Origin of the sequence: Streptomyces avidinii, assembly GCF_014650695.1 — a bacterium.
Taxonomy (GTDB): Bacteria; Actinomycetota; Actinomycetes; order Streptomycetales; family Streptomycetaceae; genus Streptomyces; species Streptomyces avidinii.
In genome coordinates, this window is the sequence record NZ_BMVL01000001.1 from 196320 (window position 1) to 252448 (window position 56129).

Here is a 56129-nt window from a genome sequence, read left to right on the forward strand (position 1 = left end):
CGCCGAGGAGCCATCAGCCGTGTCGGACACTTCCCGCCCCCGTGCCTCCCTCCGCACCGCCGTGGTGTGGGAGGTCCTCAAGGAGGCCCTCGACCGCCGGGTGAAGGCGACCGGGCGGGACGTGCTCGACGTGCTCGACACTGGTGGCGGCACCGGTAAGTTCGCCGTTCCGGTGGCCCGTCTGGGCCACCGGGTCACCGTGGTCGACCCCAGCCCGAACGCGCTGTTCGGGCTGGAGCGCCGGGTGGCCGAGGCCGGTGTCGCCGATCTGGTGCGCGGGGTCCAGGGCGACGCCCAGGGCCTGCTGGACGTCGTCGAGCGGGACGCGTACGACGTGGTGCTCTGCCACGGCGTGCTGGAGTACGTCGACGAACCGGCCGAGGGCGTGGCCAACGCGGTGGCCGCGCTGCGCGCCGGCGGCACGCTCAGCCTGCTGGCCGCCGGGCTCGGCGGGGCGGTGCTCGCCCGCGCACTGGCCGGGCACTTCACGGAGGCCCGTACCGCCCTCACCGACCCGGCCGGCCGCTGGGGCTCCGGCGACCCCGTACCGCGCCGGTTCACCGCCGAGCAGCTCTCCGCGCTGGTCGGCGACGCCGGCCTCGCGGTCGGCGCGGTGCACGGCGTGCGGATCTTCGCCGACCTCGTGCCCGGGGTCCTGGTGGACACCGAGCCCGGCGCGGTGGAGGCACTGCTGCGCCTGGAGGAGGCCGCGGCCGAGCTGCCCGCCTTCCACGCGGTCGCCACCCAGCTGCACGTCCTGGGCGAGAAGCAGGCCTGAACTGCGATCTTCCGCGGGCGGAGTCGGCCGCACACCCGCCGTTCCGCCGGCCGGCCCCGTATGATCAGGTGCAGTGACCGGCATGGCGGACGGACCATTGGGGAATAACGGCCTCAGTGACCGCCCCCACGGCGGTACGGTTTTCACGCAGCGCTTTCACCGGCTGCATCATTTCTGGGCCGTGGCTTTTTGTAACGTGGCGTAGAGGGCGGGTGTCACGGGGGCGATTCCCCGCCTATCCTGAAGGGGACCCCTGGTCGCCACCCCCGCGACCGACGGATGAGGAGGACTCCCGTGCCGCTCTCGGAGCACGAGCAGCGAATGCTCGAGCAGATGGAGCGAGCGCTGTACGCCGAAGATCCCAAGTTCGCGACAGCGCTTGAGGGAAGCGGACTGCGTACGTACACCCGGCGACGGGTCTACCAGGCAGTCGCAGGCATTGTGGTGGGTATCGCGCTCCTCATGACCGGTGTGATCATTCCGAACGTGCTCTGGATCAGCGTGGTGGGGTTCCTCGTCATGCTGGGCTGTACGGTCCTGGTGGTCACCGGTTGGCGCAAGGCACCCAAGCCTGGCGAGCAGCCCGTCTCCGGTAGTACCGGCGGTTCGGCCCATGGCCGCAGCCGGCAGCGTCGGTCGATGATGACCCGCATCGAGGAACGGTGGCAGCGCCGCCGTGACGAGCAGGGGCACTAGCCCCGGACAACGTGGGTGAGGGGATGGCCGCCGCGCGGCCATCCCCTCACTTTTCCGCGTTCCCGTACGGCATGATGATCCGATGAGTGTGCTCCCCCTGGTCTTCACCAGCGGCTGGGCCAGTGGGATCAACGCTTACGCCGTGGTCCTCCTGCTCGGCATCTTCGGCCGCACCGGCCTGACCGACGATGTCCCCGCGTCGCTGCAGCGCACGGACGTGCTGGCCGTCGCCGCCGTGCTGTTCCTGTGCGAGGCGATCGCCGACAAAGTCCCGTACATGGACTCGATATGGGACACCGTCCACACGGTGATCCGCCCGGTGGCCGGCGCTGTGATCGGCGCGCTGCTGGCCGGCCAGACCGGTTCGCTGTCCGACATCACCGCCGCCGCGGTCGGCGGCTCCACGGCTCTGGCCAGCCATTTCGTCAAGGCCGGCACCCGGATGGCGATCAATACGTCACCCGAGCCGTTCACCAACGTGGGGATGAGCATCGCCGAGGACCTCGGCGTGGCGGGCCTGGTCACCTTCGCGATGTTCAATCCCGAGGCCGCCGCGATCATCGCGGCCGTCCTGCTGGCCGCCGGACTGGCCATACTGATCTTCTTGTGGAGCCGGATCCGCCGCTTCCTGCGCCGCCGTGCCCAGCGTCGTGAGGAGAAGCGCCTGGCCGCCGAGGTCCGCGAGACCACCGGGGCCCCACCCCGCTGACCACAGGGCCGCCACCCGGGTCGATAGGCTCGGCCGCATGGCACGAATTGCGGTGATCGGCGCCGGCATGGGCGCGATGGCGACGGCGGCCCGGCTGGCCGTGGCGGGGCACCTGGTGACGGTGTACGAACGCGGGACGACCTACGGCGGAGCCGTGGGCCGCTACGAGCGCGAGGGCTTCGCCTTCGACACCGGACCCGGGCTGCTGCACCTGCCCGCCGTCTACCGCGACCTCTTCGTGAAGACCGGCAAGCGGTCGCTGGAGACGTGCGTCGACATGGTCCAGGTCGACCCGGCCGTCCGGCACGTCCTGCCCCACCACGGCATCGACGCCTCCCTGCCCGGCGCCTCCCACGGCGGTGTCGCCGCCGCCCTGGACTCCGCCTTCGGCGCGGGCGCGGGCGAGCGCTGGAACGCCGTCCTGGGCCGCGCCCGCGACGCCTGGGACGCCACCCGGCGCCCGCTGCTGGAGGAGCCGCTGCGGCCCGGCGCCCGGCAGAGCCTGGGCGGCGACCCGTACCCGGCCCTGCGCAGGAGCGGGCTGCTGCGCCGCCGCCCTCCGACGCTGGCCGAAATGGCCGACCGGGAGCTGGGCGGCGCCCTCGCGGAAGTGCTGACCGGCCTGGTGCGCGGGTACGGGCTCGACCCCGCCACCGCGCCCGCCTCGGCGGCCGTGCTCCCGTACATGGAGCAGACCTTCGGCAGCTGGTACGTGCGCGGCGGGATGCGGGCCCTGGCCACCGCCGTGTACGAGCGCTGCCTGGAGCGCAAGGTCGCCTTCGTCTTCGGGGCGGAGGTCCGGGAGGTCCTGGTCCGGGACGGCCGGGCGGCCGGACTGCTGCTGGCCGACGGCAGCGAGGCCGCCGCCGACACCGTCGTGTGCGCGATCGACCCCCGGCAGCTGCCGGCCGGTTCGCTGCCGTGGCCGCCCGAGGCGGTCCCGGCCCGCGGGGACGGCGTACCCGGGCGGCTCACGCTGCTGCTCGCGCTGCGCGGCGCCCGCCCCGCCGCGACCGTGCACCGGACGGTCGTCCACACCCCCGGGGCCCGGGTGACGGTGATGCGCCCGGACGATCCCGCCACCCGGCCCGACGCGGAGCACGAGGCGGTCACCGTGAGCGCCGTGCACGGGCCCGGGACCTCGGAGCCCGCGGAGCTGCTGAAACTCGCGGAGAAGGCCGTACAGGGGCTGCGGGAGCGGCTGTTGTGGCACGAGGTGCGGACCCCGGCCGACATCGAGGCGGCGACGGGTGCGCTGGGCGGCGCGGTGCCCCCGCCCGCCCTCGCGGGGGCCGGGGGCCGGCTGCTCCAGCCGGCCAACACCACGGCCGTGCCCGGGCTCTACCTGGCGGGCGGCTGGGCCCACCCCGGCGGCGGGCTGCCGCACGCCGGGATGACCGGGGCCCTGGTGGCCGGACTGATCGTGGAGGGCGCGGAGTTCCGCGGCTCCCGGTGACCGTGACCGGTGGCGGTGCTCAGTAGCGGTACTGCTCGTACTCGCCCTGCTGGGGGTACGGGTACTGCTGCGGCGGCCCGCCCTGCTCGTCCATCGGGTAGGGCTGGCCGGCCCCGTCGGTCGACCGCTGCTGCGGGACCCAGACCCCGCCGGGCGGGGTGTCCGTGGAGTACTGCTGCTGCCCGTAGTCGGCGTACGGGGTGTAGTCGTACGGCTGGGGCGGGGCGACGCCGCCGCCGGTGCCGATGTACGGGTCGGAGTAGGCGGCGTAGACCTGCTGCTGGTCACCCGTCGGATAGCCGCCCGAGTAGTCGTAGCCGCCCTGGTTCTGCTGGTCGTAGTACGCCGCGTACTGGTGGGCGTCCTGCTCGGCCGTGGTGAACGGCGAGGCGAAGGCCGCCGTCCGGTCGACCTCGGGGGCCGGGGCGAAACTCTGTATCCCGTACGACCCGGTGTCCTCGGGGACCGGCTCCGGGCTGTAGACCGCTTCGGGCGCGTCCCGGAGCGGCCGCTCCGCCGCAGCCCCGTTGGCGTCCTCGTACTCCAGCGCGGTCACCCGGAGCGCGGGCTCCTGCTTGGTGCCCGCGGACCGGCGGCGGCGCGTCTGCTGCCGTACGGGCTCGCCGCCGCGCCGCAGCGCCCAACCGGCCACGAAACCCTTGCGGAAGGACAGGGTCACCAGGGTCTGGCCCACGGCGAACGCCGCCGCACCGGCCCCGATGACCAGCACCGACGGCAGGATCACGCCGGCGACCACGCCGAGGAAGCCGGCGAAGGCGAGCAGGCGCCAGCGGAGCCGGGCCTTGTACTGCATCAGGACCTCGGCAAGCAGCCACAGCGCGACGAAACCGAACGCGATGTAGAGGACCGTCATTCCCATGCATGGCCCCTCTCGGTACGGCCGCCGGCGCGGGAACGGGGACGGCCGATCAGGCCCGCTGGTGCAGGCCCAGGTTCTCGTAGATCTCGAGAGTCGCCGTGGAATTGTTGAGCGTGATGAAGTGCAGGCCCGGGACACCCTCGGACAGCAGTCGCGCGCAGAACTCCGTGGCGAACTCGATGCCAATGGAGCGTACAGCGGCCGGGTCGTCCTTGACGGCGAGCATGCGCTCTTTCACGTCCGCGGGGAAGACCGCGTTGCTGAGTTGGGGCAGCCGGTCGAGCTGCTTGATACCCACAACAGGCATGACCTCGGGGATGATCGGGGTCTCGCAGCCCGCCTTCTCGACGCCGTCGCGCAGCCGCAGATAATTCTCCGGATCGAAGAACATCTGGGTGATCGCGTAGTCCGCCCCCGCGTGACACTTGTCCACGAAGTGCCGGATGTCCGTGTCCCAGTCCGTAGAACGCGGGTGCATCTCGGGGAAGGCCGCGACGCCGACGCAGAAGTCGCCGGACTCCTTGACCAGCCGGACCAGGTCGGCGGCGTAGTGCACGCCCTCGGGGTGCGCCACCCACTCGCCCATCGGGTCGCCCGGCGGGTCACCGCGCACGACGAGCATGTTCCGGATCCCGGCGTCCGCGAACTGCCCGATGACGTTGCGCAGCTCGGCGACCGAGTGGTCCACCGCGGTGAGGTGCGCGACGGGCGTCAGGGTGGTGTCCGCGGCGATCTCCTGGGTGGCCTTGACCGTTCCGCCGCGGGTGGAGCCGCCGGCCCCGTAGGTGACGGAGACGAAGCTGGGGGATACCGCCTCGACCCGGCGCAGGGCGTTCCAGAGGTTGCGTTCACCCTTCTCCGTCTTCGGGGCCCAGAACTCGAAGGAGTACGAGCGCCCGGACGCGAGGAGGTCGCGGACCGTGTGCGCACGGTCCGACCAGGTGGAAGCGGTACCAGAGGCCATGTGGGCAGGTTAGACGCGGCCCGGCGGACACCGAAGCCTTGTCCACGTTTTGGACACGTTTTTGGACACCTGAAGGCCCCCTCCGGCCGAAAGTCGCTGCCGCTGGTACGGGGGCGATGGCGGGGGCCGTGCGCTGTCCGGGCGGACAGGACTCAGGCGAGGCGGGCCCGTACCCGCTTGGCGAGCTCGGCGGCGGCCGCACCGGGGTCGGTGGCCTCGGTGAGCGCGCGGACGACCACGATGCGGGTGGCGCCGGCGTCCAGCACCTCGTCCAGGTTCGAGCCGTCGATGCCGCCGATGGCGAACCAGGGCCGGTCCTGTTCCAGCGAGGCCGCGTACCGGACCAGATCGAGGCCGGGCGCGTGGCGGCCGGGCTTGGTGGGGGTGGGCCAGCAGGGTCCGGTGCAGAAGTAGTCCACGCCGGCCTCGGCGGCGGCCGCGTCGACCTCGGCCTCGGCGTGGCAGGACCGGCCGATCAGCACCTGCTCGCCGAGGACGGCGCGGGCCGCGGGGACGGGGATGTCGCCCTGGCCGAGGTGCAGGACGTCGGAGCCGATGGCGTGGGCGACGTCGGCCCGGTCGTTCACGGCGAGGAGCTTGCCGTGGCGGCGGGCGGCCTCGGCGAACACCTGGAGGTGTTCGAGTTCCTCCCCCGCCTCCATGCCCTTGTCCCGGAGCTGGACGATGTCCACGCCGGAGGAGAGCACGGCGTCGAGGAACTCGGGGAGGTCACCCTGGCGCTTGCGGGCGTCCGTGCAGAGGTAGAGCCGGGCGTCGGACAGCTGCATGGGTGTACCCCCCGTGGTGGATGCGGTGTACGGGCCGGACCGCGGCCCGGCCCGTACACCGCTGTGGAGCGAAGGCGATCAGGTCAGAGGGCGAGCGCCTGAGCGCGGCGCTTCACCTCCGTGCCGCGATTCTCGCTCAGCGCCTGCACGGGGGTGCCGGGCAGGGTCGGATCCTCGGTGAAGAGCCATTCCAGGATCTCCTCCTCGGTGAAACGGTCGTCGCGCAGCACGGTCAGCAGACCGACGAGGCCCTTGACGACCTTGTCGCCGTCGATGAAGGGGGCCGGAACCTGCAGGGAGCGGTTCTCGCCCCGGCGGACGGCGATGAGCTGCCCTTCCTTGACCATCTGGCGGACCCGGGTCACCTCGATGTTCAGCATCTCCGCGATGTCGGGGAGGTACAGCCACGAGGGGACAAGGGCATCGATCTTTGCGTCAATCTCGGTCACAGGGACAAGCCTGCCATCTCGGCCACGCCGCCGGTACCTGAGCAGCCCCGTCCGGGTCGCGGCCGTGCCGCGGCTCCGCCCCGGACCCTGCCCCTCGAACGCCGGCGAGGCTGCGTTTCAGCCCGTCCAGGGGGCACCTCCCAGCGGTGGCCGGGGGAGTTCGAGGACCGGGTCCGGGCCCTCGGGTCGTCAGGCCGTGGCGGATTTCAGCGGGGTGCCGGGGTCGGAGACCTTGGCGGGATCCAAGGGAACCCCCGCCTCGATGAGCTTGCGGCCCTGCGCCAGGTCGCGGGGCCGGCCCACGGCCAGGACGGCGACGAGCGCGCCGCCCTTCAACCAGCACACCGACCAGGAGGGGCCGGCCGGGTCCCCGCGCAGGAGCAGGGTGTCGGCTCCGCCGTGGTGTCCGGCGTACTGCACGAACCGCCCGAACTGCTCCGACCAGAAGTACGGCACCGGGTCGTAGACCCGGTCCGGCTGCCCGGCCAGGATGTTCGCCGCGACCGTCCGCGGCCCCTGGAGCGCATTGTCCCAGTGGTGCACGAGCAGCCGCGTCCCGTACCGCCCGGACGGGAAGGAGGCGCAGTCGCCGACCGCGTACACATCGGGCAGCGAGGTCCGCAGGTACGCGTCCGCGGTGACCGAGCCGTCGGGGCCGCGCTCCACGCCGGTCCCCGCCAGCCATCCGGTCGCGGGGCGGGCGCCGATGCCCACCACCACCGCGCCGGCGGGCAGGACGCGCCCGTCGGCCAGCAGGACCCGCCCCTCCTCGATCCCGGCGACCTTCGCCCCGGTGATCAGCCCGGCGCCGGCCTCCTCGTACCAGCGCGCCATCGGCTCGGTGGCCTCGGCGGGCAGCGCCCCCGCCAGCACCCGGTCCGCCGCCTCGACCACGGTGACCTCGCAGCCCGCCTCCCGGGCGGCGGTGGCGAACTCGGCACCGATCCAGCCCGCTCCGACGACAACGGTCCGGGGCGACGCGGCCAGCACCGGGCGCAGCCGGGCCGCGTCGTCCAGGGTGCGCAGCAGGTGGACGCCGGGGACGCCCTCGGTCCCGGGCAGGGTCAGCGGCTGTGCGCCGGTGGCCAGGACGAGGATCTCGTACGGGACGGGTCCCGCCTCGGTGTCCAGCTCGTGGTCGGCGGCGCGCAGTCCGGTGACCTCGGTGCCGAGCCGGAGTCGGATGTCGAGCCCTTCGAAGTCCACGTCGAAGGCGGAGTCCTCGGCCTTGCCGAGGAGGACCGCCTTCGACAGCGGGGGCCGGTCGTAGGGCTGGTGGGGTTCGGCTCCCAGCAGGGTCACGGGGCCGGTGAAGCCCTGTTCGCGCAGGGCGACCGCAGTCTGCACCCCGGCCATTCCGGCGCCGACGATCACGACGCCGCGCTGATTCTGTTCCGTCTGCTCGCTCACGCGACCAGCCTAATCACCTGACGCTCCGTCAGGAATAGGTGCCGCCTTACCGGCCGTCCACCGCCGGGTTAGTCTGGCCACCGTACCTATCGCGGGAGTCCGGCGCACCGGGCTGAGAGGGAGGCTGGCCGGCCTCCGACCGTACGAACCTGATCCGGGTCATGCCGGCGAAGGGAGGGGCTGGACGCCCATGCACTCATCCCGAACATCCCGCAAGGGATCCGACGTCCTCGTCATCGGGGGCGGAATCATCGGCCTGGTCACCGCCTGGCGGGCCGCCGCGCGCGGACTGCGCACCGTACTCGCCGACCCCGCACCCGGCGGCGGCGCCGCCCAGGTCGCGGCCGGCATGCTCGCGCCCGTCACCGAACTGCACTACGGCGAGGAAGCCCTGCTCGGCCTCGGCCTCACCTCCGCCGCACGCTATCCGCAGTTCGCCGCCGAGCTCGCCGAGGCCAGCGGCGGCCTGGACATCGGCTACCGCGCCTGCGGCACCCTCGCCGTCGCCCTCGACGCCGACGACCGCCTCCACCTGCGCGAACTGCACGCCCTGCAGCGCCGCTGCGGCCTGGAGTCCGAGTGGCTCACCGGGCGCGAGTGCCGCCGCCTGGAGCCCATGCTGGCCCCGGGCGTACGCGGCGGCCTGCGCGTCGACGGCGACCACCAGGTCGACCCCCGCCGGCTCGCGGCGGCCCTGCTGGCCGCCTGCGAACGGGCCGGCGTGAGCATCCACCGGTCGGGCGCGGAGCGGCTGCTCACCACCACCGACCGGGCGACGGGCGCCCTGCTCGCCGACGGTACGGAACTGCTCGCCGACCAGGTCGTCCTCGCCGCGGGTTCCCTCACCGGCCGGCTGGCGGGCGTACCGCCGGAGGTCGTGGCCCCCGTACGCCCCGTCAAGGGTCAGGTCCTGCGGCTCACGGTGCCGGCCGCGTACGCGCCGTTCCTGTCGCGGACCGTACGGGCCGTCGTGCGCGGCAGCCACGTCTACCTCGTGCCGCGCGAGAACGGCGAGCTCGTCGTCGGCGCCACCAGCGAGGAACTGGGCTGGGACACCACCGTCACCGCGGGCGGGGTCTACGAACTCCTGCGCGACGCCCACGAACTGGTCCCCGGCATCACCGAACTTCCCCTCACCGAGACCCGGGCGGGCCTGCGCCCCGGCTCCCCCGACAACGCCCCGCTGCTCGGCCCGACCGACCTGCCGGGCCTGCACCTGGCCACCGGGCACTACCGCAACGGAGTGCTGCTGACCCCGCTCACCGGCGAGGTCCTCGCCGAACTGCTGGCCACCGGCGAACTACCGGAGATCGCGCGCCCCTTCACCCCCCGCCGGTTCTCCGCCGCACGTCAGGAGTCGTACGCATGACCATCTCCGTCAACGGCGAACCGCGCGAGGTCGCGGCCGGCGCCACCCTCGACACGGTGGTCGCCACCCTGACCACGGCCCCCTCCGGGGTCGCCGCCGCGCTCAACGAAACCGTGGTGCCCCGCGGGCAGTGGCCGGCCACGGTCGTGGGCGACGGCGACCGGGTGGAAATCCTGACCGCGGTCCAGGGGGGCTGAGCGGCGTGGCGGACGACCTCTTCACCCTCGGCGGCCGGACCTTCTCCTCCCGTCTGATCATGGGGACGGGCGGCGCCCCGAGCCTGGACGTCCTGGAGCGCGCCCTCGTCGCGTCCGGCACCGAACTGACCACGGTCGCGATGCGACGGCTGGACCCCACGGTCCACGGCTCCGTCCTGTCCGTACTGACGAAGCTCGGCATCTCGGTCCTCCCCAACACGGCGGGCTGCTTCACGGCGGGCGAGGCCGTGCTCACGGCCCGGCTGGCCCGGGAGGCGCTGGGCACGGACTGGATCAAGCTGGAGGTGGTCGCGGACGAACGGACCCTCCTGCCGGACGGCGTCGAACTGCTCGACGCCGCCGAGACCCTGGTGGACGAGGGCTTCACGGTGCTGCCGTACACCAACGACGATCCGGTGCTCGCGCGGAAGCTGGAGGACGTGGGCTGCGCTGCGATCATGCCGCTCGGCTCCCCCATCGGGTCCGGCATGGGCATCCGCAACCCGCACAACTTCGAGCTGATCACGGAGCGGGCGTCGGTCCCGGTCATCCTCGATGCCGGCGCGGGCACGGCTTCCGACGCGGCCCTGGCGATGGAGCTGGGCTGCGCGGCGGTGATGCTGGCCTCGGCGGTGACCCGCGCACAGGAGCCGGTCCTGATGGCGTCGGCCATGCGGGACGCCGTCTCGGCGGGCCGTCTCGCCTTCCGCGCGGGCCGCATCCCCCAACGCCGCTTCGCGGAGGCGTCCTCTCCTGCGGAGGGCCGCGCCGCCCTGGACCCGGAACGCCCGGCGTTCTGACCGGCCGGGGGTCGCCGGGCCCTCGGCGCGCGGCGTCGGGATACGGGCGCGGCGGCTTCGGGGGGAGGCGGCGCGGCTTCGGGGGGAGCCGGCGCGGCTTCGGGGGGAGCCGCGGGGGCGGGGTGGGGGCGCCGGTTGCGAAGTCCCCACCCCCTTCCTGCCCGCCCCCACGTCACAGCTGCGCTGCAAGCCGACCCGGCCGGGGTGGAGCCTTCGGGGCGGCTCGTAGAATCGCCGGGTGGATACGACCCTGGATGACCCCCTCGTCGGGCGCGTGCTCGACGGCCGCTACCGCATCGACGCCCGCATCGCGGCCGGCGGCATGGCCACGGTCTACCGGGCCGTCGACACGCGCCTCGACCGGGTGCTCGCGCTGAAGGTGATGCACCCGGCGCTCGCCGCCGATGCCGCCTTCGTCGACCGGTTCATCCGCGAGGCGAAGTCCGTCGCCCGGCTCGCGCACCCCAACGTGGTCGCCGTCTTCGACCAGGGCACGGACGGTCCGTACGTCTACCTCGCCATGGAGTACGTCTCCGGCTGCACCCTGCGCGACGTGCTCCGCGAGCGCGGCGCGCTGCAGCCCCGGGCCGCCCTCGACATCCTCGAACCGGTCCTCGCCGCCCTCGGCGCCGCCCACCGGGCCGGCTTCGTCCACCGCGACATGAAGCCCGAGAACGTCCTGATCGGGGACGACGGCCGGGTGAAGGTCGCGGACTTCGGGCTGGTCCGGTCGGTCGACTCGGTCACCAACACCACCGGCTCCGTCCTCGGGACGGTCTCCTACCTGGCCCCCGAGCAGATCGAGAACGGCGTCGCAGACACCCGCGTGGACGTCTACGCCTGCGGTGTCGTCCTCTACGAGATGCTCACCGGCTCCAAGCCGCACCTCGGCGGCACCCCCGCGCAGGTCCTCTACCAGCACCTGCACGAGGACGTCCCGCCGCCGTCCGCCGCGGTCCCCGGGCTGCCCGCCGGGCTCGACGAGCTCGTCGCACACGCCACCGCCCGCAACCCCGAGCTGCGCCCCTACGACGCGGCCTCGCTGTTCGGCCTCGCCCGCGAGGCCCGCGCGCTGCTCAGCGATGCCGAGCTGGACGCCGTACCGCCACTGGCGCGCGCCGAGGAGCGCTCGTCGGCCGAGGACCGTACGGGAGTCATCCCGCGTCCGGTGGCCGTGCAGCAGCCGGTGCAGCACACCTCCCGCCTGGAAATGCCCCCGGCCCCGCCCGCTCCGCCCGCGCACCGGCCGGCCGGCGCCGCGCGGCGGCCCAGCCGCGGGGTGCTGCTCCTCGTCGCCGGTGTGCTGCTGGCGCTCGGGCTCGGTGTCGGCGTCTGGTACATCAACTCCGGGCAGTTCACCAAGGTCCCCAACCTGCTCGGCAAGACCGAGGCGCAGGCCCGCTCCCAGCTGTCCGCGGCCGGGCTCGGGGTGAAGGGCGTGGACCGGAAGTTCAGCGACGCCTTCGACCGCGGGACGGTGATGAACACCGACCCGCCGGGCGGCCGGCGTATCCGCGGCAACGGCGCGGTGACGATCACCATCTCCCGCGGTCCCGAGGTCGTGGCCGTGCCCAACCTGAAGGGCCGGCCGCTGGAGGAGGCCAAGGCGGAACTGACCCGGTCCGGGCTGGCTCCCGGCATCGTCACGCAGGCCTTCAGCCAGGACGTCGCCCAGGGCTCGGTGATCAGCACCAATCCGCCGGGCGGCGAGAAGCGCGCGCCGGACACGGCCGTCGCGCTGGTCGTCAGCAAGGGCCGCCCGGTGCCGGTCCCGAGCGTGACGGGGATCCCGGTCGACCAGGCGAAGGCGTCTCTGGAGGCGCTGGGCCTCAAGGTCGCGACCGCCCCCGAGGAGGTCAACGCTCCGTCCGCGGCCGGTACGGTCGCCAATCAGTCGATCGGGGCGGGCACCCAGGCAGCTGCCGGGGACACGGTCACGCTGACGGTGTCGAAGGGCCCGCGGCAGTTGCCGGTCCCGGGCGTGACCGGCCAGGAGGTGGACGCGGCCCGCAAGGCGCTGGAGGCCGCCGGCTTCAAGGTGAAGGTGGACCGGCCGCTGATCTCCTTCAGCAACACGGTGGACACCCAGTCGGTGCCGGCCGGCCAGAGCGCCCCCGAGGGCACCACCATCACCATCAGGACCAAGGGGCTGTAAGCCGTAGTGAAGCGCAATCCAGTGGGCGGGCACGTCCCCGTAGCCGGCGGGCTCGCCTCCGTGGGCCTGACCTACGCCCGGGAGATGGCCGCGGAGGCCGTCCAGGTCTTCGTCGCCAATCCGCGCGGCTGGGCCACCCCCGTCGGCAGTCCGGCGCAGGACGAGCGGTTCCGGGCGGAGTGCGCGGCCGGGGCGATCCCGGCGTACGTGCACGCCCCGTACCTGATCAACTTCGGCTCGCACACCGAGGCGACGGTGGAGAAGTCGGTGGAGTCCCTGCGCCACTCGCTGCGCCGCGGCCGGGAGATCGGTGCGCTCGGCGTGGTCGTGCACACCGGGTCGGCGACCGGGGGCCGCCCGCGGGAGGTGGCGTACGCGCAGATCAGGGAGCGCATGCTGCCGCTGCTGGACGAGCTGACGCACGACGACGACCCGTTCCTGCTGCTGGAGTCGACGGCCGGGCAGGGCTCCTCGCTGTGCTCGCTCGCCGAGGACTTCGGCCCGTACTTCGACGCGCTGGACCACCACCCGAAGCTCGGCATCTGCCTGGACACCTGCCACATCTTCGCGGCCGGTCACGACCTGGCGGAGCCGGGCGGGACGAAGCTGATGCTGGACCTGCTGGTGGACACGGTCGGCGAGGGGCGGCTGAAGCTGGTCCACGCGAACGACTCCAAGGAGGGCGTCGGAGCGCACAAGGACCGGCACGCGAACATCGGCCAGGGGCACATCGGCCGGGACGCCTTCGCGGAGCTGATCACGCACCCCGCGATGGACGGCGTACCGCTGATCATCGAGACGCCCGGGGGCAAGGAAGGGCATGCGGCGGATGTGGCGCTGCTGAAGGAGCTGCGCGGCGCGCAGTGATCCCACTGATTCCTTGAGGAATACCCCAGGGGGGTATACGGTTCGGTCATATCGACGGACCGCTACCCGGCGTTCCCACGAGGGGGTTGTCATGGAGCAGCACCACGAGCACGAGCACCACGAGCAGGGACACCAGCAGGAACACCAGCACCACGGGCACGCACACGCCGCCGCCGGTGGCCCGGTCAGCTGGGGCACGGCCGCCCGGGCCACCCTGCACTGCCTCACCGGATGCGCCATCGGCGAGGTACTCGGCATGATCATCGGTACCGCGCTGGGCTGGGGAAACGTCCAGACGATGATCCTGGCGATCATCCTGGCGTTCTTCTTCGGCTACGCGCTCACCCTGCGCGGAGTCCTCGCCGCAGGCGTCGACCTGCGGACGGCCGTCCGGGTGGCGCTGGCCGCGGACACCCTTTCGATCGCCGTCATGGAGCTGATCGACAACGGGGTGATCGCCCTGTGGCCCGGCGCCATGGACGCGCACCTGTCGGATCCACTGTTCTGGATCGTCCTGGCGATCGCGCTGGCCGCCGCCTTCGTGATCACCACCCCGGTCAACAAGTGGATGATCGGCCGCGGCAAGGGTCACGCGGTCGTGCACCAGTACCACCACTGACCACGGGGCCGAGGGGTCGAGAGGCTGGGGGGCCGAGGGTCGCCCCTTACAGTTCGGGGCCCTCCCCGGGCTCCTCCTGGTACGAGTAGCGCTGCTCGCGCCACGGGTCGCCGATGTTGTGGTAGCCGCGCTCCTCCCAGAAGCCGCGACGGTCGGCGGTCATGTACTCGATGCCGCGGACCCACTTGGGGCCCTTCCAGGCGTACAGGTGCGGAACCACCAGCCGAACCGGGAAACCGTGCTCGGCGGTGAGCAGTTCACCGCCCTCGTGGGTGGCGAAGACGGTCCGGTCGGAAGCGAAGTCGGCCAGCCGCAGGTTGGAGCTGAAGCCGTACTCGGCCCACACCATCACGTGCGTGACCTGCGGCGCGGGCGGCGCCAGCGCGAGCACCTCGCGGGCGAGCACACCACCCCATTCGGCGCCCTGCATGCTGAACTTCGTGACGCAGTGCAGATCGGCCACGACCGAGTCGAACGGCAGGGCCGTGAACTCCTCGTGATTCCAGCAGCGCTTGTCCCCGTCGGCCGTCGCACCGAAGACGCGGAACTCCCAGCGGTCCGGCTTGAACTTGGGTACGGGCCCGTAATGGGTGACCGGCCAGCCCCGCTGCAACCGCTGCCCCGGTGGAAGCTCCAGCTGCTCTGCTCCCGGAGATTCCCGGCTTTCCGGCTGACGCATGACTCCATGGTGACAGACTGCGCAGGGTGGTCATGACCAGGTCTGGGCCGATTCGGGCAAGTCACTGCAACTCCCACTAAGGAGGCACTTACTGGACGGCCCCCAGCGGCGGTGCAAGGATGCGCGCAACTGCCCCGTCACATAGCTGACATTGCCTGGAAGGAGCCTCTGCGATGCAGGGCGACCCCGAGGTCCTTGAGTTTCTGAACGAGCAGCTGACCGGCGAGCTGACGGCCATCAACCAGTACTGGCTGCACTACCGCATCCAGGACAACAAGGGCTGGACCAAGCTCGCCAAGTACACGCGTGAAGAGTCCATCGACGAGATGAAGCACGCGGACAAGATCACCGAGCGCATCCTGATGCTCGATGGCCTGCCGAACTACCAGCGCCTCTTCCACGTGCGCGTCGGGCAGACGCTCACGGAGATGTTCCAGGCGGACCGCCAGGTCGAGGTCGAGGCCATCGACCGCCTCAAGCGGGGCATCGAGGTCATGCGCGGCAAGGGTGACATCACCTCGGCACGGCTCTTCGAGGAGATCCTGGAGGACGAGGAGCACCACATCGACTACCTCGACACCCAGCTGGAGCTCATCGAGTCCCTCGGCGAGCCGCTGTACATCGCCCAGCTGATCGAGCAGCCGAGCTAACCGGCTCTAGGCCGCTTCCGCCAGCTCCGCCGACCGGACCGAACCCGGCTCCGCGGCGAGCACGGCCGCCGCCTCGCCCTTCTCCAGCAGCTCCCTGCGCGGGCACGCCCCGCGACCGAGGATGCCCTGGATGGTGCGCACGCAGGAACCGCAGTCGGTGCCGGCCTTGGTGGCCGAGGCGATCTGGCGCGGGGTGCAGGCCCCGGCAGCCGCGTGCTCCTTGACCTGCTTGTCGGTGATCCCGAAGCAAGAGCAGACGTACACGCGGTTCACCTCCCAGGGCGGAATGGTCCAGCGGTTCAGCGGTTCGGCGAGCCATCCCCGATTCGGTGAGGCTTACCTAACCGTACCCAAAGTTAGGGTGGCCTAAAAGCCCCCCGTACGACAGTGGGGCACGGATCACATCGATCCGTGCCCCACTGTCGTACGAAGGTACTGACTGATCCCTACTGGTCCCGGTACATCTCGGCGACCAGGAACGCCAGGTCCAGGGACTGGCTGCGGTTGAGCCGCGGGTCGCACGCCGTCTCGTAGCGCTGGTGCAGGTCGTCGACGAAGATCTCGTCACCGCCGCCCACGCACTCGGTGACGTCGTCACCGGTGAGCTCGACGTGGATGCCGCCCGGGTGGGTGCCGAGGGCCTTGTGGACCTCGAAGAAGCCCTTGACCTCGTCGAGCACGTCGTCGAAACGGCGCGTCTTGTGGCCCGAGGCCGCCTCGAAGGTGTTGCCGTGCATCGGGTCGGTGACCCAGCCCACGGTCGCACCGGAGGCGGTGACCTTCTCGACCAGCTCGGGAAGCTTGTCGCGGACCTTGTCGGCACCCATGCGGACGACGAAGGTCAGCCGGCCCGGCTCGCGCTCGGGGTCCAGCCGGTCGATGTACGTCAGCGCCTCGTCCACCGTGGTGGTGGGGCCGAGCTTGATGCCGATCGGGTTGGCGATCTGCGAGCAGAACTCGATGTGCGCGTGGTCCAGCTGGCGGGTGCGCTCACCGATCCAGACCATGTGGCCGGAGGTGTCGTACAGCTTGCCGGTACGCGAGTCGGTGCGGGTCAGCGCACCCTCGTAGTCGAGCAGCAGCGCCTCGTGGGAGGCGTAGAACTCGACGGCCTTGAACTCGGCCGGGTCGGTGCCGCACGCCTTCATGAAGTTCAGCGCGTTGTCGATCTCGCGCGCCAGCTGCTCGTACCGCTGACCGGACGGGCTGGACTTCACGAAGTCCTGGTTCCAGGCGTGCACCTGGCGCAGGTCGGCGTAGCCACCGGTGGTGAAGGCGCGCACCAGGTTGAGCGTCGAGGCGGACGCGTTGTACATGCGCTTCAGCCGCTCGGGGTCCGGGATCCGGGCCTCTTCGGTGAAGGCGAAGCCGTTGACGGAGTCGCCGCGGTACGTCGGCAGGGTGACGCCGTCGCGGGTCTCGGTGTCCTTGGAGCGCGGCTTGGAGTACTGGCCCGCGATGCGGCCGACCTTGACGACCGGCACGGAGGCGGCGTAGGTCAGGACGGCGCTCATCTGGAGCAGCGTCTTCAGCTTGGCTCGGATGTGGTCGGCGGAGACACCGTCGAAGGCCTCGGCACAGTCGCCGCCCTGGAGCAGGAACGCCTCGCCCTTGGCGACGGCTCCCAGACGGGCACGCAGCTGGTCGCATTCACCCGCGAAAACGAGGGGAGGATACGACTCGAGGTCCGCGACGACAGCGCGCAGAGCCTCGGCATCGGGGTACGAAGGCTGCTGCGCCGCGGGAAGGTCTCGCCAGGTCGCCTTGGCGGCGGGGGCTTGGGTTTCAGCGTTCACGGTCACCTCGTACACACTACGGCGTCACAGGCCGCGTTCGGCCCCCCGCCCACAACGTGAGACGAACCGGCTCAAAGGTCCCGGGCGCCCAGCGGAACGGAATCCATGGTTCAGCCCACGCCATGAGACAGATCCTGCGCCGCGGGGACGGTCTGGGCTAGGGTGCCCACCATGTACGCGCAATCGCACCAGACCTGGTGGTGGCCCGCTCCCGGCGGTCCACTTCTCGCGCGTACCTGAAGACACGCACGACGCGAAGGCCGCCCCGAGGGGCGGCCTTCCGCGTGTGCGACCGTGCGGTCGCATCCCGGGGGCGGCTCCTCCCACCGGAAGGACGCCCCGCCCCATGGAACCCAGCCGCCCGAACCTTTCGAGCCGACTGCTCGACCCCTCCTGCCCGCCGTTCGCCCTGCTGCGCCGACGGACCCCCGGCCGCGACCACGACACCGTCGAGGTGCTGATCGGGCAGGTCGGGGAGGTCGAACGGCTCGCCGACCTGCCCGTCGGCGAGCTGCCCGCCCTGGCCCTCGTCCCCTTCCGGCAGATCCGCGAGCGCGGCTTCGACGTACGGGACGACGGCACGCCGCTGAGCGTGCTCGTCGCCGAGGAGGCGTACGAGGTCCCGCTCGCCGAGGCGCTGGACGCTCTGCCGCGGCACCGGGTGCGGGTCGACGGCGGGGGCTTCGACGTCCCCGACGAGGAGTACGCGGCCACCGTCCGGCGGGTCATCGAGGACGAGATCGGCCGCGGCGAGGGCGCGAACTTCGTCATCCGGCGCACCTACGAGGGCCGCATCGACGGATTCGGCCGGGCGGACGCGCTCGCACTGTTCCGGCGCCTGTTGGAGGGCGAGCGGGGGGCGTACTGGACGTACGTCGTCCACACCGGGGAACGGACCCTCGTCGGGGCCAGCCCGGAGGTGCACGTGCGGATGTCCGGCCGGACGGTCGTGATGAACCCGATCAGCGGCACGTACCGGTATCCGGTCGGGGGGCCGACCACCGAGTCGCTCCTCGCCTTCCTCGGCGACCGCAAGGAGACCGAGGAGCTGTCGATGGTGGTCGACGAGGAACTGAAGATGATGTGCACGGTCGGCGACCGGGGCGGGGTCGTCGTCGGACCGCGTCTGAAGGAGATGTCCCACCTCGCGCACACCGAGTACGAACTGCGCGGCCGGTCGTCGATGGACGTGCGGGACGTGCTGCGCGAGACCATGTTCGCGGCGACGGTGACCGGATCCCCGGTGCAGAACGCCTGCCGTGTCATCGAGCGGTACGAGGCGGGCGGGCGCGGCTACTACGCGGGGGCGCTGGCCCTGCTCGGCGTGGACTCCGCCGGCGCGCAGACGCTGGACTCGCCCATTCTGATCCGCACCGCCGACATCGCGGCGGACGGCGTGCTGCGGGTGCCGGTGGGCGCCACGCTGGTGCGGCACTCGGACCCGGACGGCGAGGTGGCGGAGACGCACGCGAAGGCGGCGGGCGTGCTGGCGGCGCTGGGGGTGCGGCCGGCGGCGCCGCGGCCGGCGTTCGACGGGGCCCGGCTGGCGGACGACCCGCGGGTGCAGGCGGCGCTGGCGGCCCGGCGGTCGGACCTCGCGCCGTTCTGGCTCCGGATGCAGGAGCGGCCGGCTCCGGTGACCGGGCACGCGCTGGTGGTGGACGGCGAGGACACCTTCACGGCGATGCTGGCGCACGTCCTGCGGGTGGCCGGGCTGGCGGTGACCGTACGCCGCTACGACGATCCGGGGCTGCGGACGGCGGCCCTGGCCTGGGAGGGGCCGATCGTGCTGGGCCCCGGCCCGGGCAACCCGGCCGAATCGGCGGACCCCAGGATGCGGATGCTGCGCGCGCTCGCGGCCGACCTGCTGGCCGGGCACCGCCACGGCCTGGTCGGGGTCTGTCTGGGCCACGAGCTGCTGGCGGCGGAGCTCGGGCTCCCGCTGATCCGCAAGGCGGAGCCGGCGCAGGGGGCGCAGGTCCGGATCGACCTGTTCGGGGCCGAGGAGGTGGTCGGCTTCTACAACACGTACACCGCGCACTGCGACGACGCGGGCGCCGGGCGGCTGGACGCCGCGGGGGTGGAGGTCGCTCGCGACCCGGCGACGGGGGAGGTCCACGCCCTGCGGTCCCCGGCCGGGGGCTTCGCGGGCGTCCAGTTCCACCCGGAGTCGGTGCTCACCCTGCGGGGCGCGGACGTGTTGCGCGAGCTGCTCACCGGAGTGATGGCCCCGACCCCGGCGTAGGTGGGGCCACCGCTGCGCGGGGCTGTCCCCTACCGGCCCTTCCGCCGTTCCCCGGGCCCTGCCCGGACCCGGTCCTCAATCGTCGGACGGGCCGAAAGAACCGACCAGGGTGTTCTCGGAGCGGCGGCCCGCCAGGACCATGGGCCGTTTGTCACCATACGGCCCGTGGCGTCGGGTCGCCGCTCAGCCGAAGAAGACCCCGGCCTCCCGGTAGAGCGCGGGATCCACCGTCTTCAGCTTCGACGTGGCCTCCGCGATCGGCACCCGGACGATGTCCGTCCCCTTGAGCGCGACCATCTTCCCGAAGTCCCCGTCGCGCACCGCCTCGATCGCGTGCAGCCCGAACCGGGTCGCCAGCCACCGGTCGAAGGCGCTCGGCGTGCCGCCCCGCTGGATGTGCCCGAGCACCGTCGTACGGGCCTCCTTGCCGGTCCGCTCCTCGATCTCCTTGGCCAGCCACTCGCCCACGCCGGACAGCCGGACGTGCCCGAAGGAGTCCTTCGTGCCGTCCTTCAGCACCATCTCGCCGTCCTTGGGCATCGCCCCCTCGGCGACCACCACGATCGGCGCGTAGCTGGCCCGGAACCGGGAGGTCACCCACGCGCAGACCTGGTCCACGTCGAAGCGCTGCTCCGGGATGAGGATGACGTTGGCGCCGCCCGCGAGGCCCGAGTGCAGGGCGATCCAGCCCGCGTGCCGGCCCATGACCTCGACGACCAGGACGCGCATGTGGGACTCGGCCGTGGTGTGCAACCGGTCGATGGCCTCGGTCGCGATGCCGACGGCGGTGTCGAAGCCGAAGGTGTAGTCGGTCGCGGACAGGTCGTTGTCGATGGTCTTCGGCACCCCGACGCAGGGGATGCCGTACTCCTCGTACAGCCGGGCCGCGACCCCGAGGGTGTCCTCGCCGCCGATCGCGATCAGCGCGTCCACCTCGTACTTCGCGAGGTTCTCCTTGATGTCCCGCACGCCGTTCTCCGTCTTGAACGGATTCGTGCGCGAGGAGCCGAGGATGGTGCCGCCGCGGGGCAGGATGCCACGGACTGCGGGGATGTCGAGCGGGACGGTGCGTCCGTCGACCGCACCCCGCCAGCCGTCCTTGAACCCGACGAACCCGCAGCCGTACTCCTGCTCGCCCTTGCGGACGACGGCCCTGATCACCGCGTTGAGCCCGGGGCAGTCGCCGCCACCGGTCAGCACTCCGACCTTCATGGAATCTCCAATCGCCATGACGGTCACGCTAGTGGTGACCCAGGTCACAGCAAGGGGAGCGGCGAGGGCAATTCCGGTGGAATCATGAGGCGTTGCGTACGCCCGTTCACTCGTACGAGGACGAAAGTACGATCGACGGGCGGTGCGGGCGTTCCCGGGCCCGCCCTACGCGTCGTCGAGGCCGCGCTCTATGGCGTACCGGACGAGCTCCACCCGGTTGTGCAACTGGAGCTTGCCCAGGGTGTTCTGGACGTGGTTCTGGACGGTGCGGTGGGAGATGACCAGCCGCTCGGCGATCTGCTTGTACGACAGCCCCTTGGCCACCAGCCTCAGTACCTCGGTCTCCCGGTCGGTCAGTTGGGGCGCCTTCGGCTCGTCGGAGGTGGCCGGCAGCGGGTCGGTGGCCAGGCGCCGGTACTCGCCGAGCACCAGCCCGGCCAGGCCCGGGGTGAAGACCGGGTCGCCGGCCGCGGTGCGGCGGACGGCATCGATCAGTTCCTGGGCGCCGGCGGACTTCAGCAGGTAGCCGGTCGCGCCGGACTTCACCGCCTCCAGGACGTCCGCGTGCTCACCGCTGGCCGACAGGACCAGGACCCTCAGGGCCGGATTGGCGCCGACCAGCTCCTTGCAGACCTGGACGCCCGGCATCCCGGGCAGGTTGAGGTCGAGGACCAGCACGTCGGGCGTGACGGCGCGGGCCCGGCGTACCGCCTCGGCTCCGTCGCCGGCGGTGGCGACGACGTCGAAGCCGGCCGCGGCCAGGTCGCGGGCGACCGCGTCCCGCCACATCGGGTGGTCGTCGACGACCATCACCCGGATCTCGTGCAGCTCGTTCGGCCTGTTCGGGTCGTTCACGTCGGTGCGCTCGCTCATCTCTTGTCCGTCCTCCCCCTGGGTACCTTCAGTTCCACTTCGGTGCCCTGCCCGGGGACGGACACCAGATCGGCGCTGCCGCCGAGATCGCGCAGCCTGCCGCGGATGGACAGGGCCACCCCCATCCGGCCCTCGCCCTCCGCCTGGTCGAGCCGGCCCGCCGGGATGCCGGGGCCGTCGTCGCGAACGGTCACGATCACCTCGTCGCCCCAGTCCTCGACCAGGATCCAGGCCCGCGCCCCCTCCCCGGCGTGCTTGCGCACGTTGTCCAGGGCGGCGCCGACGGCCGCGGCCAGTTCCTTGGCGGCGGGCACCGGCAGCGGCACCGGGGTGCCCGGCTCGGCGAAGCTCACCCGGGACCCGGCGTGCGGGGCGAGCAGCGAGCGCAGGTCCAACTCGCCGTCGTCGGCGCCCGGCTCCTCCTCCTCGTACGTGTCCACCAGCGCGCCGCGCGACTCGTCGCGGCAGACCCGGGAGGGCTGCACCAGCCCGCTGGAGACGAGCGTGCGCAGCGCCACCTCCTGCTCCCCCGCCATCCTGCCGAGCTCCTCGGCCTCGCCGCCCAGCTCGCTGCCGCGCCGCTGGACCATGGCGAGGACCTGGAGGACCCCGTCGTGGATGTCGCGGGCGAGCCGCTCGCGCTCGCGGGTGGCGGCCTCGATCTCCAGTGCCCGGGCGAGGGTGTTCTCGCTGGCCCGGGCGACCTCGACGACGTAGCCGATGGCCACCGAGGAGACCCAGACGAGCAGGACGTTGTGCAGGGCGTCCCGGGTGGGCTGGCCGCCGTGGATGAGGATGGTCGCCGCGGCCACGAACGTGGAGGCGAAGCAGGCCCAGCGCCAGCCGCCCTTGATGGCGAAGCCGAGGACCGCGCCGCCGGTCCAGATCGTGGGGAGGGTGGGACCGCCCCCGGCGATCCGCTCGTGGGTGTCGGCGATCGGGGTCAGCGCGATCCCGAGGATCGCGACGGTGAGGTCGGCGACGAGGAAGGCCTTGGTGCAGCTGGCGGCGTTGGCGACCCTGCCGAAGGTCGCGAGGGTCCACAGGGCGAGGAAGGAGAGGTAGCCGGCCGCGACCCCGGGGTGCGGGAACTCCTTGTACGAGGCGGCGAACAGCAGCACCGCGTAGATCATGGTCAGCAGCCGGTACGCCGTCAGGGCGCGCCAGAGCGGCTGCTCGACCGACATGCGTACGACGCGTTCCCGCTTCGCCATCTCCCCCACCCCTCGCGGGCGGTACCGCCCGCGCCCGGCTACTCCGGCGTGCCGCCGGCCTTCTCGCCCTTTTCCGGCTTCTCCGACTTCTCGGCCTTGGCGGCCTTCTCGGCATCGGCGATCTGGCGCTTGGCCGCCGTCGCGTAGATGTCGACGTACTCCTGGCCGGAGAGCTTCATGATCTCGTACATGACCTCGTCGGTCACCGAGCGGAGGATGAAGCGGTCGTTGTCCATGCCGTGGTAGCGGCTGAAGTCCAGCGGCTTGCCGATCCGGATCCCCGGACGCATCAGCTTGGGGACCACCTTGCCGGGCGGCTGGATCTTCTCCGTGTCGATCATCGCCACGGGGATCACGGGCGCCCCGGTGGCCAGGGCCACGCGGGCCAGACCGCCGGGCTTGCCGCGGTAGAGGCGTCCGTCGGGTGAACGCGTGCCCTCGGGGTAGATACCGAACAACTCCCCGCGTTCGATGACGTCGATGCCGCTCTGGATCGCGGCCTCGCCGGCCCCGCGGGCGCCGGAGCGGTCCACCGGGAGCTGGCCGACGCCCTTGAAGAAGGCGGCCGTCAGCTTGCCCTTGACCCCCGGGGAGGTGAAGTACTCGGCCTTCGCGATGAAGGTGACCTTCCGGTCCAGCACCGCCGGCAGGAAGAAGGAGTCGGAGAAGGACAGGTGGTTGCTCGCGAGGATCGCCGGCCCCTCCGCGGGAATGTTCTCGAGGCCCTCCACCCACGGCCTGAAAGCGAGTTTCAGTGAACCGCCGATGGAGAACTTCATTGCGCCGTAGATCAACTCGAAAGCCTTCCTGTGTCTGTCGAACAGACCATATCCCGTGCCCACACCGGCAGGGGCCCGACGACCCTGGCCGGTGCCACCCCGGTCGCGTACGGTGAAGTCACACAGAGCAACGCACCCACCCGACGTACATCATGATCAAGGAGACCCTGGTGCCCGTCCTCCCTGGAGCCGAGCCGTTCCGCCACGAGGGCGGAGAGGTCGGCGTCCTCCTCTGCCACGGCTTCACCGGTTCCCCGCAGTCGCTGCGCCCCTGGGCCGAGTATCTCGCCGGGCGGGGGCTCACGGTGTCGCTGCCGCTGCTGCCCGGACACGGGACGCGCTGGCAGGACATGCAGCTCACGGGCTGGCAGGACTGGTACGCCGAGGTCGACCGCGCCCTGCGGGAACTGCTGGACCGGTGCGAGCAGGTGTTCGTCTTCGGGCTGTCGATGGGCGGGGCCCTGACCCTGCGGCTGGCCGCCAAGCACGGGGACTCCATCAGCGGCATCGTGCTCGTCAACCCGGCCAACAAGGTGCACGACCCGCTGGCCGTGACCCTTCCGGTGACCAAGCACTTCATCCGCTCCACTCCGGGCATCGCGAGCGACATCGCGAAGCCGGGCTCGGAGGAGGTCGGCTACGACCGGGTCCCGACCCGGGCCGCGCACTCGCTGAAGAAGTTCCTGCAACTGGTCGACACCGAGCTGCCGCAGGTCACGCAGCCGATGCTGCTGCTGCACAGCCCGCAGGACCATGTCGTACCGCCCGTCGACTCCGCTCGGGTACTGGCCCGGGTCTCCTCCACGGATGTCACCGAGACCCTGCTGGAACAGAGCTACCACGTCGCGACGTTGGACCATGACGCGGAGCGGATCTTCGCGGACAGCTATGCGTTCATCGGCCGACTGGCGGAGAGCGTGGGCAGGGAGGGGGCGCAGGCCGGTGGCTGAGCACGAGGAGCAGTCCGGCGGGGTGCCGCCGCTGGACGAGGAAGCGGCGTGGGCGGCGATCGTCGCCGGGTACGGGCAGGAGCCGCCGGACCCGCCGGGGGCCCGGCCGTTCAAGCCGATCGAGAACCTCCTCCTGCCGGAGGAGGACGTCAAACCGCTGCCCGAGCCGGAGCCCGGGCCCGAGCCGGCCGAGGAAGCGATCGCGGAACCGGAGCCGCCGGTGGCGCTGGGCAGCTCCGTGGTCTTCGCCCCGGGCGTGGGCATGACGGGCCCCCGGGACCACTCACTGGAGGAGCCCAAGGACGACGACCTGTCCCCGGCGGAGGAGGGCCACTTCGTTCCTCCGGAGCCGGAGCTCCCGCCCGCGGACACGACGTCGAAGTTCGCGTGGCTGGCGGTGGTCGGCGGCCCGGTGCTGCTCCTGCTGGCGGTGCTCCTGCAGTGGGAGATGACCTGGTGGCTGACGACGCTGGGCATCGGCGGCTTCCTGGGCGGCTTCGCGACGCTGGTGGCGCGCATGGCGCACGACGACGAGGACGACGACGACCCGGGCCGCGGCGCGGTCGTCTGACCACCGGCGGGGCTGAGACAGCCCCGCCGGTGTTCGAGGCGCGGGGGTCCGGGGGCAGCACCCCCGGCAACGGCCCGCAGCCGGGGGTACGGGATCGCCGGGCTACGGCGCAGCCGCCAGGCGCAGGGCCGCCAGCACCGGCAAGTGGTCCGTCGCCGACCGCAGGTCCTCGGCGAAGACCCCCGGCAGCCCCGTAGGGACCCCGCAGGCCAGCACCTCCACCCCCTTCGAGGCGAACACGGCGTCGATCCGCCGCTCCGGCGCCGCCGCCGGGAAGGTCGGTCCGCCGCCCCACGGGGCCACGGCCCGGCAGTCCTGGAGCTCGGCGGCCAGCCTCCCGTACGCCGGCCCGTCCGGGCCTTCGTTCAGGTCGCCCGCGGCGATCGCGTACGGCACGTCCAGCCCGGCCAGCCGGTCCAGCAGCAGCTCCGCGTGGGCCCGCCGCTCCGCGGCCTGCAGCGACAGGTGTACGGAGGCCAGGCCCACCCGGACGTCCCCGACCCGGACCACCGCCGTCGCGAAGCCCCGGCGGTGCAGTCCGGGCGTGCGCGGCAGCAGCACGTCCTGCGTGCGCTCCACGAAGACCCGCAGCGAGCACAGCAGCAGCGGGCCGGCCGCCGTCGCGCCCCCGCCCAGCACCACCAGGTCGCACTTGGCCGCCAGGCGGGCCGCGTGTTTGCGCCACCGGAAGAACCGCGGCGCCTCCTGTACGAGGACGAGGTCGGGCTCGCAGGCCCGGATCACCCGGACCAGCGCCTCCTCGTCGTCGCGCAGCGATCGGATGTTGTAGCTGAGCACCCGGATCACGGCAGAACCGTCGGGCTCCGTACGGGACTTCGGCAGCTGGTCCATGCCCGCAAGATACGCAGCCGCCCGCCGCTCCCCCAAGGGGCGCGGCGGGCGGCGGGCATGGAATGCAGGGCGGAGGTGCTCAGCCCTGGCGGGCCAGGTCGGCCGCGCCGACGAGCCCGGCCTTGCCGCCGAGCTGTGCGGCGAGGACCTGGGCGTGCGGCCGCCAGGCGCCGCCCACCAGCCAGCGCTTGAAGGACTTGCGGATCGGGTCGAGGACGAGGTCGCCCTCGTCGGAGACCCCGCCGCCGACGATGAACGCGGACGGGTCGAAGAGCGAGGCCAGGTCGGCCAGGCCCGCGCCGGCCCAGCGGGCCAGCTCGCGGAAGGCGTCGATGGCCACCAGGTCGCCCTGCCGGGCGGCCTCGCTGATGTGCTTGCCCTCGATGCCCTCGGGAGTGCCGTCGCCGAGCGAGAGCAGGATCGTCGCGTTCTCGGGGGTGGCGTTGGCGCGCTGCTTCGCGTACCGGACGAGCGCGCGCCCGGAGGCGTACTGCTCCCAGCAGCCCTGGCTGCCGCAGCCGCACAGCAGCCCGTCCGGGACGACCCGGATGTGGCCGAACTCGGCGGCGACGCCGAACCGTCCGCGGCGCAGCTTGTTGCCGATGATGATGCCGCCGCCGAGGCCGGTGCCGAGCGTGATGCAGATGACGTCGTCGTGGCCCTGGCCCGCACCGAAGCGGTACTCGCCCCAGGCCGCGCAGTTCGCGTCGTTCTCGACGACGACGGGCAGGCCGATGCGCTGCTCGACCTTGTCCTTGAGCGGCTCGTGCCGCCAGTTGATGTTGGGCGCGAAGAGCACCGTCGCGCGCTTGTCGTCCACGTATCCGGCGGCGCCGATGCCGACGGCCTCGATGGTGTGGTTGCTGCTGACCTCGGAAACGGCGGCGCAGATGGCCTCCGTCACTCCGTCCGCGGTCGGCGGGGTGGGCACCTTGTACGTCTCAAGGATCGTGCCCTCTTCGTCGACCACGCCGGCCGCGATCTTCGTGCCGCCGATGTCGACGCCGATGGTGAGTCCCATTAGTCCCTCGGTTTCCGGTCAAACCCCGCCACGGCCAACGGTACCCGAGGCTTCCGGAGCTTCAGTCGAGATCGATCCGCTCGGAGGGGCCGTCGTCGGGGCCGTCCTCGCGGGGATCGTGGTCGTGGGAGCCCTGCCGGGGGGCCGGGGGCTCGTCCCGGGTCCAGCGGCGCTCGTGGCCCTCGACGGCCGAGCGGTAGGCGGCGAGCAGTTCGGAGCCGGCGGCCGCGAGGTGGTCGAAGACTTCCGGGTTGCGCTCGATGACGGGCTTGGCGGCGGTCTTGGCCTGGTCGACGATCTGGCGCACCGCACCCTGTGCGGCCACGCCGAACAGCGGGTTGTTCATCCCGGAGACCTTGTCGGCGACGGCTTCGAAGAGCTTGAACAGCTCCTCGGCGGCGGAGCCGGTGCCACCGGCTCCGGCCTGGCCCTGTCCGCGCAGGCGCTCCTTCTCGGCGGCGAGGTCCTCGGCGCAGGCCCTGGCCCAGGCGTCGTCGTCGGTGGGGCGGTCGGTGGCCTCGCTCATGGCGGACTCTCTCCTGCGGCGGCTGCTGGACGTGCGGTACGGGCTACCTTCGACGGTACCCGAACGGGGGTACGCGGTTCATTGCGTACGCGGCCACAGTCCCGGGTCCGGGGTGAAACGGATGCGGAGCTCCCCCTCGGCGAGGGCGGCGCCGGAGACGGTGCAGCGGCGCAGCGCCCCGGGGAGCGGAACGATCCTGCGGTGGGGGCCGGCCGTGAGCAGCAGCTCGTCGCCGCGGCGGACGAGGTCGAGGTCCCGCTTGTGCGCGCCGGGCAGCGGTACCACCCAGACGAGCACCCCGTCCTCCGCGAGCCGGTCCTCGACGGCCCAGGCCCGGCGGGGTGCGGGCGCCGCGGGCACGAGCCCGTCGGCGTCGGCGAGCCGCTCCAGGTCCTGCGGGCCTCGCGGGTCGCGGCCGAGGTGGGCGAGGGCCACCACCGGGAGCTCCTCGGCCCACTCGGCGGCGTACTTCTGCTGCTCGGCGGCGAGCCCGGCCAGCCAGGGGTCGGCGGATTCCGCCGGCACGGTGCGGTTGGCGACGAGGGCGGAGACGGGCAGCTGCTGGAGGGCGAGCCCGAGCCGGCCGAGGCGCAGCGCGTCGGCGGCGGCCGGGCCCGGTTCGGCGACCAGCCGCAGCTCGGTGGTGTCGGCCTCGACGACGGCCTGGACGGCGGCCAGCTCCTCGTCCCAGCGGGCGGCGGTCTCGTAGAGCCACTGCGCGGGCATGGGTACGCCGGCCAGCTGGGCCAGTACGGGCCGCAGGGCGCGGGCGGCCTGCCTCTCGGCCGGAAGCAGCCGGGCGAGGTAGCGGCGCAGCTGGGCGGGGAGGGCGAGGGCGGCCACGGTCTGGTGGAGCGGCGGCATGTCGACGACGACGAGGTCGATGCCGGGCGCCGCGGCGGCCCGCCGCAGGGCGCGGAGCAGGGCGAACTGTTCGGCGCCGGGCAGTTCGGTGATCTCCTCGGCGCCCAGGGGCCGGGCCCCGACCATGCCGAGCAGGGCGGATCCGCGCTGCTGGAGGGCGACGAGTTCCTCGCGGAACTCCTCGCCGGAGTCCACCCGGGCCACCCGCAGCCCGGCTGCGGCCGGGTCGCCGACCAGGGCGGCGAGCGGGTCGCCGATGTCGCCGGAGAGCAGCAGCACCCGCCTCCCCCGGCGGGCCGCGGCGAGGGCGGTGGCCGCCGCCACGGTGGTCCGCCCGGCCCCGCCGGGGCCGGTGATCAGCAAGGTGTGCATGGTGCGGGTGCTCCGGTGTGCGGAAAGCGGGGAAGCGGGGAAGCGGGATCAGACGGTCTCGACGCGCTTCTTCAGGCCCGCGAGCGCCCGGTCGATGATGACCTTCTCGGCCTTGCGCTTGATCATGCCGAGCATGGGGATCTTGACGTCCACGGTCAGCTGGTAGGTGACCTCGGTGCGCTTGCCGCCGTCGACGGGGGTCAGTCGGTACGAGCCGTCCAGCTGGCGCAGCATCTGGGACTTGTCCAGGGTCCAGCTGACCTCGTCCGTGCCCTTCCAGGTGTAGGCCAGGGTGTGGTCGTCCTTGATCGCGCCCGCGTCGAGCAGCAGGCGCACCTTCTCGGCCCGCCCCTCGGCGTCAGTGGCCAGTACCTCGGCCTCCTTCACCTCGCCGGTCCACTCGGGGTAGCGGGCGAAGTCGGCGATCACGGCCATCACGTCGGTGGGCGCAGCCTCGATCGTGATGCTTGAGCTGGTGTGTTCCGCCATCGCGGTCGCTCCTCCGGGCTGGGGGTGGTACCTCCCAGCGGCAGCTGGGGGAGTTCGAGGATGTGTGCGGCCTGGGGCCGCCGCGTGAAGGCTACCGCGCGTGTGGACGTCGCCACTCCAGTGCCTCCCGCACCTTGCCGGAGCCCGCCGCGATGCGGCTTGATCCCTACCATTCGAGGACCCAGGGCCGGCCGGTCGCGGCGAAGTGGCCCACGTTCACGCACTCGGTGTTCCCGATGCGCATGCGGCGGGCGAGCGGCTGGTGGACGTGTCCGAAGAGGGCGTAGCGGGGGCGGGTGCGGCGGATGGCGGCGAACAGGGCCTCGCTGCCGCGTTCGAAGCGCCGGGCGACGGTGTCGTAGCAGAGCTCGGGCACCTCGGGCGGGATGTGCGAGCAGAGCACGTCGACCTCGCCGAGGGCCTCCACCTTGGCGGCGTACTCCTCCACGTCCACCTCGTACGGGGTCCGCATCGGGGAGGGCAGTCCGCCGCCGACGAAGCCGAAGACGCGGCCCCCGATCTCGACGCGCTGCCCGTCGAGCACGGTGAGGCCGTTGCGGGCGGCGTACTCGGGCCACAGGCCCGGGATGTCGACGTTGCCGTAGGTGGCGTACGTGGGGGTGGGGAAGGCGGCGAACATCTGCGCGTACTGGCGGCGTACGGCGGCCTCGATCAGGGACTCCCGGTCCAGGCCGGTCCACAGCTGCCGGCCGAAGGCGTGGGCCTCCTCGAAGCGGCGGGCGGTGCGCAGCTCGACGATCCGGTCGGCGTTCTCGACGCCGAACAGGTCGGGGAAGATCCCGCGCGAGTGGTCGGCGTAGTCGAGGAAGAGCACGAGGTCGCCGAGGCAGATGAGGGCGTCCGCGCCGTCGCCGGCTCGGGCGAGGGCTTCGGTGTTGCCGTGCACGTCGCTGACGACGTGGACCCGGGTGCGGCCTGATCCGCTCGTACCGAACTGCGCTCCCCGCATGCTGCCACCCATGCCGCCCACCCTAGGGCCGCCTGGTGACGGCGGGTAGAGGGGGTGAGAGAGGTGGCCGGACCTGCGGTTACTTCCGAGTCGCAAGGGGGGTCGACTACTGTCGGCGCGTAAGGGTGAGACGGGGTACGTACAGAATGTGACGCACGGAACATCTGGCCGGTTCCCCCTATCGGGAACCCACTACCGGTGGGTAACGTCCGGTCGGTCCACATGGTGGCGATGGCGCCCAGAGGAGCAGCAGTCTTGCGCGAGTTCAGCCTTCCGGCCCTGTACGAGGTCCCGTCGGACGGGAACCTGACGGATCTCATCCGCCGCAACGCCGCTCAGCATCCAGACACCGCCGTCATGAGCCGCAAGGTCGACGGCCGGTGGCAGGACGTGACCGCGACGGAGTTCCTCGCCGAGGTCCGTGCCGCGGCCAAGGGCCTCATCGCGGCCGGCATCCGGCCCGGCGACCGGGTCGCCCTCATCTCCCGCACCCGCTACGAGTGGGTGCTGTTCGACTTCGCGATCTGGAGCGCGGGCGGCGTCACCGTCCCCGTGTACGAGACCAGCTCCCCCGAGCAGGTCCAGTGGATCCTCGGCGACTCCGGCGCCGTCGCCGTCATCGTGGAGAGCCCGGCGCACAGCGCGTCCGTGGCCTCGCTGCGCGACCGGCTTCCGGAGCTGCGCGAGGTCTGGGAGATCGAGCAGGGCGCACTGGAGGCGCTGAAGGCCGCCGGCGCGGAGATCTCCGACGCCGAGGTCGAGGAGCGCAGCAGCCACGCGAACGCGGACGACCCGGCCACGATCGTCTACACCTCGGGCACCACCGGCCGCCCCAAGGGCTGCGTGCTGACCCACCGCAACTTCTTCGCCGAGTGCGGCAACGTGGTGGAGCGCCTGAGCCCGCTCTTCCGCACCGGCGAGTGCTCCGTGCTGCTCTTCCTGCCGGCGGCGCACGTCTTCGGGCGCCTGGTGGAGGTGGCGGCCGTACTGGCGCCGATCCGGCTGGGCTGCGTACCGGACATCAAGAACCTGACGGACGAGCTCCAGTCCTTCCGTCCCACCCTGATCCTCGGCGTCCCGCGCGTCTTCGAGAAGGTCTACAACTCGGCGCGCGCCAAGGCCCAGGCCGACGGCAAGGGCAAGATCTTCGACGCCGCCGCGGAGACGGCGATCGCCTACAGCCGCGCGCTGGACGCCCCGAGCGGCCCGTCGCTGGGGCTGCGCCTGAAGCACAGGCTGTTCTCCAAGCTGGTCTACAGCAAGCTGCACACGGTCCTCGGCGGGCGCGGCGAGTACGCGATCTCCGGCGGCGCCCCGCTGGGCGAGCGGCTCGGCCACTTCTTCCGCGGCATCGGCTTCACGGTGCTGGAGGGCTACGGCCTCACCGAGTCCTGTGCGGCCACGGCCTTCAACCCGTGGGACAAGACGAAGATCGGTACGGTCGGCCAGCCGCTGCCCGGCTCCGTGGTGCGCATCGCGGACGACGGCGAGGTGCTGCTGCACGGCGAGCACATCTTCAAGGAGTACTGGAAGAACGAGACCGCGACCGCCGAGGCGCTGACCGACGGCTGGTTCCACACCGGCGACGTCGGCACCCTCGACGAGGACGGCTACCTCGCGATCACCGGCCGCAAGAAGGAACTCATCGTCACGGCGGGCGGCAAGAACGTCGCGCCGGCCGTGATCGAGGACCGGATCCGCGCGCACGCGCTGGTCGCCGAGTGCATGGTGGTGGGCGACGCGCGGCCCTTCGTGGCGGCGCTGGTCACCATCGACGAGGAGTTCCTCGGCCGGTGGGCCGCGGAGAACGGCAAGCCGACCGGTGTGACGGCGGCGGAGCTGCGTGAGGACGCAGACCTGATCGCCGCCGTCCAGAAGGCCGTGGATGACGGCAACGCGGCGGTTTCCAAGGCGGAATCGGTGCGGAAATTCCGCATTCTTCCCTCCCAGTTCACGGAGGAGTCGGGTCACATCACGCCGTCGCTGAAGCTGAAGCGCAATGTGGTGGCGAAGGACTTCGCGGACGAGATCGAGGCGCTGTACCGCGGCTAGTCCGGTCGGCTAGCGGGGATCCTCGGCGAGGATCCGGGCCATGTTCCGCTCCGCGAGGGCGGTGATGGTCACGAACGGGTTCACGCCGAGCGATCCGGGGACCAGGGAGCCGTCGACCACGTACAGCCCCTGGTAGCCCTTGGCCCGCCCGTACACGTCGGTGGCGTCCCCGAGGACGCAGCCGCCGAGCGGGTGGTAGGTGAAGTTGTCCGCGAAGGGCCGGTTCTCGCCGAAGAGGTCGTAGCGGTAGATCGTGAAGTTCCGCCGGTTGATGCGGTCGAAGAGGTTCTTCGCGGCGTTGACCGAGGGCGTGTTCTGGTCCCGCCGCCAGTTGAGCCGGGCCGAGTCGGTGGCGGCGTCGTAGGTGAAGCGGCCGCGTTCCGGGTTCTTGGTGATGGCCAGGTACATCGAGATCCAGTGCTCGATGCCCATGGGGAGCGGGGCGATCTCGGCGAAGACCGGGTTCGCGGTGTTGTCCCAGTCGTCGATGCCCATCGCGGGCATGGTGGCCTGGTTGCAGCCGACCGTGTCCCACAGGTGGTTGGCTCGGGCGGTCATGACGTTGCCGTTGGGGCCCCAGCCGAGGCCGACCCGGTCGCTGAGCGCGGGCAGCGTCCCGGTCTCGCGGGCCCGCAGCAGGATCTCGGTGGTTCCGAGGCTCCCGGCCCCGAGGAAGAGCTGCCTGCAGCCGAGTTCGCGGACCTGGGTGACCCGTCCGGTGACATCGCTGGTGCGGACGGTCAGGACGTATCCCCCGGCCGGGTCGGGGCGTACGCCGACCACGCGCTGCATGGTCTCGATGGTGACGTTGCCGGTGCCGATGGCCGCGGCGAGGTAGGTCTTGTCCACGCTCTTCTTGCCGTGGTTGTTGCCGTAGATGACCTCGCCGGCCAGTGCCGAGCGGGCGGCGGTGCCGGCCGCCTCGCGTTTCATGTACGCGAAGTCGTAGACGTTGGGGACGAAGACGGTCTTCAGGCCGGTGTTCTGGGCGTGCTTGCGGGAGATCCGGGCGAAGCGGTACCACTCGGTGGACTCGAACCAGGCCGGGTCGATCTCGTTGACCCCGAGCATGGCGCGGGCCCGGGGGTAGTACGTGCCGTACATTTCGTCCGCGTCGACCTGGGGCAGCACCTCGGAGAAGTACGAACGGCGGGGCGTGGGGGCCATGCCGCCGTTGACGAGCGATCCGCCGCCGACCCCCCGCCCCACGTACACGGACATGTCGCCGTAGTTCACTCGGTCGAGGACGCCGGGGTACGGGCTGATGTCGCGGTTGACCACGTCGAGCCAGAGGAACTGGGCGAGCGGGGCCTCGGTGCGGTTGCGGAACCACATGGAGCGCTGGTCGGGCGCGGAGGTGGAGGGGAAGACCTTGCCGTCGGCCCCGGGGGTGTCCCAGAGCCGGCCCATCTCCAGGACGACGGTACGTACGCCCGCCTGCCCGAGCCGCAGCGCGGCGACGGCGGACCCGTAGCCGGAGCCGACGACGATGGCGGGGGCGTACTGGGCGGCGGCGGGCTCCACGGCCGCGGCGGAGGCCGCCCCGATCCGGGTGAAGCCGAGCGCGGCGGCGGTCGAGAGGGCGCCGAGTCCCATGAGTTGACGGCGCGTCAGGTTGGATGTCATGGCCGAATCATGGGCGGAATCCAGCCTTCCGCCCAGACGCGGTATTGACAGACATCTGAGGAACAGTCAGACGTGGCTGCGCAGCGGATTGCCGGCGGCTCCGCTGTCGGGGCTCCGCCCCGAACCCCGCTCCTCAAACGCCGGAGGGGCTGGGTCTTGCCGGCGCTCCGATCCAGCCTCGCCGGCGTTTGAGGCGCGGGGGTCCGGGGGCGGAGCCCCCGGCTACAGCAGCTCGCGCAGGCGTTCCGCCAGGAGGTCCCAGCGCCACTTCTCCTCGACCCACTCACGGCCCCGCTCGCCCATCCGGCGGCGCAGTTCCGGATCCTTCAGCAGGGTGACGATCCGGTCGGCCGCCTCCTCCGGGGAACCGCCCCGGACGACCCAGCCCGTCTCGCCGTCCAGCACCGCGTCCGGCGCCCCGCCCGAGTCGCCCGCGATCACCGGCAGACCCGTGGCCGAGGCCTCCAGGTAGACAATGCCGAGTCCCTCCACGTCAAGGCCGCCCCGCCGGGTCCGGCACGGCATCGCGAAGACGTCTCCCGCGCCGTAGTGCGCCGCGAGCTCCGACCACGGGACGGCGCCGGTGAAGACCACCGAGTCCGCCACCCCGACCCGGACGGCCAGCGCCCGCAGGTCCGCCTCGTAGGGCCCGCCGCCCACGATCAGCAGCACCGCGTCCGGCACCGCCGCCAGGATCCGCGGCATCGCGTCGATCAGCGTGTCCTGCCCCTTGCGCGGCACCAGCCGCGAGACGCAGACGACCACCGGCCGGTCCGTCAGCCCGAGCCGGGCCCGGACCTCCGGCCCGCCCGATCCGGGGTGGAAGGTCTTCTCGTCCACCCCCGGCGGGAGTTGGACCATCCTGGCCGCCGCCCGGTCCGTCACCGCCGAGGCGATCCGCGAGCGCGTGTACTCCCCCAGGTAGGTCAGCGTGTCGGTGCCCTCGCCGATCCTCCGCAGCAACTGCCGCGCGGCCGGCAGCTGGGCCCAGCCCGCCTCGTGCCCGTGGGTGGTCGCCACGATCCGCCGCGCGCCCGCCCGCCGCAGCGCCGGGCCCATCAGCCCGAGCGGAGCCGCGGCCCCGAACCACACCGACTCGCAGCCGTGTTCGCGCAGCAGACCGACGGCCCGCCGCGTCACGCGCGGGGTCGGCAGCAGCATCGTCGTACGGTCGCGGACCACCTGGAACGGCTGCTCCGCGTCGAAGGCCGCGGTGGCCTCCCGGCCCTCCGCGCCGTGCTTCCACGTGGAGGCGTAGACGACGAACCGGTCGGGATCCAGCCGGAGCGCCATGTTGTGCAGGAAGGCCTGGATACCACCCGGTCGCGGCGGGAAGTCGTTGGTCACGATCAGCGTCTTGTGCATCGCTGACAACGTACCGGACGCCCTCAGCGGAACTGCTCCCGCAGGGCCTCCTGCCAGTCCTTCGTCAGCCCCTCCGGATCGACGCCGAGGGCTTCCCGCACCGCCACCGGCCACGGCTCGCGCCCCGCCCTCCCGTACAGGTCGACGAGCGCCGCCTCGCCCCAGCGCCCCGCGACCGTCCGGCAGGCCAGCCAGGCGCCCTCGTAGGCCCGGGCCAGCGCCTCCGGGTCGCCGCCGAAGGCGAAGTCCTCCGGCCGGGGCAGCTCACTGGGCACCTCGCCCCTCCGCACCGCCCTGGCCAGCGCCGGAGCGGCCTGCTCCGGAGTGGCGGAGCCACCGCGGTACGCCGCCCAGTCCGCGAAGCCCTCGGAGAGCCACTGCGGGGTGGTGGCGGTGGTCGCCGCCCGGGTGGCCACATGGGTGACCTCGTGCGTCAGGATGACCCGGCGGCCCGCCGGGCTGAGCTCCGCCCACCCCTCGGGGTTGACGACGACCCGGTCGGCGGGGGCCGGAGCCGCGCCCACCCGGCCGGTCGTGACGGCCCCCATGCCCCGGTACTCGGCGACCGGGCGGCCCAGCAGCTCCGCCATCCGCTCCAGGGAGCCGGGGACCAGTACCACCGCCCGCCCCGCCCAGGGACGCGGCCAGGCACCGCTCACCGCGGGCACCGCCCGGTCGGCCTCCGCCGCGATCGCGGACAGCGTTCCGGCGTCCTGCCCGACGCCCAGCACCAGGGAGTGCGCCCCGCGGGCCACCTCCACCGTGCCCTGGTCCCACAGCTGCGGCAGCGCGCCCGGCGCCGCCCGGTCCCCGGTGACCCGCCACCGGCCGCCCTCCCGGGCGACGCGCACCTCGCGCGCCGAGCCGGCCGGGGCCGCGTCGTAGCCGCCGAGCCGGTAGCGCAGCTCCGCCCGGGCCGTGGCCTCGCCACCGCTGCGCCGGACCGCGGAGACCTCGTACGCCCAGCCCTCCAGCGGGATCCGGGCGAGCTGTGCGGGCGGCGTACGCGCCCAGTCGGCGACGGCCTCCCGGACGTCCCGCTCGGCGGTGTCCGGCGGGGCGGGCGCCCCGCACCCGGCGAGCAGCACGCTCAGCAGGAGCGGCAGCACGCATACGAGGGACCGGCGGACGGGGGACATCCGACGATCGTACGCACGGGTGGGTCAGGGGCGGGTCACCGAGGAGACGGGCATCATGCCGACGGGGTCGTAGCGCACCCGGGCCCCCGGGTAGGGGGCGTGCACCACCTGGCCGTTGCCGACGTACATGCCGACGTGGCTGGCGTCCGAGCGGTACGTCACCAGGTCGCCGGGGCGGGCCTGCGACAACGGCACCTGCCGGCCCGCGTACCGCTGGGCCTGCGAGGTGCGCGGCAGCGAGACGCCGGCCTGCCGGTAGGACCAGACCATCAGCCCGGAGCAGTCGAAACCGGAAGGGCCGGTGGATCCCCACACGTACGGCTTGCCGACCGCGGCCCGGGCCGCCATCACCGCGGTCGCGGCGCGGCCCGAGGACGGGCCGAAGGAGGGCAGCTCGGGCAGCCCCTCGGAGCGGCCTCCGGAGCGCGAGGAGCGCTCGTAGTCGGCCCGCTCCTCGGAGGGCATCGCGTTGAGCAGCCGCCGGGCGGCCGCGAGTTTCGCGGTGACGGAGCGCTTGTGCCGGGCCACGTCGGAGCGCAGGGCGTCGAGTTCGGCGAGCTTGCGGGAGGCCTCCTGGCGCTCCTGGCCGAGTTCGCGCTGCTCCTCGCGGAGTTCGGCGAGCTGCCGGGCCTGGCGTCCGGTCAGCCGGTCGAGGGCGGCGGCCTGCTCCAGGTACGCGTCGGGGTCGTCGGCGAGCATCAGCCCGACGGCGGGGTCGATGCCGCCGCTGCGGTACTGGGCCCCGGCGAAGGTGCCGAGGACGCCCCGCATGGCATTGATGCGCTCCTGGCCGCGGGCCACCGCGTCCTGGGCCCGGTTGACCTCGACGCGGAGCCGGTCGGCCTTCTCGCCGGCGTCGTTGAAGCGCTCGGTGGCCTGCTCGGCCTCCTCGAAGAGCCGGTCGACCTGGGCGCTGATGCCGGTTCTCGCCCCGCCGCCGGGTTCGTGCGGGAGGCCGGGGGCCGCGCTCGCGGGTACCCCCGTCATGGCGACCGCGGCCGTGGCCGCGGCGGCGGCGGTGAGGACGGTGATCTTCGTGTTCCGGTCGAGGCTGCCGAGCCCGGCCCGGCGATGGGACGCCACGTGAGACCGCTCCCTTCCGCTGTGCGGGGCCCGGGTCCGCCCTCCGTGGACGGCCGTGTGCCGGGTTCCGCGCTGGCAGACAGTAGCGGCGCGACCACACGCCGACCAACGACCGCCGGAGGGCGCACATGCCGACGCCCCGCAGGAGACGCAGGTCACCGGCGGGGCGTGCGGTCAGAGGGAGGGCCTGGAATTCGCCCGGATGGGCGGCGTACGGCGCGTCCCGGACCCGGGGGCGGAGCGGATCAGCCGACCCGGACGCCGAACTGGAACGGCATGTTGTCCATGGACTCGTACTTGATGCCGCTGCGCGGGTTCGAGGCGTGCAGCGTCATGTTGTTGCCGGCGTAGAGGCCCACGTGGTGCAGGTCCCCGTAGAAGAAGACCAGGTCACCGGGCTGGAGCTGGCTGCGGCTGATGCGCGTGCCGTCGTTCACCTGGGTGAAGGTGGTGCGGCTGATGTTGACGCCGGCCTGCTTGTACGCCCACTGGGTCAGGCCCGAGCAGTCGTAGACGTTGGGGCCCGTGCCGCCGGACTGGTAGGTGAAGCCCAGCTTCGTCTTGGCGGCCGCGAGTGCGGCTCCGGCGCGGCCGGAGGCCTTCACGTCACCGAGGTCGACGCGCTGGCTGTCGGCGCGACTGGCGCGGGACTCCTCGTCCTTGAGCGCGGAGCGCTCCTGCGCGGTCAGCGTGTTGAGGAGGGCCTGGGCCTCGGCGAGCTTGTCGGCCGAGGCCTTCTTCTTCTCGGCGAGTTCCTTGCGGGTGGCGTCGAGGTCGGCGAGCTTGCCCGCGGCCTCCTGACGCTGCTGCGCGAGGGTGCGCTGCTTGGCCTGGATCCGCTGGACCGACTCGACCTGCTTGCCGCTCAAGTGCTCGAGCGAGGAGGCCTTGTCGAGGTAGCTGTCGGGGTCCTCGGAGAGGAGGAGGCCGAGGGAGGGGTCGATGCCGCCGTTGCGGTACTGGGCGCTCGCCATCGAACCGAGCGTGCTGCGCAGGTCGTTGAGGTCGCCCTGGCCGCGCGCGACCTGATCCTGGAGCTGGGCTATCTCCTTCTCGAGCTTGTCCTGGCGCTCCTTGGCGCCGTTGAACTTCTCGGTGGCCTGCTCCGCCTCTTCGTAGAGCGCGTCGACCTGGGACTTGACCTCGTCCTTGCTCGGCTTCGCCGGCGCGGCGGAGGCGCTCTGCGCGGTGAGGGCGACGGCAGCGGCCGCGACCGAGGTGAGCACGGTCACACGAGCGCGGGTCGGCTGCTTGGGTCGACGGTGGGACGCCACGAAGGCGAGCTCCTTCTTCCTCGAGCCGCCGAAGAACGCAACTCGGCAGCACCTTCGCCGCCACCCCGAATGAGTGATCTACCGCACGAAGGTTTGAGGAGACCCTAGTGACCCAGCTGTGATCAGTTCAAATCCTGCCGGGAAAAAATTCGGCCCCCGACCAGGTTCTTTACCTACAGCGCACGCTCTGTGCAGGGCACTTGACGGTGCGTCCCCCGCGAGTCCTGCCAATTCGGGCATCGGGGCGAGGAGTTACGAAACGCGCGAAAGCCGCTTCAGCAACAAAGCGGACGTCACCGGCCGCGCACCCGCCTTGGCCACCCCGTCGGCGACCTCCCGGTCCGTGGAGACCACGACCACCGGCCGGCCGGACGGCTCCGCGCGCACCAGCTGGCGGATCAGCTCGTCCGCCGTCACCCCGGCCTTCGAGAACAGCACCCGCACCCCGCGCGGCGGCGCGAGCAGCACCGGGGCCGCCAGCTCCGCCCCGTCGAAGACACAGGTCATCTCCGCGCCCGTCTGCGCCGCCAGCATCGACAGCCCGCCGAGCAGCCGCAGCCGCTGCTTCTCCAGCGGCATCGTCGGATAACCCGTCTTGGTCACGTTGTAGCCGTCGACCACCAGATGGGCCTGCGGCAGCGCCAACAGCTGGTCCAGCAACGCCGGATCGGTCTCCGAGAGGGCACGCGCCGCGATGTCCTTCGGCGTCATCCGGCCCGGCTCCACCGCGTCCACCGTGTCGGCCGGCCGCGTCGAGACCGGCGGCAGGGCCAGCTCCCGGCGCAGCCCCTGGGCGGCGTCCAGCACCGTGTCCAGCAACAGCCGCAGCCGCATGTCCTCGATGCTGCGCCCCTCACGGGTGGCCCGGCGCGAGGTCTCCAGCGCCGTCTCCACCTCCGCGAGACGGGACTTGAGCCGCCGGCTCTCGCTCTCGGCCGCCGCCACCCGGGCGGCAGCGTCACCGCGGATCCCGTCGATCTCCGCATTCACCTTGCGCAGGGCCGCATCACCCCGCTTGACGTCGCTCAGGGCGCTGCGCAGCTTGCGCTGAAGCGATTCCGCTTCCTTGCGGGACGCGTCCAGCTCGACCCGTACCTGCTCCCCGCCCGCGCGCTGCAGCTCCCGTACGTGGGCCAGCTCCTCGCGCAGCCGCTCCAGCTCGCGCCGGGTCTCCTCGCCCACCCGCTCGGCGTCGGCGCGCTGCGCCTCCTCGCCCGCGGCGGCCACCAGCTTGACCCAGCCGGCCGGCCGCAGGACGAAGGCGGCGGCGGCCACGTCCAGCGGATCCGCTGCGGCCGGCGGTGCGCCGGCCTCCAGGGCCGCGGCCAGATCGGCCTGCGCCTCGCGCAGCTTCTCGGCGACCCGACTGCGGAACACGGGGTCGGTCTCGACCGCCGCGGCCATGGCGTTGCCCGCGAACTTGGCGCGCCGGGTCGGGGTGAAGCGGGCATACTGACGCAGCTGCGCCGGGAGGTCCGCGACCGTCAGCGCGCCGAAGGCGTCCGAGACGAGCGCGACGACCCGGCGCCGCACGCCTTCCGGCAGCGGGTGGTCGAGCGCCTCGGCGGCGTCGCCGGCCGCATCGGCCGGCTCAGCGCCGCTTGCTGGCTCCACAATCCGTCACCCCTACCGTGATCTTCCTGTGGGTGCGCCTCCGTCAGGAGTCCGCGCCCGGCCTGTCCACGAGCTCGATCTGGTCCACCGCGTTGCACCAGCGACAGCGGACCGACTCGATGGTCTCATTGACCACCTCGCGCTCCTCGACCTTGGGCTCCCCGGCGAGGTCCAGGTGGACGTACTCCACGACCTTCGACGAACGGGTGACGTCGAAGCGCGTGAGGTTGCCGCACAGGGTGCAGCGCCACCGGGTGGTGTCGGTCGGCAGGGGAACCGTCATCAGGCCGCTCTCTCCTTCGTAGCTGATTCAATTAAAGCCGTCCGCGCCGCCGTATGCGTCGTCCTGCGGACCGCAGCTCGTAACCCTACGGCCTGCCACCGCTTCAGGTGGGTCCCCTTGCGTCATGCTCTGTCACATGATCGTAAGGTGGCGGGCCGTTCGCGAGGCTGCCCGGGGACCGGTGGTCACCCAGGCGCTGATCGCGGGCTGCGCCGTGGTGTTCGTACTCGGCCCGGCCTCGGGACTCAACCCGGTCTACGGGACCGGCGAGGAACTGCTGGCGAACGGGGCGGCCTACTTCCGGCGCTGGGGCGTGGTCCCGGACGAGCTGTTCACGGGCACCCCGCGGGCTTGGCTGACCCCGCTGACGGCGCTCTTCGTCCACGGCAGCTGGCTGCACCTGCTCGGGAACATGCTCTTCCTCCACGTCTTCGGCGCGATGGCGGAGGAGCGGATGGGCCGCCCGGCGTTCCTCGCCTTCTACCTCTGTACGGGCTACCTGGCGATGGCGACGTACGCGGCGGCCAACGCGGGCTCCGCGCAGACGCTGGTCGGGGCGTCCGGCGCGATCTCCGCCGTCCTGGGCGCCTTCCTCTTCCTGCTCCCGCGGGCGAGGGTGACGAGCCTGTTCCCGTTCCTCTTCTTCCTGCCGCTGCGGTTCCCGGCGTGGATCGTGCTGCTGTTCTGGTTCGCCCTCCAATGGGTGGCGGCGCAGCGGGCCGGAAGCGGGCCGGGAGTCGCCTATCTGGCCCATCTGGTGGGCTTCTCGCTCGGCTTCCTCTACGCATGGGCCCGCTATCGGGGTACGACTAGAGTGAGGCGACCAGCGACGGCCACCGAGGGAGACAGCCAGCCGTGATCACCGCGATCGTGCTCATCAAGACCAGCGTGGACCGGATCCCCGAGATCGCCGAGTCCATCGCCGCCCTCGAAAACGTCAGTGAGGTCTACTCCGTCACGGGGACGTACGACCTGATCGCGCTGGTCCGCGTGGCCCGTCACGAGAACCTGGCGGACATCATCCCCGGTCGCATCAGCAAGATCCCGGGCGTCGAGGCGACGGACACCCACGTGGCGTTCCGCACGTACTCGCAGCACGACCTGGAAGCGGCGTTCGCGATCGGCCTGGACGCGTAGCGCTGGCTTGGGCGGTGTGGCTCGCGCTGCCTCGCGCCGTGTCCCGGGCGCTGCCCGGACCCGCGCCTCAATCGCCGGCGAGGCTGAATGTGCGGGCCCGTGCCTCAGTGGACGGTGTGCGGCGGGGTCGGCTCGGGTCGGTGCGTGGGGCCGTGCCGGGGTGTCTCCTCGGCTCGGCGCGCGCGGGTGCCTCCCGGCATGACGGGGTGGTCGCGCCTCGTCCTGCGGGGACACCCCGGCACGTCCCCACTCCCCTCCGCCGACGCACCGCCGAAGCCGGCCGTGGGGCGGGGACACGCAGGAGGGTCCCCGCAGGACGAGGCGCGACCACCCCGTACGGCCATGACGCCGCCGCGCGCGCCGAGCCGAGGAGACCCTCGTGCGGGGCCCCGACCCACACCCGTACACCGCCAAGCACCCCGCAGGGGCACCGCAGGGGACGGGCCGAGAAGACCCTCGTGCGGGCACCGACCCACCCCCCGAGCCGCCCGCAGGGCAACCCGCGCCGGGGCGGCAAATTCAGCCTCGCCGGCGATTGAGGCGCACCCTGAGGGGGCACGGCCGTACGCCGCAGAGCCGACCGCAGGTCAGACGGCCGGGACGCAGCGGCCTTCCTCCGTGCGGTACTGCCACTTCGCACCGTCCGCGACGAGTTCCTTCACCGCGCGGACGAACCGCTCCACGTGCTCGTCGGGGGTGCCGGCGCCGAAGCTGACGCGGATGGCGTTGAGGGAGCGCTCGCCCGGGGCGGCCTCCGGGGCACCGCACTCGCCCTGCGCCTGCGGCTCGCTGCCCAGCAGGGTGCGGACCAGCGGGTGGGCGCAGAACAGGCCGTCGCGCACGCCGATCCCGTACTCCGCGGACAGGGCCGCCGCGAAGTGCGAGCTGTTCCAGCCGTCCACCACGAAGGAGATGACGCCCACCCGCGGGGCGTCGTCCCCGAAGAGGGAGAGGATCCGGACCGCCGGGACCTCCGCCAGGCCTTTGCGGACCTTCGCGATGAGGTGGCGTTCGCGGGCGACGAGGTTCTCGAAGCCCGCCTCGGTCAGGGCCTTGCAGGCCGAGGCGATGGAGTAGACGCCGATGACGTTCGGGGAGCCGGCCTCGTGGCGGGCGGCGGTGGTGTGCCACTCGACGTCCACGCCGCCGTCCTCGCGCCGGGCCACCTTGCGGGAGGCCCCGCCGCCGGCCAGGTACGGCTGCGCCTGCTGCAGCCAGTCCGCGCGCCCGGCGAGTACGCCCGATCCGAAGGGCGCGTAGAGCTTGTGCCCGGAGAAGGCGACCCAGTCGACGTCCAGTTCCTGTACGGAGACGGGGTGGTGCGGGGCCAGTTGGGCGGCGTCCAGCACGATGCGCGCGCCGTGGGCGTGCGCGGCGGCGGCGAGTTCCTTCACCGGCCACAGCTCACCGGTGACGTTGGAGGCGCCGGTGACGCAGACCAGGGCCGGACCGTAGGGGTCGCGGTCGGCGAGCGCGCGCTCCAGGGTGGCGACGGCCTCGGCGGGGGTGCGCGGCGCGTTGAGGTAGGTGACCTGCGCGTCCACCCACGGCAACAGCGAGGCGTGGTGCTCGGTCTCGAAGACGAACACCTGGCAGTCGGCGGGGAGTACGGCGGCCAGCAGGTTCAGCGAGTCGGTGGTGGACCGGGTGAAGACCACCTGGTCGGTGGGGCGGCAGTCGAGGAACTCGGCGACCGTGACCCGGCTCTGCTCGAAGAGGTCGGTGGAGAGCTGCGAGAGGTACCCGGCGCCGCGGTGCACGCTGCCGTAGTACGGGGCGTACGCGGCCACGTCGTCCCAGACGCGCTGCAGGGCGGGGGCGCTGGCCGCGTAGTCGAGGGCCGCGTAGCTGACCTCGCCGCCGGTGACGAGGGGGACGGTGACGTCCCGGCCGAGGACGGCGAGCGGCTCGGCACAGGCGGGGTCCACGGCGGTGGTGGTGGCGGTGGCAACGGCGGCGTTCAGGGATGCGGACATGGCGGTATCTCCCGGCAGGCAGGGCTGAATGGCTTCGGTGTGCCCGTACGCGGGTACGGCGCTGCGGCCGTCGGGGGTACGGAAAAGTCCTCGGAGCGATGCGGGGATGCACGGAAGTGACCCTGGTCCGAGGGTGAAGTGGGGGCGGAGTCGCCCTATCGCATTCGCTTGCTCACGGAAAACGCTCCTCGAGAGACCAGGACCCCTGGTGTCGAGGGATCCGCGCTTGCCGTAGGCCTTGCTGCCTACGACCTGGTCATCACCCGGGGCACCCCGCCACGGAAGGAGGGTTGCCGGACAGCAAGCCGGGGCCTAAACGCTGTCACTCGTGACCTGTCCAGCATCCTGCCACAAGATCACGCGAACGCAAGACCCCGGTCCGCATGGTGGACCGGGGTCAGCGTTTTCGCGCCGTTCTCGCCGTCTAGGCGTTGCTGGCCGCCACCCAGCGCTCCAGGACGGCCCGGGCGGCACCCGAGTCGATCGACTCCGCCGCGCGGGCCATGCCGGCCGCGATCTGCTCCTCCAGGGTGCCCGCGGCGGGGTCCAGGGCCACCAGGGCCGCCGCCGAGTTCAGCAGTACGGCGTCGCGGACCGGGCCGGTCTCCCCCGCCAGCAGGCGGCGGGCCACGTCCGCGTTGTAGGAGGGGTCCCCACCGGCCAGGGCGGAGACGTCGACCAGGGAGATGCCCACGTCACGCGGGTCGAAGGTCTGCTCGGCGACCTTGCCGTCGCGGACCCACCAGATCCGCGAGGTCGAGGCCGTGGTCAGTTCGTCCAGGCCGTCGTCGCCGCGGAAGACGAGCGCGGAGGAGCCCCGCTCGGCGAGGACGCCCGCGACGATCGGGGCCATCCGGGGGTCGGCCACGCCCGAGGCCTGGGCCCGTACCCGGGCCGGGTTGGTCAGCGGGCCGAGGATGTTGAAGGTGGTGCGGATGCCGAGCTCCTTGCGGGCGGCCGCCACGTGGCGCAGTGCCGGGTGGAACTTCACCGCGAAGCAGAAGGTGATGCCGGCCTCCTCGGCGACCTCGACGACCCGCGCCGTGCTGAGGTCGAGGTTGACGCCGAGCTTCTCCAGGACGTCCGAGGACCCGCTCGCGGAGGAAGCCGCCCGGTTTCCGTGCTTGACGACCTTGGCTCCGGTGCCGGCCACCACGATCGCGGACATCGTGGAGATGTTCACCGTTTTGGCCCCGTCGCCGCCGGTGCCGACGATGTCCACCGTGCGGCCCGGCACCTCGATCAGGTTGGCGTGCGCGTACATCGCCCGCACGAGGCCGTTGATCTCCTCGACGGTCTCCCCCTTGGCCCGCAGCGCGACGGTGAAGCCGGCGATCTGGGCGTCGGTGGCCTCCCCGCGCATGATCCGGTCCATCGCCCAGGCGGTGTCCTCGGCGCGCAGGTCCCGGCCGGTCAGCAGAGCGTCGAGAACGCCCGGCCAGCCACGGGCCGCCACGCTGTCGCCGCCTGCCGGGGTCGCAACGTTCATGGTCCGCTCCTGCTGTTGGTGGGCCGTGCCCATGCTCTGCCGCCCACGTCGAATGGGTCCGGGTTCAGCCTATCCAGCCCCGGTTACGGCAAAGAGCCCCGTCCGGAGTCCGGACGGGGCTCTTGCCGTGGCGACACCAGGACTGACCGAAATCAGTCCCTCATGCGGTCATGCGTGGCGCGCGGGGATCAGTGGTGGCCGTGGCCGGACTGAATCTCCTTGTATTCCTCCACCGTGGGCTTCGGAATCTGGTTGTTCTCGCCGTAGAAGCCCTTGCTGAGCTTCGCGCGGAGCTTCTCCGTGGCCTTCACCTTGCGCTCGACACCGTTCTCGTCGACCGTCGGGCCGATCTCGATCGGCTTGTACTGCTCGTGCGCGGTGAGGGTGTGCAGCTTGCCCTGCGGGAGCGGCTCGTGGACCTCGACGAACTCACCGTGCGGCAGACGCTTGATGATGCCGGTCTCGCGACCGTGCAGCACCTTGTCGTGGTCCCGGCGCTGGAGGCCGAGGCAGATCCGCTTGGTGACGATGAAGGCGAGGACCGGGACGACGAAGAAGCCGATCCGGACGAACCAGGTGATCGAGTTGATCGAGAGGTGGAAGTACTGCGCGAACATGTCGTTTCCACCGCCGATCAGGAGCACGATGTACTCCGCGATCCAGGCGACACCGAAGGCCGTACGGGTCGGGACGTTGCGCGGGCGGTCCAGGATGTGGTGCTCGCGCTTGTCCCCGGTGACCCAGGACTCGATGAAGGGCCAGACGGCGATCGCGCCGAGCACCAGCGGGAAGAGCAGCAGCGGGATGAACACGCCCAGGACGAGCGTGTGGCCCCACAGGTTGATCTCCCAGCCGGGCATGGCTCGGATCAGGCCTTCCGGCATACCCATGTACCAGTCGGGCTGCGCACCGGTGGACACGTGGTCCGGGCGGTACGGGCCGAGGGCCCAGATCGGGTTGATCGAGGCGATCGCCGCGACGGCCGCGATGACACCGAAGACCAGGAAGAAGAAGCCTCCGGCCTTGGCCATGTAGACCGGCAGCAGCGGCATGCCGACGACGTTGTTGTTCGTCTTGCCGGGACCCGCGTACTGGGTGTGCTTGTGGTAGAAGACCAGGATCAGGTGGGCCACGAGCAGGCCCATCATGATGCCGGGCAGCAGCAGGATGTGCACCGAGTAGAACCGCGCGACGAAGTCGCCGCCCGGGAACTCCCCGCCGAACAGGAACATCGACAGGTACGTGCCGACGACCGGGACGGACAGGATGGCGCCCTGCATGAAGCGGACACCGGTACCCGAGAGCAGGTCGTCCGGCAGCGAGTAACCGGTGAAGCCGGTGAACATGCCGAGGACCAGCAGCAGGAAGCCGAAGATCCAGTTGACCTCACGGGGCTTGCGGAACGCGCCGGTGAAGAAGACGCGCATCATGTGCACGATCATCGCCGCGACGAAGATCAGTGCCGCCCAGTGGTGGATCTGACGGATCAGCAGGCCACCGCGGACGTCGAAGCTGATGTCCAGCGTCGAGGCGAAGGCCTCGGACATCATGACGCCCTGCATCGGCACGTACGAGCCGTGGTACACGACCTCGTTCATGCTCGGGTGGAAGAACAGCGTCAGGTACACACCCGTGAGGATGATGATGATGAAGCTGTAGAGGCAGATCTCACCCAGCATGAAGGACCAGTGGTCCGGGAAGATCTTGCGCATGTTGGCCTTGGCGAGGCTGTAGATGCCCAGGCGGCCGTCCGCCCAGTCCGCTACTCGCTCGCCGGCAGGCGCTTTGCGCGCTTTGGTGTCAGAGGCAGTGCTCATCCGCGCTCCCAGAATGCAGGACCGACGGGCTCTTCGAAGTCGCCGAGCGCTTCGAGGAAGCCTTCGTCATTCACGCCGATCCGCAGCTGCGGAAGCGCGTGACCGGCCGGGCCGAAGATGACACGGGCGCCGTCGGAGAGGTCGAAGGTGGACTGGTGGCACGGGCAGAGCACGTGGTGCGTCTGCTGCTCGTACAGGCTGATCGGGCAGCCGACGTGGGTGCAGATCTTGGAGTAGGCCACGATCCCGTCGTGGGACCACTCCAGTTCCTGCTTGTCCTTGATGTCGTCCGGCTGAATGCGGACGATCATCAGGGCGGCCTTGGCGATCTGGACCTGGAAGTCGTGCTGCTCCTCCTCCAGGCCTTCCGGCATGGCGAAGGTCAGCGAACCGACGAGGACGTCCTCGGGACGCAGCGGCTCCATCGTGTTCTGGTTGATGAGCAGCTTGCCCTTGGCCCACAGGGTCTTGCGCAGCTTCTCCTCGGGCAGCGGGCCCAGGTCGCGCATGATCATGACGGCGGACAGCGGCAGCATGGCCAGCGCGCCCAGCATCGTGTTGCGGATCAGCGGACGCCGGCCGATGCCGGACTCGTTCGCACCGTCCGCGAAGTCCTGCAGGACCTTGGCCTTGACCTCCGCCGGGGCGGCGATCTCGTGGCGGTCGTCGGCGACCTCGACGTCGGACATCAGGGTGCGGGCCCAGTGGACCGCGCCCGCGCCGATGCAGAAGAGGGCCGCGCCCAGCGTCATGCCCAGGGAGAAGTTGAGCGCGCTGACCTTCCCGATGGGGAAGATGTACACGATCTTGTCGACCGGGAAGATCACGTAGGACGCGATGAAGCCGATCGTGGCCAGCATCGACAGCGTGAAGAGCATCGCGACGGTGCGCTCGGAGCGCTTCGCCGCCCGCTCGTCGATGTCCTGGATGCGCGGCTTGTGGACCGGCAGGCCCGGGTCCGCGAACGGGTCGTCCGCGACCGCTACGCCACCGTGGTGGGCGTCGCCCTGCTCGGTCGGCAGGTGCTTGTCTTCGGGAATCTCTTGGCTACTCATGACTTCTTGGCCTTAGCGGTGTGGGCCGCGACCCAGACGGCGACAGCGATCAACGCACCCAGGGCGAAGATCCAGCCGAACAGACCCTCGGAGACGGGGCCGAGGCCGCCGAGCTTCAGGCCGCCGGGGCTGGTCGACTTCTCGCCGTTGACGTTCTCCAGGTACGCGATGATGTCCTTCTTCTGCTTCTCCGGCATGGTGCTGTCGGGGAAGGAGGGCATGTTCTGCGGGCCGGTCTGCATGGCCTCGTAGATGTGCTTCGGCGAAACGTCCTCAAGGTTGGGGGCGTACTTGCCGTTCGTCAGCGCGCCGCCCTCACCGGTGAAGTTGTGGCACTGCGCGCAGTTGTTGCGGAACAGCTCACCACCGTTGGCGATGTCGGCACCTGCCGTGTCGTACTGCTTCTCGGTCGGCGTGATCGGACCGGCACCGAGGGACGCGATGTACGCGGCCAGCTGGTCGATCTGCGCCTGGGTGTAGATGACGGGCTTCTTCGGCACCTGGGCGCCGGGCTGCTGGGCGGGCATGCGGCCCGTGCTCACCTGGAAGTCGACGGCCGCGGAGCCGACGCCGACCAGGCTCGGGCCGTCAGAGGAACCCTGACCGCCGGTTCCGTGGCAGCTTGCGCAACCCACGGCGTAGAGCTTCTTGCCCTCCTCGATGGCGAGGGACTGGGCGGTTTCATCGGCCTGCGCCTTGCCCGCGGGGGCGAAGGCGGCGTACAGCCCCCCAGTGGCCGCCAGCGCGAGGAGTAGAACGACGACCGCCGCCAGCGGATGGCGTCGTCGTGCGGAGAGCTTTTTCACGGATTACCCCGGTGTCAGGATCTTCTGCGTCGGTGTGTCTGGATGGAGTGCCGGGTCTTGCCCGGTGACGTGTTCGCTACTTGATCAGGTAGATCGTGGCGAAGAGGCCGATCCAGACGACATCGACGAAGTGCCAGTAGTAGGACACGACGATGGCCGACGTGGCCTGTTCGTGGGTGAACCTCTTGGCCGCGTACGTCCGGCCGAGGACCAGCAGGAAGGCGATGAGACCGCCCGTCACGTGCAGACCGTGGAACCCGGTGGTCAGGTAGAAGACCGAGCCGTACGGACCGGACGAGAGGCTCATGCCCTCGTGCTTGACCAGCTCGGTGTACTCGAACACCTGGCCGCCAATGAAGATCGCACCCATGACGAACGTGATGATGAACCACGTCCGGAGCTTCTTCACGTCACCGCGCTCGGCGGCGAATACGCCGAGCTGGCAGGTGAGCGAGGAAAGCACCAGGATCGTCGTGTTCGTCGCCGAGAAGGGCAGATTCAAGGCCGAGGCCTGCTCTGTCCAGTACTCGGGACCTGTCACGGATCGCAGGGTGAAGTACATCGCGAAGAGGGCCGCGAAGAACATCAGCTCGGAACTCAACCAGATGATGGTTCCGACGCTGACGAGGTTCGGCCGGTTGACCGTCGGGTGCGCGTGCCCGGTATCTACTGTCGTTGCTGTCGCCACGACCGACATTATGTCGGTCGCTTATCCCGCCCTCACCCCGGGGGGTGCCGTTCGGAGTGTCAGGGGCGTGTGCAAGGCCCGAACGGCCCATCAGATGGCCTCTGCGGGATGCCCCGTGCTTCCCTCGGCGAACCGATGTTGACAGGGGACCGGGAGGAGTAGCATCCCGCGCAACATCAACGTGATTCACGGGCACACGTGGAGGAACGAAATGCGGGCGACTGCGCGGGTTCTGGTCTACAGCGACGACGCGGGCACCCGGGAGCAGGTGCGGCTGGCGGCAGGACGCAGGCCCGCCGCGGACCTGCCGCCGGTGGAGTTCCTGGAGTGCGCCACGCTGCCGGCGGTGCTGACGGAGCTGGATGCGGGCGGCATCGACGCGTGCGTGCTGGACGGCGAGGCGGTTCCGGCCGGGGGCATGGGCGTGTGCCGGCAGATCAAGGACGAGATCTTCCGGTGTCCGCCGGTGCTGCTCCTCATGGGGCGGCCCCAGGACGCCTGGCTGGCCACGTGGAGCCGCGCCGACGCCGCGGTGACCCTTCCGGTGGACCCGGTGGCGTTCGCGGACGCCCTGGCGGGCCTCCTGAGGACGCGTCTGTCGTTGGACGCCTGAGCCGCCCCGTACGCCCTGCGGGGCCGTACGCGCCCGACTGCGGCCCGTTCGGGTGAATGATCCGGTGCATCCTCCCCCCGGACGCGTCCGGGGGGAGGTGGCCCGCTCGGGACCGCTCAGACGGTGGGCCGCAGGCGGGCCTGGTCGACGGGGCTGCGGCCTTCCTGGGTGCCCTTGAGGAGGGCGCTGCCCTGGCGCCAGTCCTTCCAGTCCATGTTCCAGTCGCCGAAGCCGTTGCCGAAGATGTCCATGTCGTCGCCGATGCTGTTGACCACTTGGACGATGTCGCCCTCGGTGATGTTCTCGTAGAACCAGGCGGCGTTGCCGGTGCTCATGCCGGTGCAGCCGTGGCTGACGTTCTCGTAGCCCTGCGAGCCGACGGACCACGGCGCGGCGTGGACGTATTCACCACTCCAGGTGACGCGGGTGGCGTAGTAGACGGGCAGGTTGTAGTACTCGCTGCCGCCGATGCCGACGGTGTCACCGCGCATCTGTACGAAGTACTGCTTGCCCAGCACCACCTTGATGCCGTTGCGGGTGGAGAAGCCGGGCTTCCCGGTGGTCACCGGAATGGTGTTGATCACTTCTCCGTTGCGCTTGAAGGTCAGGTAGTGCGAGGAGGCGTCGGTGGTGACCTCGACCCGGTCCCCGATCTCCAGCTTCAGCGGCTTGGCCACGGCTCCGTGGAGCTCGTCGGTGATCCTGACGCCCTCCAGGTTGCTCCGTACGGAGACGGCGGAGTTGGCGGGCCAGTAGTCCTTGGGCCGGTAGTGGATGTGCTTGTCGTCCACCCAGTGCCAGGCGCCCTCGACTCCGGACGGGGCGTCGACGACGAGGCCCCGTTCCACGACGGCCCGGGCGGCCTTGTCCTTGACCGGCTCGCTGAGTTCGGCGGTGATGGGCTGTCCGACGCCGTACTTGCCCTCGTCCGGGCCGAACTCGACCTTGAGGATCCCCTTGGACGGGGTGGTGTCGAAGGTGAGCGTGCGCTGCCCGGGGGCGCCCCGCTCGTCCTCGGTGCTCACGGTGACCGTGTAGCGGACGCCTGCGGCCATCGAGGTGGTGCTGTGCCAGCGGTCCCCCTTGGCGCTGAGTTCGCCCGCCAGGCGGCGGCCGTGGGTGTCCACGGCCAGCACGTCGGTGATCCGGCCACCGCCGCTCTTGGCGGTGATTTCGAGGGGCCGGTCGGGGTCCACGGGGCGGCTGCCGGCGCTCTGGTTGAAGGCGACCTGATCGCCCGCGTCGTACGGGCGGGCCGACAGCGGGTTCTTGTCGCCGGACCCGCATGCGGTGGCCCCGGCCCCGAGGGACGCGACCAGCAGGGAGCAGCTGAGTACCGTCCAAAGACGCGGTGAGTGCTTCATGGAGCCAACGCTATGAAGATATGACAATTACGGCGCGCGGTGTGACTGCAAACGAGGGGCCCGGGCTCCTCTGAGAGGTGCCCGGGCCCCAGGTAAAGGTCGCGGCGCGGCCGCGGAGGTACTGCTACTGGTTCTGGTTCTCACCGCGGTAGTACTCGTACACCCAGCCCCACAGACCGATGAGGATCAGCGGAGCGGAGAAGTACATGAGCCACCAGCCGAAGACGACGCCCATGAAGGCGAAGGCTCCACCGATCGCCAGCGAGAGCGGCTGCCAGCTGTGCGGGGAGAAGAACCCCAGCTCGCCCGCCTCGTCGGCGACGTCGGCCTCCAGGTTGTCCTGGGCCATCTCGTCGACACGCTTGGCCGTGAAGGCCAGGTAGTAGCCGATCATGACGCTCAGGCCGAAGGCCAGGAAGAGCGCGGTGGTACCGACGGGCTCCTTCGACCACACGCCGTACACGACGGCCATGATCAGGATGAAGAAGGAGAGCCAGAGGAACATCTTGCCCTGGATCTTCACTTGCCGGCCTCCTTGCCACCAGTGACGGCCTTGGCGGCGACGCTGTGGTCCTCGAGGTGGTCGAGGGCCGCGATCTCAGGGTGGTGCAGGTCGAACGCCGGGGACTCGGAACGGATCCGCGGCAGGGTGAGGAAGTTGTGCCGCGGCGGCGGGCAGGACGTCGCCCACTCCAGCGAACGGCCGTAGCCCCACGGGTCGTCGACCTCGACCTGCTTGCCGTACTTGGCCGTCTTCCACACGTTGTAGATGAACGGCAGCATCGACAGGCCCAGTACGAAGGAGCTGATCGTCGAGATCGTGTTCAGCGCGGTGAAGCCGTCGGCGGCGAGGTAGTCCGCGTAACGACGCGGCATGCCCTCGGCACCGAGCCAGTGCTGCACCAGGAAGGTGCCGTGGAAGCCGATGAACAGCGTCCAGAACGTGATCTTGCCGAGGCGCTCGTCCAGCATCTTGCCCGTGAACTTCGGCCACCAGAAGTGGAAGCCGGCGAACATCGCGAACACCACGGTGCCGAAGACGACGTAGTGGAAGTGCGCGACGACGAAGTACGAGTCGGAGACGTGGAAGTCCATCGGGGGCGAGGCCAGGATGACGCCGGTCAGACCACCGAAGGTGAAGGTGACCAGGAAGCCGATCGTCCAGAGCATCGGGGTCTCGAAGGACAGCGAGCCCTTCCACATGGTGCCGATCCAGTTGAAGAACTTCACACCGGTCGGTACCGCGATCAGGAAGGTCATGAAGGAGAAGAACGGCAGCAGCACACCACCGGTGACGTACATGTGGTGGGCCCACACGGTCACGGAGAGACCGGCGATCGCGATCGTCGCGGCGATCAGGCCGATGTAACCGAACATCGGCTTCCGCGAGAAGACCGGAATGATCTCCGAGACGATTCCGAAGAACGGTAGCGCGATGATGTACACCTCTGGGTGCCCGAAGAACCAGAAGAGGTGTTGCCAGAGCAATGCGCCGCCGTTGGCCGCGTCGAAGACATGCGAACCGAACTTGCGGTCGGCCTCCAGCGCGAACAGCGCGGCGGCCAGGACCGGGAAGGCGAGCAGGACCAGCACACCGGTCAGCAGCACGTTCCAGGTGAAGATCGGCATGCGGAACATCGTCATACCGGGAGCGCGCATGCAGATGATCGTGGTGATGAAGTTGACCGAGCCGAGGATCGTGCCGAAGCCGGAGAAGGCCAGACCCATGATCCACATGTCGGCGCCGATGCCCGGCGAACGGACCGCGTCCGACAGCGGGGAGTAGGCGAACCAACCGAAGTCGGCGGCACCGTTCGGCGTGACGAAGCCGGCCACCGCGATGGTCGAGCCGAAGAGGTACAGCCAGTACGCGAACATGTTCAGCCGCGGGAACGCCACGTCGGGCGCACCGATCTGCAGCGGCATGATCCAGTTCGCGAAGCCCGCGAAGAGCGGGGTGGCGAACATCAGCAGCATGATCGTGCCATGCATGGTGAACGCCTGGTTGAACTGCTCGTTCGACATGATCTGCGTACCCGGACGGGCCAGCTCGGCACGCATGAAGAGCGCGAGCACGCCGCCGATGAGGAAGAACACGAACGACGTGACCAGGTACATCGTGCCGATGGTCTTGTGGTCGGTCGTGGTCATCCACTTCACGACCACGTTGCCCGGCTGCTTGCGCCGTACCGGCAGCTCGTTCTCATACGAGTCGGCGGCGGCACCCTGGGATTCGTTGAGGATGCTCACAGTTTGTTCACTTCCGCATTCCGGGCCGGGTCGGTCTGCTTGATGCCGGCCGGGAGGTAGCCGGTCTGACCCTTCTCCGCGAGGTCCTTCAGGTACGCCCGGTACTCCTCGGGGGAGACCACCTTGACGTTGAAGAGCATCCGGGAGTGGTCAACGCCGCAGAGCTCGGCGCACTTGCCCATGAAGGTGCCGTTTTGGGACGGGGTGACCTCGAAGACATTGGTGTGGCCCGGGATGACGTCCTGCTTGAACAGGAACGGGACCACCCAGAAGGAGTGGATCACGTCGTTCGACGACAGGATGAAACGGACCTTCTCGCCCTTGGGCAGGACCAGGGTCGGACCCGGGTTGCCCGTCTGCGGGTTCCGGTCGCCGGGGACGCCCTTCTCGTAGACGCCCTCGGCGCCCGCCGGGAAGTCCTTGGTGAAGCGGTCCGGGATGGAGGCGAGCTCCTTGGGAACCTCGCCCGCCTTCGGGGTCGCCGCTTCGCCGTCGACGTTCTCGATGTAGTTGAAGCCCCAGCTCCACTGGAAGCCGATCACGTTGATCGTGTGCGGCGGCTTCGGGGTGAGTGCCAGGAGCTTCGACTCGTCACGAGCGGTGAAGTAGAAGAGCACCGAGACGATGATGAGCGGGACCACGGTGTACAGCGCCTCGATGGGCATGTTGTACCGGGTCTGAGCCGGGACCTCGATCTTCGTCCGGCTGCGCCGGTGGAAGATGATGCTCCAGATGATCAGGCCCCACACGAGGATGCCCGTGACGAGCGCGGCCGCCCAGGATCCCTGCCACAGGGAGAGGATGCGCGGCGCCTCCTCGGTTACCGGAGTCGGCATTCCGAGGCGGGGGAAGTCTTTCCATGTATACGAGCAACCAGTGGCGGTCGCCAGGACCACGCCCGCAGTCAGCGCCTGCAGCAGCTTCCGCCGCATCGGGCGCCGCGGCGAGCGGTCGGAGCCGTAGGGACTCACGTAGCGCCTTCCCGAGAGTCTCGGCCCGCGCGGCCGGCCGCGGCCGTGTTCGGGTCGGTCGCCGGCCCTGACGCAGGCAGGGGTTTGGATGTTTATGCGGACCAAACCCTACTGGACGCTATTTGGGGTCGCGCGGGGAGGGTGCCCAACGCGCCGCTACTGCCCCCGAAGGGATGGATCCGCCGTCCGGGGGACGGCGCGAATGGCCCTGAATGGCGGTCTCCGGAGCACATCTGACGCCCCCTGACCTCGAACGCTCCGGACCCCGGGTTAGCGTGACCGGATGCCCTACTTCGACAGCGCGTCCGCCGCTCCCCTGCACCCCGTGGCCCGGCAGGCGTTGCATGCTTCCCTGGACGAGGGCTGGGCGGATCCGGCCCGGCTGTACCGGGAGGGCAGGCGGGCCCGGCTGCTGCTGGACGCGGCGCGGGAGGCGGCCGCGGAGGCGGTGGGATGCCGCGCCGACGAGCTCGTGTTCACTCCTTCGGGGACGCACGCGGTTCACACCGGCGTGGCGGGGGTCCTCGCGGGGCGCCGCCGCGTCGGAAACCATCTGGTCGTATCGGCGGTCGAACACAGTTCTGTATTGCATGCGGCGCAGGTGCACGAGGCGCTCGGCGGGTCGGTGACCGAGGTCGCGGTGGACCGGTGGGGCGCGGTGACGCCCGCCGGTTACGCGGATGCGCTGACCCCCGGGAGCGCCCTCGCCTGCCTCCAGTCGGCCAACCACGAGGTGGGCACGGTCCAGCCGGTGGCGGAGGTGGCCGAGCTCTGCGGCGCGGCCGGCGTGCCGCTGCTGGTGGACGCGGCCCAGTCGCTGGCCTGGGGTCCCGTGGAGGGCGCCTGGTCCGTCCTGGCCGCGAGTGCGCACAAGTGGGGCGGCCCGCCCGGGGTCGGCCTGCTCGCGGTCCGCAAGGGGGTGCGCTTCTCCCCCCAAGGCCCCGCGGACGAAAGGGAGTCGGGGCGCTCCCCCGGTTTCGTGAACCTGCCCGCGATCGTGGCCGCCGCGGCCTCCCTGCGGGCCGTCCGGGCCGAGGCGGACGCGGAGGCGGCCCGGCTGCGGGTCCTGGTGGACCGCATCCGGCGGCGGGTGGTGCGGCTGGTCCCGGACGTGGAGGTGGTGGGCGATCCGGAGCGGCGGCTGCCGCACCTGGTCACCTTCTCCTGCCTGTACGTCGACGGGGAGACGCTGCTGCACGAGCTGGACCGGGCCGGCTTCTCGGTCTCCTCGGGCTCCTCGTGCACGAGCTCCACGCTGACCCCCAGTCACGTGCTGCGGGCGATGGGCGTGCTGTCGGAGGGGAACGTACGGGTGTCCCTGCCGCCG

General features: G+C 71.4%; 54 protein-coding genes and 2 riboswitches (1 of these 56 only partly in view). Of the genes, 19 read left to right on the top strand and 35 right to left on the bottom strand.

Features of this window, described 5'->3' with window-relative positions; genetic code table 11:
• The first annotated feature begins 19 nt into the window (after positions 1-19).
• The 4 genes from IE257_RS00910 (at position 20) to IE257_RS00925 (ending at position 3639) form a co-directional block, all read left to right on the top strand.
• The gene (locus IE257_RS00910; RefSeq protein WP_189963541.1) at positions 20-778 is read left to right on the top strand and encodes a methyltransferase; all 759 of its coding nucleotides are present in this window, start codon (positions 20-22) and stop codon (positions 776-778) included.
• Between the two features lie 294 nt (positions 779-1072).
• Complete coding sequence (locus IE257_RS00915) at positions 1073-1474, top strand: SCO2097 family morphological protein (protein ID WP_189963543.1); 402 nt, start codon at positions 1073-1075, stop codon at positions 1472-1474.
• Positions 1475-1556: 82 nt separating this feature from the next.
• Complete coding sequence (locus IE257_RS00920) at positions 1557-2183, top strand: DUF4126 domain-containing protein (RefSeq protein WP_189963545.1); 627 nt, start codon at positions 1557-1559, stop codon at positions 2181-2183.
• A gap of 37 nt (positions 2184-2220) precedes the next feature.
• Positions 2221-3639: a phytoene desaturase family protein gene (locus tag IE257_RS00925; protein ID WP_189963548.1), complete on the top strand. Its 1419-nt coding sequence runs from the start codon at positions 2221-2223 to the stop codon at positions 3637-3639.
• A 19-nt stretch (positions 3640-3658) separates the two neighbouring features.
• Here IE257_RS00925 and IE257_RS00930 read toward each other — a convergent pair whose 3' ends face one another.
• The 5 genes from IE257_RS00930 to IE257_RS00950 form a co-directional block, all read right to left on the bottom strand.
• On the bottom strand, positions 3659-4519 hold the full coding sequence (locus IE257_RS00930) for a hypothetical protein (protein WP_229920039.1): 861 nt from the start codon (positions 4517-4519) through the stop codon (positions 3659-3661).
• 49 nt (positions 4520-4568) lie between these two features.
• Entirely contained in the window at positions 4569-5483 is a 915-nt protein-coding gene (gene metF / locus IE257_RS00935; RefSeq protein WP_052872552.1) for a methylenetetrahydrofolate reductase [NAD(P)H], read from the bottom strand.
• Positions 5484-5635: 152 nt separating this feature from the next.
• Positions 5636-6271: a thiamine phosphate synthase gene (gene thiE / locus IE257_RS00940; protein WP_189963550.1), complete on the bottom strand. Its 636-nt coding sequence runs from the start codon at positions 6269-6271 to the stop codon at positions 5636-5638.
• An 83-nt stretch (positions 6272-6354) separates the two neighbouring features.
• The gene (locus tag IE257_RS00945) at positions 6355-6720 is read right to left on the bottom strand and encodes an Rv2175c family DNA-binding protein (protein WP_030724382.1); all 366 of its coding nucleotides are present in this window, start codon (positions 6718-6720) and stop codon (positions 6355-6357) included.
• 189 nt (positions 6721-6909) lie between these two features.
• A complete protein-coding gene (locus IE257_RS00950; protein ID WP_189963552.1) occupies positions 6910-8130 on the bottom strand; it encodes an NAD(P)/FAD-dependent oxidoreductase in 1221 nt (406 codons plus the stop codon).
• An 81-nt stretch (positions 8131-8211) separates the two neighbouring features.
• Positions 8212-8323, top strand: a riboswitch (TPP riboswitch).
• On the opposite strand from IE257_RS00950, the gene thiO reads away from it, so the two are divergent.
• The 6 genes from thiO (at position 8321) to IE257_RS00980 (ending at position 14137) form a co-directional block, all read left to right on the top strand.
• Entirely contained in the window at positions 8321-9499 is a 1179-nt protein-coding gene (thiO, locus tag IE257_RS00955; protein WP_189963554.1) for a glycine oxidase ThiO, read from the top strand. It overlaps the preceding riboswitch by 3 nt.
• Complete coding sequence (gene thiS, locus IE257_RS00960; RefSeq protein ID WP_189963556.1) at positions 9496-9696, top strand: sulfur carrier protein ThiS; 201 nt, start codon at positions 9496-9498, stop codon at positions 9694-9696. Before thiO ends, thiS begins: the two co-directional genes overlap by 4 nt.
• A gap of 5 nt (positions 9697-9701) precedes the next feature.
• The gene (locus tag IE257_RS00965; protein ID WP_189963558.1) at positions 9702-10496 is read left to right on the top strand and encodes a thiazole synthase; all 795 of its coding nucleotides are present in this window, start codon (positions 9702-9704) and stop codon (positions 10494-10496) included.
• A gap of 238 nt (positions 10497-10734) precedes the next feature.
• On the top strand, positions 10735-12651 hold the full coding sequence (gene pknB, locus IE257_RS00970; protein WP_189963560.1) for a Stk1 family PASTA domain-containing Ser/Thr kinase: 1917 nt from the start codon (positions 10735-10737) through the stop codon (positions 12649-12651).
• Between the two features lie 6 nt (positions 12652-12657).
• Positions 12658-13518, top strand: coding sequence for a deoxyribonuclease IV (locus IE257_RS00975; RefSeq protein WP_189963562.1), 861 nt, complete (start codon positions 12658-12660; stop codon positions 13516-13518).
• Between the two features lie 91 nt (positions 13519-13609).
• Entirely contained in the window at positions 13610-14137 is a 528-nt protein-coding gene (locus IE257_RS00980) for a DUF4396 domain-containing protein (protein WP_189963564.1), read from the top strand.
• A gap of 46 nt (positions 14138-14183) precedes the next feature.
• Here the strand turns inward: IE257_RS00980 and IE257_RS00985 are convergent, their stop codons facing one another.
• Positions 14184-14816 (bottom strand): sulfite oxidase-like oxidoreductase, encoded by a 633-nt coding sequence (locus IE257_RS00985; protein ID WP_189963566.1) that lies wholly within the window; start codon positions 14814-14816, stop codon positions 14184-14186.
• 173 nt (positions 14817-14989) lie between these two features.
• Between IE257_RS00985 and bfr the strand changes: the two genes are divergently transcribed.
• Complete coding sequence (gene bfr / locus IE257_RS00990; protein WP_030010525.1) at positions 14990-15466, top strand: bacterioferritin; 477 nt, start codon at positions 14990-14992, stop codon at positions 15464-15466.
• 6 nt (positions 15467-15472) lie between these two features.
• Here the strand turns inward: bfr and IE257_RS00995 are convergent, their stop codons facing one another.
• Positions 15473-15739, bottom strand: a complete 267-nt coding sequence (locus IE257_RS00995) for a (2Fe-2S)-binding protein (protein WP_189963568.1) — start codon at positions 15737-15739, stop codon at positions 15473-15475.
• A 173-nt stretch (positions 15740-15912) separates the two neighbouring features.
• A complete protein-coding gene (locus tag IE257_RS01000; RefSeq protein WP_030385610.1) occupies positions 15913-17268 on the bottom strand; it encodes a class II 3-deoxy-7-phosphoheptulonate synthase in 1356 nt (451 codons plus the stop codon).
• Positions 17269-17608: 340 nt separating this feature from the next.
• On the opposite strand from IE257_RS01000, the gene IE257_RS01005 reads away from it, so the two are divergent.
• Positions 17609-19507, top strand: a complete 1899-nt coding sequence (locus IE257_RS01005) for an anthranilate synthase family protein (RefSeq protein WP_189963570.1) — start codon at positions 17609-17611, stop codon at positions 19505-19507.
• Between the two features lie 183 nt (positions 19508-19690).
• On the opposite strand, the gene IE257_RS01010 is transcribed toward IE257_RS01005, so the two are convergent.
• The 4 genes from IE257_RS01010 to IE257_RS01025 all read right to left on the bottom strand — a co-directional run bounded on the left by IE257_RS01010 (position 19691) and on the right by IE257_RS01025 (position 23585).
• Positions 19691-20719 carry a 6-phosphofructokinase gene (locus IE257_RS01010; protein ID WP_189964681.1) on the bottom strand — a complete coding sequence of 343 codons (1029 nt, stop codon included), beginning with the start codon at positions 20717-20719 and terminating at the stop codon, positions 19691-19693.
• Between the two features lie 165 nt (positions 20720-20884).
• The gene (locus IE257_RS01015) at positions 20885-21529 is read right to left on the bottom strand and encodes a response regulator (RefSeq protein ID WP_189964683.1); all 645 of its coding nucleotides are present in this window, start codon (positions 21527-21529) and stop codon (positions 20885-20887) included.
• 59 nt (positions 21530-21588) lie between these two features.
• Positions 21589-22806 (bottom strand): MacS family sensor histidine kinase, encoded by a 1218-nt coding sequence (gene macS, locus IE257_RS01020; protein WP_189963572.1) that lies wholly within the window; start codon positions 22804-22806, stop codon positions 21589-21591.
• Between the two features lie 38 nt (positions 22807-22844).
• On the bottom strand, positions 22845-23585 hold the full coding sequence (locus IE257_RS01025) for a lysophospholipid acyltransferase family protein (RefSeq protein WP_189964685.1): 741 nt from the start codon (positions 23583-23585) through the stop codon (positions 22845-22847).
• 170 nt (positions 23586-23755) lie between these two features.
• Between IE257_RS01025 and IE257_RS01030 the strand changes: the two genes are divergently transcribed.
• Positions 23756-24535 (top strand): alpha/beta hydrolase, encoded by a 780-nt coding sequence (locus tag IE257_RS01030; RefSeq protein ID WP_189963574.1) that lies wholly within the window; start codon positions 23756-23758, stop codon positions 24533-24535.
• Positions 24528-25106 (top strand): hypothetical protein, encoded by a 579-nt coding sequence (locus IE257_RS01035; protein WP_189963576.1) that lies wholly within the window; start codon positions 24528-24530, stop codon positions 25104-25106. Before IE257_RS01030 ends, IE257_RS01035 begins: the two co-directional genes overlap by 8 nt.
• Positions 25107-25208: 102 nt before the next feature.
• Here the strand turns inward: IE257_RS01035 and IE257_RS01040 are convergent, their stop codons facing one another.
• The 6 genes from IE257_RS01040 to IE257_RS01065 all read right to left on the bottom strand — a co-directional run bounded on the left by IE257_RS01040 (position 25209) and on the right by IE257_RS01065 (position 30212).
• Positions 25209-25958, bottom strand: a complete 750-nt coding sequence (locus IE257_RS01040; RefSeq protein ID WP_189963578.1) for an endonuclease/exonuclease/phosphatase family protein — start codon at positions 25956-25958, stop codon at positions 25209-25211.
• 79 nt (positions 25959-26037) lie between these two features.
• Positions 26038-26979 carry an ROK family glucokinase gene (locus IE257_RS01045; protein ID WP_189963580.1) on the bottom strand — a complete coding sequence of 314 codons (942 nt, stop codon included), beginning with the start codon at positions 26977-26979 and terminating at the stop codon, positions 26038-26040.
• 61 nt (positions 26980-27040) lie between these two features.
• The gene (locus IE257_RS01050; RefSeq protein WP_189963582.1) at positions 27041-27505 is read right to left on the bottom strand and encodes a DUF5304 domain-containing protein; all 465 of its coding nucleotides are present in this window, start codon (positions 27503-27505) and stop codon (positions 27041-27043) included.
• A 78-nt stretch (positions 27506-27583) separates the two neighbouring features.
• Positions 27584-28741 carry an ArsA family ATPase gene (locus tag IE257_RS01055; RefSeq protein ID WP_189963584.1) on the bottom strand — a complete coding sequence of 386 codons (1158 nt, stop codon included), beginning with the start codon at positions 28739-28741 and terminating at the stop codon, positions 27584-27586.
• Positions 28742-28789: 48 nt separating this feature from the next.
• Positions 28790-29230, bottom strand: a complete 441-nt coding sequence (locus tag IE257_RS01060; RefSeq protein ID WP_189963587.1) for an SRPBCC family protein — start codon at positions 29228-29230, stop codon at positions 28790-28792.
• 166 nt (positions 29231-29396) lie between these two features.
• Positions 29397-30212 (bottom strand): metallophosphoesterase family protein, encoded by an 816-nt coding sequence (locus tag IE257_RS01065; protein WP_229920041.1) that lies wholly within the window; start codon positions 30210-30212, stop codon positions 29397-29399.
• Between the two features lie 243 nt (positions 30213-30455).
• On the opposite strand from IE257_RS01065, the gene IE257_RS01070 reads away from it, so the two are divergent.
• Positions 30456-32252, top strand: a complete 1797-nt coding sequence (locus tag IE257_RS01070) for an AMP-dependent synthetase/ligase (RefSeq protein WP_189963589.1) — start codon at positions 30456-30458, stop codon at positions 32250-32252.
• Positions 32253-32261: 9 nt separating this feature from the next.
• Here IE257_RS01070 and IE257_RS01075 read toward each other — a convergent pair whose 3' ends face one another.
• The 7 genes from IE257_RS01075 to IE257_RS01105 all read right to left on the bottom strand — a co-directional run bounded on the left by IE257_RS01075 (position 32262) and on the right by IE257_RS01105 (position 40636).
• Positions 32262-33878, bottom strand: coding sequence for a GMC oxidoreductase (locus IE257_RS01075; RefSeq protein WP_189963591.1), 1617 nt, complete (start codon positions 33876-33878; stop codon positions 32262-32264).
• Between the two features lie 222 nt (positions 33879-34100).
• Positions 34101-35243 carry a glycosyltransferase family 4 protein gene (locus IE257_RS01080; protein ID WP_189963593.1) on the bottom strand — a complete coding sequence of 381 codons (1143 nt, stop codon included), beginning with the start codon at positions 35241-35243 and terminating at the stop codon, positions 34101-34103.
• Between the two features lie 23 nt (positions 35244-35266).
• Positions 35267-36382, bottom strand: coding sequence for a hypothetical protein (locus IE257_RS01085; RefSeq protein WP_189963595.1), 1116 nt, complete (start codon positions 36380-36382; stop codon positions 35267-35269).
• A 24-nt stretch (positions 36383-36406) separates the two neighbouring features.
• Entirely contained in the window at positions 36407-37465 is a 1059-nt protein-coding gene (locus IE257_RS01090) for a C40 family peptidase (RefSeq protein ID WP_189963597.1), read from the bottom strand.
• A 245-nt stretch (positions 37466-37710) separates the two neighbouring features.
• Positions 37711-38739 (bottom strand): C40 family peptidase, encoded by a 1029-nt coding sequence (locus IE257_RS01095; protein ID WP_189963599.1) that lies wholly within the window; start codon positions 38737-38739, stop codon positions 37711-37713.
• A gap of 252 nt (positions 38740-38991) precedes the next feature.
• Positions 38992-40356: an NYN domain-containing protein gene (locus IE257_RS01100; RefSeq protein ID WP_189964688.1), complete on the bottom strand. Its 1365-nt coding sequence runs from the start codon at positions 40354-40356 to the stop codon at positions 38992-38994.
• Between the two features lie 40 nt (positions 40357-40396).
• Complete coding sequence (locus tag IE257_RS01105; protein ID WP_008738811.1) at positions 40397-40636, bottom strand: hypothetical protein; 240 nt, start codon at positions 40634-40636, stop codon at positions 40397-40399.
• Positions 40637-40760: 124 nt separating this feature from the next.
• On the opposite strand from IE257_RS01105, the gene IE257_RS01110 reads away from it, so the two are divergent.
• Together IE257_RS01110 and IE257_RS01115 are read left to right on the top strand one after the other, a co-directional pair.
• A complete protein-coding gene (locus IE257_RS01110; protein ID WP_189963601.1) occupies positions 40761-41495 on the top strand; it encodes a rhomboid family intramembrane serine protease in 735 nt (244 codons plus the stop codon).
• A complete protein-coding gene (locus tag IE257_RS01115) occupies positions 41492-41773 on the top strand; it encodes an Lrp/AsnC family transcriptional regulator (RefSeq protein ID WP_030013053.1) in 282 nt (93 codons plus the stop codon). The genes IE257_RS01110 and IE257_RS01115 overlap by 4 nt, the downstream gene beginning before the upstream one ends.
• A 587-nt stretch (positions 41774-42360) precedes the next feature.
• On the opposite strand, the gene IE257_RS01120 is transcribed toward IE257_RS01115, so the two are convergent.
• From IE257_RS01120 to ctaE, 6 genes are all read right to left on the bottom strand, one after another.
• On the bottom strand, positions 42361-43749 hold the full coding sequence (locus IE257_RS01120) for an aminotransferase class V-fold PLP-dependent enzyme (protein WP_189963603.1): 1389 nt from the start codon (positions 43747-43749) through the stop codon (positions 42361-42363).
• A gap of 217 nt (positions 43750-43966) precedes the next feature.
• Positions 43967-44083, bottom strand: a riboswitch (SAM riboswitch).
• A 90-nt stretch (positions 44084-44173) separates the two neighbouring features.
• Positions 44174-45238 carry an anthranilate phosphoribosyltransferase gene (gene trpD, locus IE257_RS01125; RefSeq protein ID WP_189963605.1) on the bottom strand — a complete coding sequence of 355 codons (1065 nt, stop codon included), beginning with the start codon at positions 45236-45238 and terminating at the stop codon, positions 44174-44176.
• Between the two features lie 188 nt (positions 45239-45426).
• Positions 45427-47055 (bottom strand): cytochrome bc1 complex cytochrome b subunit, encoded by a 1629-nt coding sequence (gene qcrB / locus IE257_RS01130; protein WP_189963607.1) that lies wholly within the window; start codon positions 47053-47055, stop codon positions 45427-45429.
• Positions 47052-48110 carry a cytochrome bc1 complex Rieske iron-sulfur subunit gene (qcrA, locus tag IE257_RS01135; RefSeq protein ID WP_189963609.1) on the bottom strand — a complete coding sequence of 353 codons (1059 nt, stop codon included), beginning with the start codon at positions 48108-48110 and terminating at the stop codon, positions 47052-47054. The genes qcrB and qcrA overlap by 4 nt, the downstream gene beginning before the upstream one ends.
• Positions 48107-48916 (bottom strand): cytochrome bc1 complex diheme cytochrome c subunit, encoded by an 810-nt coding sequence (gene qcrC / locus IE257_RS01140; protein ID WP_189963611.1) that lies wholly within the window; start codon positions 48914-48916, stop codon positions 48107-48109. Before qcrC ends, qcrA begins: the two co-directional genes overlap by 4 nt.
• A 76-nt stretch (positions 48917-48992) precedes the next feature.
• Positions 48993-49613 (bottom strand): aa3-type cytochrome oxidase subunit III, encoded by a 621-nt coding sequence (ctaE, locus tag IE257_RS01145; RefSeq protein ID WP_030036314.1) that lies wholly within the window; start codon positions 49611-49613, stop codon positions 48993-48995.
• Between the two features lie 202 nt (positions 49614-49815).
• Here ctaE and IE257_RS01150 point away from each other — a divergent pair, with 202 nt between their 5' ends.
• Complete coding sequence (locus IE257_RS01150) at positions 49816-50217, top strand: hypothetical protein (RefSeq protein ID WP_052872522.1); 402 nt, start codon at positions 49816-49818, stop codon at positions 50215-50217.
• 116 nt (positions 50218-50333) lie between these two features.
• Here IE257_RS01150 and IE257_RS01155 read toward each other — a convergent pair whose 3' ends face one another.
• From IE257_RS01155 to ctaC, 4 genes are all read right to left on the bottom strand, one after another.
• Entirely contained in the window at positions 50334-51581 is a 1248-nt protein-coding gene (locus IE257_RS01155; RefSeq protein WP_189963613.1) for a L,D-transpeptidase, read from the bottom strand.
• Between the two features lie 124 nt (positions 51582-51705).
• Positions 51706-52104 carry a cytochrome c oxidase subunit 4 gene (locus tag IE257_RS01160; RefSeq protein ID WP_030389094.1) on the bottom strand — a complete coding sequence of 133 codons (399 nt, stop codon included), beginning with the start codon at positions 52102-52104 and terminating at the stop codon, positions 51706-51708.
• On the bottom strand, positions 52101-53831 hold the full coding sequence (ctaD, locus tag IE257_RS01165) for an aa3-type cytochrome oxidase subunit I (protein WP_189963615.1): 1731 nt from the start codon (positions 53829-53831) through the stop codon (positions 52101-52103). Before ctaD ends, IE257_RS01160 begins: the two co-directional genes overlap by 4 nt.
• Positions 53828-54802: an aa3-type cytochrome oxidase subunit II gene (ctaC, locus tag IE257_RS01170; protein WP_189963617.1), complete on the bottom strand. Its 975-nt coding sequence runs from the start codon at positions 54800-54802 to the stop codon at positions 53828-53830. The genes ctaD and ctaC overlap by 4 nt, the downstream gene beginning before the upstream one ends.
• 283 nt (positions 54803-55085) lie before the next feature.
• On the opposite strand from ctaC, the gene IE257_RS01175 reads away from it, so the two are divergent.
• On the top strand, positions 55086-56129 hold the 5' portion of the coding sequence (locus IE257_RS01175; RefSeq protein WP_189963619.1) for a cysteine desulfurase/sulfurtransferase TusA family protein. The gene runs 336 nt beyond the window's last position; 1044 of the gene's 1380 nt are visible here — the first part of the coding sequence; the start codon lies at positions 55086-55088; the stop codon falls past the right edge of the window.

What these genes read in the sequence shown, in the direction of transcription:
- IE257_RS00920 (WP_189963545.1), top strand. Translation starts at nt 1,557, where the DNA reads ATGAGTGTGCTCCCCCTGGTCTTCACCAGCGGCTGGGCCAGTGGGATC.
- IE257_RS00925 (WP_189963548.1), top strand. Translation starts at nt 2,221, where the DNA reads ATGGCACGAATTGCGGTGATCGGCGCCGGCATGGGCGCGATGGCGACG.
- IE257_RS00930 (WP_229920039.1), bottom strand. Translation starts at nt 4,519, where the DNA reads ATGGGAATGACGGTCCTCTACATCGCGTTCGGTTTCGTCGCGCTGTGG.
- metF (WP_052872552.1), bottom strand. Translation starts at nt 5,483, where the DNA reads ATGGCCTCTGGTACCGCTTCCACCTGGTCGGACCGTGCGCACACGGTC.
- thiE (WP_189963550.1), bottom strand. Translation starts at nt 6,271, where the DNA reads ATGCAGCTGTCCGACGCCCGGCTCTACCTCTGCACGGACGCCCGCAAG.
- thiO (WP_189963554.1), top strand. Translation starts at nt 8,321, where the DNA reads ATGCACTCATCCCGAACATCCCGCAAGGGATCCGACGTCCTCGTCATC.
- thiS (WP_189963556.1), top strand. Translation starts at nt 9,496, where the DNA reads ATGACCATCTCCGTCAACGGCGAACCGCGCGAGGTCGCGGCCGGCGCC.
- IE257_RS00980 (WP_189963564.1), top strand. Translation starts at nt 13,610, where the DNA reads ATGGAGCAGCACCACGAGCACGAGCACCACGAGCAGGGACACCAGCAG.
- IE257_RS00985 (WP_189963566.1), bottom strand. Translation starts at nt 14,816, where the DNA reads ATGCGTCAGCCGGAAAGCCGGGAATCTCCGGGAGCAGAGCAGCTGGAG.
- bfr (WP_030010525.1), top strand. Translation starts at nt 14,990, where the DNA reads ATGCAGGGCGACCCCGAGGTCCTTGAGTTTCTGAACGAGCAGCTGACC.
- IE257_RS01005 (WP_189963570.1), top strand. Translation starts at nt 17,609, where the DNA reads ATGGAACCCAGCCGCCCGAACCTTTCGAGCCGACTGCTCGACCCCTCC.
- IE257_RS01010 (WP_189964681.1), bottom strand. Translation starts at nt 20,719, where the DNA reads ATGAAGGTCGGAGTGCTGACCGGTGGCGGCGACTGCCCCGGGCTCAAC.
- IE257_RS01015 (WP_189964683.1), bottom strand. Translation starts at nt 21,529, where the DNA reads ATGGTCGTCGACGACCACCCGATGTGGCGGGACGCGGTCGCCCGCGAC.
- macS (WP_189963572.1), bottom strand. Translation starts at nt 22,806, where the DNA reads ATGGCGAAGCGGGAACGCGTCGTACGCATGTCGGTCGAGCAGCCGCTC.
- IE257_RS01025 (WP_189964685.1), bottom strand. Translation starts at nt 23,585, where the DNA reads ATGAAGTTCTCCATCGGCGGTTCACTGAAACTCGCTTTCAGGCCGTGG.
- IE257_RS01040 (WP_189963578.1), bottom strand. Translation starts at nt 25,958, where the DNA reads ATGGACCAGCTGCCGAAGTCCCGTACGGAGCCCGACGGTTCTGCCGTG.
- IE257_RS01045 (WP_189963580.1), bottom strand. Translation starts at nt 26,979, where the DNA reads ATGGGACTCACCATCGGCGTCGACATCGGCGGCACGAAGATCGCGGCC.
- IE257_RS01050 (WP_189963582.1), bottom strand. Translation starts at nt 27,505, where the DNA reads ATGAGCGAGGCCACCGACCGCCCCACCGACGACGACGCCTGGGCCAGG.
- IE257_RS01055 (WP_189963584.1), bottom strand. Translation starts at nt 28,741, where the DNA reads ATGCACACCTTGCTGATCACCGGCCCCGGCGGGGCCGGGCGGACCACC.
- IE257_RS01060 (WP_189963587.1), bottom strand. Translation starts at nt 29,230, where the DNA reads ATGGCGGAACACACCAGCTCAAGCATCACGATCGAGGCTGCGCCCACC.
- IE257_RS01065 (WP_229920041.1), bottom strand. Translation starts at nt 30,212, where the DNA reads ATGGGTGGCAGCATGCGGGGAGCGCAGTTCGGTACGAGCGGATCAGGC.
- IE257_RS01075 (WP_189963591.1), bottom strand. Translation starts at nt 33,878, where the DNA reads ATGACATCCAACCTGACGCGCCGTCAACTCATGGGACTCGGCGCCCTC.
- IE257_RS01080 (WP_189963593.1), bottom strand. Translation starts at nt 35,243, where the DNA reads ATGCACAAGACGCTGATCGTGACCAACGACTTCCCGCCGCGACCGGGT.
- IE257_RS01085 (WP_189963595.1), bottom strand. Translation starts at nt 36,382, where the DNA reads ATGTCCCCCGTCCGCCGGTCCCTCGTATGCGTGCTGCCGCTCCTGCTG.
- IE257_RS01105 (WP_008738811.1), bottom strand. Translation starts at nt 40,636, where the DNA reads ATGACGGTTCCCCTGCCGACCGACACCACCCGGTGGCGCTGCACCCTG.
- IE257_RS01110 (WP_189963601.1), top strand. Translation starts at nt 40,761, where the DNA reads ATGCTCTGTCACATGATCGTAAGGTGGCGGGCCGTTCGCGAGGCTGCC.
- IE257_RS01120 (WP_189963603.1), bottom strand. Translation starts at nt 43,749, where the DNA reads ATGTCCGCATCCCTGAACGCCGCCGTTGCCACCGCCACCACCACCGCC.
- trpD (WP_189963605.1), bottom strand. Translation starts at nt 45,238, where the DNA reads ATGAACGTTGCGACCCCGGCAGGCGGCGACAGCGTGGCGGCCCGTGGC.
- qcrB (WP_189963607.1), bottom strand. Translation starts at nt 47,055, where the DNA reads ATGAGCACTGCCTCTGACACCAAAGCGCGCAAAGCGCCTGCCGGCGAG.
- qcrA (WP_189963609.1), bottom strand. Translation starts at nt 48,110, where the DNA reads ATGAGTAGCCAAGAGATTCCCGAAGACAAGCACCTGCCGACCGAGCAG.
- ctaE (WP_030036314.1), bottom strand. Translation starts at nt 49,613, where the DNA reads ATGTCGGTCGTGGCGACAGCAACGACAGTAGATACCGGGCACGCGCAC.
- IE257_RS01150 (WP_052872522.1), top strand. Translation starts at nt 49,816, where the DNA reads ATGCGGGCGACTGCGCGGGTTCTGGTCTACAGCGACGACGCGGGCACC.
- IE257_RS01155 (WP_189963613.1), bottom strand. Translation starts at nt 51,581, where the DNA reads ATGAAGCACTCACCGCGTCTTTGGACGGTACTCAGCTGCTCCCTGCTG.